The organism is Lonepinella koalarum (assembly GCF_004565475.1).
GTDB classification, from domain to species: domain Bacteria; phylum Pseudomonadota; class Gammaproteobacteria; order Enterobacterales; family Pasteurellaceae; genus Lonepinella; species Lonepinella koalarum.
In genome coordinates this window covers 115,344-173,014 of sequence record NZ_SRHX01000006.1, presented here as the reverse complement: position 1 = coordinate 173,014, position 57,671 = coordinate 115,344, and the positions used below count along the sequence as shown (strand labels likewise).

59 protein-coding genes and 1 riboswitch (2 of these 60 cut by a window edge) are annotated in these 57,671 nt (G+C 39.1%); of the genes, 47 read left to right on the top strand and 12 right to left on the bottom strand.

Annotated elements, in window-relative coordinates:
* From E0709_RS08995 to E0709_RS08945, 11 genes are all read left to right on the top strand, one after another.
* Positions 1-70, top strand: partial view of a structural cement protein Gp24 gene (locus E0709_RS08995; protein WP_132302389.1) — the 3' portion only. 380 nt of this gene lie to the left of the window's left edge; the window shows 70 of its 450 coding nt (coding positions 381-450); its start codon lies beyond the left edge, outside the window; the stop codon is at positions 68-70.
* 35 nt (positions 71-105) lie between these two features.
* Positions 106-1,017 carry a major capsid family protein gene (locus E0709_RS08990; RefSeq protein WP_132302390.1) on the top strand — a complete coding sequence of 304 codons (912 nt, stop codon included), beginning with the start codon at positions 106-108 and terminating at the stop codon, positions 1,015-1,017.
* A gap of 8 nt (positions 1,018-1,025) precedes the next feature.
* Positions 1,026-1,382: a DUF4054 domain-containing protein gene (locus E0709_RS08985; RefSeq protein ID WP_132302391.1), complete on the top strand. Its 357-nt coding sequence runs from the start codon at positions 1,026-1,028 to the stop codon at positions 1,380-1,382.
* Positions 1,382-1,825 (top strand): phage virion morphogenesis protein, encoded by a 444-nt coding sequence (locus E0709_RS08980; protein WP_132302392.1) that lies wholly within the window; start codon positions 1,382-1,384, stop codon positions 1,823-1,825. The genes E0709_RS08985 and E0709_RS08980 overlap by 1 nt, the downstream gene beginning before the upstream one ends.
* Positions 1,822-2,172, top strand: a complete 351-nt coding sequence (locus E0709_RS08975) for a hypothetical protein (RefSeq protein WP_132302393.1) — start codon at positions 1,822-1,824, stop codon at positions 2,170-2,172. Before E0709_RS08980 ends, E0709_RS08975 begins: the two co-directional genes overlap by 4 nt.
* A complete protein-coding gene (locus E0709_RS08970; protein WP_132302394.1) occupies positions 2,096-2,620 on the top strand; it encodes a phage neck terminator protein in 525 nt (174 codons plus the stop codon). Before E0709_RS08975 ends, E0709_RS08970 begins: the two co-directional genes overlap by 77 nt.
* The gene (locus E0709_RS08965) at positions 2,617-4,128 is read left to right on the top strand and encodes a DUF3383 domain-containing protein (protein ID WP_132302395.1); all 1,512 of its coding nucleotides are present in this window, start codon (positions 2,617-2,619) and stop codon (positions 4,126-4,128) included. Before E0709_RS08970 ends, E0709_RS08965 begins: the two co-directional genes overlap by 4 nt.
* A gap of 91 nt (positions 4,129-4,219) precedes the next feature.
* Positions 4,220-4,648: a phage structural protein gene (locus E0709_RS08960; protein ID WP_132302396.1), complete on the top strand. Its 429-nt coding sequence runs from the start codon at positions 4,220-4,222 to the stop codon at positions 4,646-4,648.
* Between the two features lie 3 nt (positions 4,649-4,651).
* Entirely contained in the window at positions 4,652-5,089 is a 438-nt protein-coding gene (locus tag E0709_RS08955) for a phage tail assembly chaperone (protein WP_132302397.1), read from the top strand.
* A gap of 144 nt (positions 5,090-5,233) precedes the next feature.
* Positions 5,234-7,972, top strand: coding sequence for a phage tail tape measure protein (locus tag E0709_RS08950; RefSeq protein WP_132302398.1), 2,739 nt, complete (start codon positions 5,234-5,236; stop codon positions 7,970-7,972).
* 18 nt (positions 7,973-7,990) lie between these two features.
* Complete coding sequence (locus tag E0709_RS08945; RefSeq protein ID WP_341539176.1) at positions 7,991-8,782, top strand: phage baseplate protein; 792 nt, start codon at positions 7,991-7,993, stop codon at positions 8,780-8,782.
* Here the strand turns inward: E0709_RS08945 and E0709_RS08940 are convergent, their stop codons facing one another.
* Positions 8,783-9,202, bottom strand: coding sequence for a type II toxin-antitoxin system HicB family antitoxin (locus E0709_RS08940; RefSeq protein WP_132302399.1), 420 nt, complete (start codon positions 9,200-9,202; stop codon positions 8,783-8,785).
* A gap of 172 nt (positions 9,203-9,374) precedes the next feature.
* On the opposite strand from E0709_RS08940, the gene E0709_RS08935 reads away from it, so the two are divergent.
* Together E0709_RS08935 and E0709_RS08930 are read left to right on the top strand one after the other, a co-directional pair.
* Entirely contained in the window at positions 9,375-9,692 is a 318-nt protein-coding gene (locus E0709_RS08935; protein WP_132302400.1) for a phage baseplate plug family protein, read from the top strand.
* Positions 9,693-9,701: 9 nt separating this feature from the next.
* Positions 9,702-10,574 (top strand): phage protein, encoded by an 873-nt coding sequence (locus E0709_RS08930; RefSeq protein WP_132302401.1) that lies wholly within the window; start codon positions 9,702-9,704, stop codon positions 10,572-10,574.
* Between the two features lie 34 nt (positions 10,575-10,608).
* On the opposite strand, the gene E0709_RS08925 is transcribed toward E0709_RS08930, so the two are convergent.
* Positions 10,609-10,926, bottom strand: a complete 318-nt coding sequence (locus tag E0709_RS08925; protein WP_132302402.1) for a helix-turn-helix domain-containing protein — start codon at positions 10,924-10,926, stop codon at positions 10,609-10,611.
* Positions 10,917-11,234: a transcriptional regulator gene (locus tag E0709_RS08920; protein WP_132302403.1), complete on the bottom strand. Its 318-nt coding sequence runs from the start codon at positions 11,232-11,234 to the stop codon at positions 10,917-10,919. Before E0709_RS08920 ends, E0709_RS08925 begins: the two co-directional genes overlap by 10 nt.
* A gap of 76 nt (positions 11,235-11,310) precedes the next feature.
* Here E0709_RS08920 and E0709_RS08915 point away from each other — a divergent pair, with 76 nt between their 5' ends.
* From E0709_RS08915 to prmB, 8 genes are all read left to right on the top strand, one after another.
* Positions 11,311-11,940 (top strand): Gp138 family membrane-puncturing spike protein, encoded by a 630-nt coding sequence (locus tag E0709_RS08915; protein WP_132302404.1) that lies wholly within the window; start codon positions 11,311-11,313, stop codon positions 11,938-11,940.
* The gene (locus E0709_RS08910) at positions 11,937-12,311 is read left to right on the top strand and encodes a contractile injection system sheath initiator (protein WP_132302405.1); all 375 of its coding nucleotides are present in this window, start codon (positions 11,937-11,939) and stop codon (positions 12,309-12,311) included. The genes E0709_RS08915 and E0709_RS08910 overlap by 4 nt, the downstream gene beginning before the upstream one ends.
* Positions 12,308-13,450: a baseplate J/gp47 family protein gene (locus E0709_RS08905; RefSeq protein WP_132302406.1), complete on the top strand. Its 1,143-nt coding sequence runs from the start codon at positions 12,308-12,310 to the stop codon at positions 13,448-13,450. Before E0709_RS08910 ends, E0709_RS08905 begins: the two co-directional genes overlap by 4 nt.
* Positions 13,450-14,025: a baseplate wedge 1 family protein gene (locus tag E0709_RS08900; protein WP_132302407.1), complete on the top strand. Its 576-nt coding sequence runs from the start codon at positions 13,450-13,452 to the stop codon at positions 14,023-14,025. Before E0709_RS08905 ends, E0709_RS08900 begins: the two co-directional genes overlap by 1 nt.
* A gap of 10 nt (positions 14,026-14,035) precedes the next feature.
* Positions 14,036-16,573, top strand: a complete 2,538-nt coding sequence (gene pilV / locus E0709_RS08890; protein ID WP_207905249.1) for a shufflon system plasmid conjugative transfer pilus tip adhesin PilV — start codon at positions 14,036-14,038, stop codon at positions 16,571-16,573.
* Positions 16,573-17,157 carry a DUF4376 domain-containing protein gene (locus E0709_RS08885; RefSeq protein WP_132302408.1) on the top strand — a complete coding sequence of 195 codons (585 nt, stop codon included), beginning with the start codon at positions 16,573-16,575 and terminating at the stop codon, positions 17,155-17,157. The genes pilV and E0709_RS08885 overlap by 1 nt, the downstream gene beginning before the upstream one ends.
* Positions 17,147-17,623 (top strand): enoyl-CoA hydratase, encoded by a 477-nt coding sequence (locus tag E0709_RS08880; RefSeq protein ID WP_132302409.1) that lies wholly within the window; start codon positions 17,147-17,149, stop codon positions 17,621-17,623. Before E0709_RS08885 ends, E0709_RS08880 begins: the two co-directional genes overlap by 11 nt.
* Before the next feature lie 267 nt (positions 17,624-17,890).
* The gene (gene prmB / locus E0709_RS08875) at positions 17,891-18,808 is read left to right on the top strand and encodes a 50S ribosomal protein L3 N(5)-glutamine methyltransferase (protein WP_132302410.1); all 918 of its coding nucleotides are present in this window, start codon (positions 17,891-17,893) and stop codon (positions 18,806-18,808) included.
* Positions 18,809-18,853: 45 nt separating this feature from the next.
* Here prmB and E0709_RS08870 read toward each other — a convergent pair whose 3' ends face one another.
* A complete protein-coding gene (locus E0709_RS08870; RefSeq protein ID WP_132302543.1) occupies positions 18,854-19,252 on the bottom strand; it encodes a Z-ring associated ZapG family protein in 399 nt (132 codons plus the stop codon).
* Between the two features lie 322 nt (positions 19,253-19,574).
* Here E0709_RS08870 and rplM point away from each other — a divergent pair, with 322 nt between their 5' ends.
* The 3 genes from rplM to cspE all read left to right on the top strand — a co-directional run bounded on the left by rplM (position 19,575) and on the right by cspE (position 20,960).
* Positions 19,575-20,003, top strand: coding sequence for a 50S ribosomal protein L13 (gene rplM / locus E0709_RS08865; RefSeq protein ID WP_132302411.1), 429 nt, complete (start codon positions 19,575-19,577; stop codon positions 20,001-20,003).
* 15 nt (positions 20,004-20,018) lie between these two features.
* A complete protein-coding gene (gene rpsI / locus E0709_RS08860) occupies positions 20,019-20,414 on the top strand; it encodes a 30S ribosomal protein S9 (protein WP_132302412.1) in 396 nt (131 codons plus the stop codon).
* Between the two features lie 333 nt (positions 20,415-20,747).
* On the top strand, positions 20,748-20,960 hold the full coding sequence (gene cspE / locus E0709_RS08855; RefSeq protein ID WP_132302413.1) for a transcription antiterminator/RNA stability regulator CspE: 213 nt from the start codon (positions 20,748-20,750) through the stop codon (positions 20,958-20,960).
* Positions 20,961-21,031: 71 nt separating this feature from the next.
* Here the strand turns inward: cspE and purU are convergent, their stop codons facing one another.
* Both purU and E0709_RS08845 read right to left on the bottom strand, forming a co-directional pair.
* On the bottom strand, positions 21,032-21,871 hold the full coding sequence (purU, locus tag E0709_RS08850) for a formyltetrahydrofolate deformylase (RefSeq protein ID WP_132302414.1): 840 nt from the start codon (positions 21,869-21,871) through the stop codon (positions 21,032-21,034).
* A 71-nt stretch (positions 21,872-21,942) separates the two neighbouring features.
* Positions 21,943-22,341 carry an H-NS family histone-like protein gene (locus tag E0709_RS08845; protein ID WP_132302415.1) on the bottom strand — a complete coding sequence of 133 codons (399 nt, stop codon included), beginning with the start codon at positions 22,339-22,341 and terminating at the stop codon, positions 21,943-21,945.
* Positions 22,342-22,482: 141 nt separating this feature from the next.
* A riboswitch (Lysine riboswitch) is annotated at positions 22,483-22,692 on the top strand.
* Positions 22,693-22,787: 95 nt separating this feature from the next.
* Here E0709_RS08845 and E0709_RS08840 point away from each other — a divergent pair.
* The 3 genes from E0709_RS08840 (at position 22,788) to ilvN (ending at position 26,835) form a co-directional block, all read left to right on the top strand.
* Complete coding sequence (locus tag E0709_RS08840; RefSeq protein WP_132302416.1) at positions 22,788-24,323, top strand: Na+/H+ antiporter NhaC family protein; 1,536 nt, start codon at positions 22,788-22,790, stop codon at positions 24,321-24,323.
* A gap of 290 nt (positions 24,324-24,613) precedes the next feature.
* Entirely contained in the window at positions 24,614-26,332 is a 1,719-nt protein-coding gene (locus tag E0709_RS08835) for an acetolactate synthase 3 large subunit (RefSeq protein ID WP_132302417.1), read from the top strand.
* Positions 26,333-26,343: 11 nt separating this feature from the next.
* Positions 26,344-26,835 (top strand): acetolactate synthase small subunit, encoded by a 492-nt coding sequence (gene ilvN / locus E0709_RS08830; RefSeq protein WP_132302418.1) that lies wholly within the window; start codon positions 26,344-26,346, stop codon positions 26,833-26,835.
* A gap of 77 nt (positions 26,836-26,912) precedes the next feature.
* Here the strand turns inward: ilvN and dacB are convergent, their stop codons facing one another.
* Complete coding sequence (gene dacB / locus E0709_RS08825) at positions 26,913-28,340, bottom strand: serine-type D-Ala-D-Ala carboxypeptidase (protein WP_132302419.1); 1,428 nt, start codon at positions 28,338-28,340, stop codon at positions 26,913-26,915.
* A gap of 155 nt (positions 28,341-28,495) precedes the next feature.
* On the opposite strand from dacB, the gene greA reads away from it, so the two are divergent.
* A complete protein-coding gene (gene greA / locus E0709_RS08820; protein ID WP_132302420.1) occupies positions 28,496-28,975 on the top strand; it encodes a transcription elongation factor GreA in 480 nt (159 codons plus the stop codon).
* A 38-nt stretch (positions 28,976-29,013) separates the two neighbouring features.
* Here greA and yhbY read toward each other — a convergent pair whose 3' ends face one another.
* Positions 29,014-29,316: a ribosome assembly RNA-binding protein YhbY gene (yhbY, locus tag E0709_RS08815; protein ID WP_391540626.1), complete on the bottom strand. Its 303-nt coding sequence runs from the start codon at positions 29,314-29,316 to the stop codon at positions 29,014-29,016.
* Positions 29,317-29,422: 106 nt separating this feature from the next.
* On the opposite strand from yhbY, the gene rlmE reads away from it, so the two are divergent.
* From rlmE to E0709_RS08790, 5 genes are all read left to right on the top strand, one after another.
* The gene (gene rlmE / locus E0709_RS08810; protein WP_132302421.1) at positions 29,423-30,049 is read left to right on the top strand and encodes a 23S rRNA (uridine(2552)-2'-O)-methyltransferase RlmE; all 627 of its coding nucleotides are present in this window, start codon (positions 29,423-29,425) and stop codon (positions 30,047-30,049) included.
* A 94-nt stretch (positions 30,050-30,143) separates the two neighbouring features.
* The gene (ftsH, locus tag E0709_RS08805) at positions 30,144-32,066 is read left to right on the top strand and encodes an ATP-dependent zinc metalloprotease FtsH (RefSeq protein WP_132302545.1); all 1,923 of its coding nucleotides are present in this window, start codon (positions 30,144-30,146) and stop codon (positions 32,064-32,066) included.
* A gap of 111 nt (positions 32,067-32,177) precedes the next feature.
* Positions 32,178-33,005 (top strand): dihydropteroate synthase, encoded by an 828-nt coding sequence (folP, locus tag E0709_RS08800; RefSeq protein ID WP_132302422.1) that lies wholly within the window; start codon positions 32,178-32,180, stop codon positions 33,003-33,005.
* A gap of 75 nt (positions 33,006-33,080) precedes the next feature.
* The gene (gene glmM, locus E0709_RS08795; protein WP_132302423.1) at positions 33,081-34,415 is read left to right on the top strand and encodes a phosphoglucosamine mutase; all 1,335 of its coding nucleotides are present in this window, start codon (positions 33,081-33,083) and stop codon (positions 34,413-34,415) included.
* A gap of 266 nt (positions 34,416-34,681) precedes the next feature.
* Positions 34,682-35,524: a PHP domain-containing protein gene (locus tag E0709_RS08790; protein WP_132302424.1), complete on the top strand. Its 843-nt coding sequence runs from the start codon at positions 34,682-34,684 to the stop codon at positions 35,522-35,524.
* On the opposite strand, the gene E0709_RS08785 is transcribed toward E0709_RS08790, so the two are convergent.
* Positions 35,521-36,417, bottom strand: a complete 897-nt coding sequence (locus tag E0709_RS08785) for a LysR family transcriptional regulator (protein WP_132302425.1) — start codon at positions 36,415-36,417, stop codon at positions 35,521-35,523. The two genes, E0709_RS08790 and E0709_RS08785, sit on opposite strands and share 4 nt — an antisense overlap.
* Before the next feature lie 100 nt (positions 36,418-36,517).
* Here E0709_RS08785 and topA point away from each other — a divergent pair, with 100 nt between their 5' ends.
* The 10 genes from topA (at position 36,518) to E0709_RS08735 (ending at position 49,227) form a co-directional block, all read left to right on the top strand.
* Complete coding sequence (gene topA, locus E0709_RS08780) at positions 36,518-39,124, top strand: type I DNA topoisomerase (protein WP_132302426.1); 2,607 nt, start codon at positions 36,518-36,520, stop codon at positions 39,122-39,124.
* 257 nt (positions 39,125-39,381) lie between these two features.
* Positions 39,382-39,822, top strand: coding sequence for a terminus macrodomain insulation protein YfbV (gene yfbV, locus E0709_RS08775; RefSeq protein ID WP_132302427.1), 441 nt, complete (start codon positions 39,382-39,384; stop codon positions 39,820-39,822).
* Between the two features lie 77 nt (positions 39,823-39,899).
* On the top strand, positions 39,900-40,397 hold the full coding sequence (locus tag E0709_RS08770) for a CvpA family protein (RefSeq protein WP_132302546.1): 498 nt from the start codon (positions 39,900-39,902) through the stop codon (positions 40,395-40,397).
* A 14-nt stretch (positions 40,398-40,411) separates the two neighbouring features.
* A complete protein-coding gene (purF, locus tag E0709_RS08765) occupies positions 40,412-41,923 on the top strand; it encodes an amidophosphoribosyltransferase (RefSeq protein ID WP_132302428.1) in 1,512 nt (503 codons plus the stop codon).
* A 100-nt stretch (positions 41,924-42,023) separates the two neighbouring features.
* Positions 42,024-43,487, top strand: a complete 1,464-nt coding sequence (locus E0709_RS08760; RefSeq protein ID WP_132302429.1) for a DASS family sodium-coupled anion symporter — start codon at positions 42,024-42,026, stop codon at positions 43,485-43,487.
* 220 nt (positions 43,488-43,707) lie between these two features.
* The gene (gene pntA / locus E0709_RS08755; protein WP_132302430.1) at positions 43,708-45,237 is read left to right on the top strand and encodes a Re/Si-specific NAD(P)(+) transhydrogenase subunit alpha; all 1,530 of its coding nucleotides are present in this window, start codon (positions 43,708-43,710) and stop codon (positions 45,235-45,237) included.
* An 11-nt stretch (positions 45,238-45,248) separates the two neighbouring features.
* Entirely contained in the window at positions 45,249-46,700 is a 1,452-nt protein-coding gene (pntB, locus tag E0709_RS08750; RefSeq protein WP_132302431.1) for a Re/Si-specific NAD(P)(+) transhydrogenase subunit beta, read from the top strand.
* Between the two features lie 351 nt (positions 46,701-47,051).
* Positions 47,052-48,500, top strand: coding sequence for a tRNA uracil 4-sulfurtransferase ThiI (thiI, locus tag E0709_RS08745; protein WP_132302432.1), 1,449 nt, complete (start codon positions 47,052-47,054; stop codon positions 48,498-48,500).
* A 71-nt stretch (positions 48,501-48,571) separates the two neighbouring features.
* Positions 48,572-48,907 carry a type II toxin-antitoxin system RelE/ParE family toxin gene (locus E0709_RS08740; RefSeq protein WP_132302547.1) on the top strand — a complete coding sequence of 112 codons (336 nt, stop codon included), beginning with the start codon at positions 48,572-48,574 and terminating at the stop codon, positions 48,905-48,907.
* Between the two features lie 2 nt (positions 48,908-48,909).
* Complete coding sequence (locus E0709_RS08735; RefSeq protein WP_132302433.1) at positions 48,910-49,227, top strand: helix-turn-helix domain-containing protein; 318 nt, start codon at positions 48,910-48,912, stop codon at positions 49,225-49,227.
* A gap of 26 nt (positions 49,228-49,253) precedes the next feature.
* Here E0709_RS08735 and E0709_RS08730 read toward each other — a convergent pair whose 3' ends face one another.
* Positions 49,254-49,961, bottom strand: coding sequence for a class I SAM-dependent methyltransferase (locus tag E0709_RS08730; RefSeq protein WP_132302434.1), 708 nt, complete (start codon positions 49,959-49,961; stop codon positions 49,254-49,256).
* 24 nt (positions 49,962-49,985) lie between these two features.
* On the opposite strand from E0709_RS08730, the gene gloB reads away from it, so the two are divergent.
* Positions 49,986-50,687, top strand: coding sequence for a hydroxyacylglutathione hydrolase (gene gloB / locus E0709_RS08725; RefSeq protein WP_132302435.1), 702 nt, complete (start codon positions 49,986-49,988; stop codon positions 50,685-50,687).
* Positions 50,688-50,734: 47 nt separating this feature from the next.
* Here gloB and E0709_RS08720 read toward each other — a convergent pair whose 3' ends face one another.
* A complete protein-coding gene (locus E0709_RS08720; protein ID WP_132302436.1) occupies positions 50,735-52,168 on the bottom strand; it encodes a sucrose-6-phosphate hydrolase in 1,434 nt (477 codons plus the stop codon).
* A gap of 149 nt (positions 52,169-52,317) precedes the next feature.
* Here E0709_RS08720 and E0709_RS08715 point away from each other — a divergent pair, with 149 nt between their 5' ends.
* Positions 52,318-54,240 carry a PTS sucrose transporter subunit IIABC gene (locus tag E0709_RS08715; protein ID WP_207905250.1) on the top strand — a complete coding sequence of 641 codons (1,923 nt, stop codon included), beginning with the start codon at positions 52,318-52,320 and terminating at the stop codon, positions 54,238-54,240.
* Between the two features lie 70 nt (positions 54,241-54,310).
* Complete coding sequence (scrK, locus tag E0709_RS08710) at positions 54,311-55,192, top strand: fructokinase ScrK (protein ID WP_207905251.1); 882 nt, start codon at positions 54,311-54,313, stop codon at positions 55,190-55,192.
* Between the two features lie 97 nt (positions 55,193-55,289).
* On the opposite strand, the gene E0709_RS08705 is transcribed toward scrK, so the two are convergent.
* The gene (locus E0709_RS08705) at positions 55,290-56,495 is read right to left on the bottom strand and encodes an aromatic amino acid transport family protein (RefSeq protein WP_132302437.1); all 1,206 of its coding nucleotides are present in this window, start codon (positions 56,493-56,495) and stop codon (positions 55,290-55,292) included.
* 299 nt (positions 56,496-56,794) lie between these two features.
* Here E0709_RS08705 and E0709_RS08700 point away from each other — a divergent pair, with 299 nt between their 5' ends.
* Positions 56,795-57,671, top strand: the 5' portion of a protein-coding gene (locus tag E0709_RS08700; protein WP_132302438.1) for an NCS2 family permease. 437 nt of this gene lie beyond the right edge of the window; only the first 877 of its 1,314 coding nucleotides appear in the window; its start codon is at positions 56,795-56,797; its stop codon lies off the right edge, out of view.

Sequence of the window (57,671 nt, the reverse complement as noted above, 5' to 3'; positions counted from 1 at the left end):
CAACGGCATTGCCACCGATTACACCGTGATTACGGTTGCCGGTCAATTAGCTGAAATCACTCGTCTATAGTGTTAGAAACAGGCGTTAAATAGGAGTTTAAAACTATGCCACATATTAATATTTTAAAAACCGCACTGACCGAAGTCAGTAAACAGATTAACCAAACTAAATACCCTGAAATTGTGTTTCCGCAGTTCGTTTATGTGGACGGTTCGGGCAGTCCATTAATGGATGAACGTGTTCACTTTTCAGCGGACATTACAGGGGATTTAGATACAGGCTTAATCACCTACAACACTAACAACTTTGACCAAGTGGGCGTAACGTTCTCCCATAGCCGTACACCAGTGGTGACGTGGGCGAAAACCGTACAATGGCAAGAAATTGAGCTCGCAAAAGCAGCGGCGTTAGGCGTGAATTTAGATACACAAAAAATCATGGCGTTAAACCAAAACGCTCACCAAACGTTGCAAAAAGTGGCGTTCTTAGGTCACGCACAAGATACTCGCTTGAAAGGCTTGTTAAATTCTCCTGATGTGGAAATTTATAGCCCAACCTTGAAAAAAGCAATCAGTGCAATGACCTTTGAAGAAAGCGTACAGTTCTTTGAAGAATTATTTTTACGTGCGTTAGAAAAAACCTACCGCATTGACGCACCGAATACCTTTGCTATTGATGCCATGGATTACGCACATCTAGGGTTACTCACTCGTGACAATGCCATTAATGACACGACCGCTCTTGATCACTTGAATAAAGTGTTAAGCGGTGCAGCAGGTAAAGCGGTGAGCATTAAAGCCTTACCGTCTGATTTCGGTACCTTGGTAACCAGTGGTAAACACCGTGCTATTGCTTACATTAACGACCAAAACTATGTGTCAATGGACGTGCCACAATCTCCAACCGTTTTAGGTGCGATGAAAAAAGGCATTATGACCTATGAATCAGGCTTAAAAATGGTATTTGGTGGGGTCACATTCAAAGAACCGCAATCTGCCATGTATGTAGATTACTAGGGGGAGCTATGCCAACCGTAACAGACTTTTTACAGCGTTATCCGCAATTTGAAAAGCTCGGTGAATCTATCATTGAGCTTTTTTTATCGGATGCCTTTGCCGAAATGGACAAAAACCGTTGGGGCAAATTGTATGAGCGTGGCGGTTTGGCATTAACCGCCCATCTGCTTACGCTCAATCAATGGACGGCGGAAGATAACGGCAATCCACAGCGTGAATTAACCGCCGAAAGTGTGGGGGATTTATCGGTAAGTTATGCTCAATCAAGCACAGTTCAAAGCGATGAATTTTACCGCACCACGGCTTACGGGCAGGAATATCTGCGATTGCGTAAACTGGTCGGTGTCGGGTTTATGGTGGTGTGATGACAGTTTCTATGCAACACAACGGCAACGGCTTAAATACGTTGGCTGAGCGATTGGCAGAACTGAAAGCAAAGTCGGCTTATGTGGGCTTGCCAGTGGACGATAATCCTTTTGTGGATGGTTCAAGTATCAATATGGCGACGCTTGCTGCGGTACTAGAATTTGGTAATGAACATATTCCTAGCCGTCCGTTTCTTCGCCAAACACTGGCAGAAAATCAGCAGAAATACACCGAATTTTTGACAGAGTTAATTCGTGACGGATTGGATGCTGAAACCGCTTACGGACGTTTGGCTGAAATGGTGGTCGGTGATGTACGTTCAAATATGGTGAATGGTAGTTGGACACCGAATGCGAAAGCAACGATTAAACGTAAAGGATCCAGCAAGCCATTAATTGATACTGGCAAACTTCGTCAATCTATCAGGGGGATCGTGAAATGATTAACCAAAAAGCACGCTTTCGTTCCAGTCATTTTAAACAAGGGATTTATCACATTAAACGCCTTGAAAATGGAGAATATAGCGAAGAAAAACAGCTTATCACAGCGATTGTCACACCGACTACGCCAAATGATTTAGAGCTGTTACCCGAGGGGGAGCGTTTTTATCCGACCTTTAAACTGTATTTACTGGAATCGGTGAATATCGGCGATTTGGTGGAAATTCAAAACGTTCAATATAAGATCCGCACTTTTTCCAATTGGGGGGATTATGGCTACTACCACGCTCTCGCAGTTCAACATAGCGAAACTGCGTCAGATCGTAGCGACGGCTTTGTCATTACCTGATGAGTTAGTGTTTTCAGGACGAAAGCACCAAGTAGACAAACTCAATGCCTTTGTCACGGTGGATTTAACCACTAGCCAAGAAATTGGCACAAGTAGGCGTGAGTTTGACGGCGACAATGAAACTGAAACTATCTACACCGCTTGCCAGTCGTTGGTGAGTATTTCTGCTTACGGTGAAAATGCTATCGCCTTAATGCTGAAATTACGAACGCTATTACAAAGTTCAAGCTGTTTAGATGCCTTTCGGGCGGAAAACTGGGGGCTGTTAAGCTGTTCAGATGTGCGCAATCTTTCTGCCACCGTGGCTTATGACTATGAAGAACGGGGGCAAATGGATTTAACCATTACCCATGAACACAGCGTCATTGCCCTATTATTCCGCACGCAAGCGGTCGATATTCACCCTAATTCTCAATCTATTTCAATTAATAAGGAAACTAAACGATGAGTTTATCTATTTCAAACATTGTTGATATTCAACTCAATACTGTACCGAAAGCAGCGAGCCGTAAAGACTTCGGTACCGTAGCATTATTTACCCCAGAAACGGGTAACGCCTTTGCAGATGGCACTACTCGCTATGTGTATGTCAGTGATTATAGCGAAGTGGTCAATTTATTTGGCTCCACATCTGAAACCGCCAAAGCAGCACAGCCATTTTTTGCACAACAACCACGAGCCAAACAATTGATTATCTGTCGTTGGCAAAAAGAATCACGCCAAATCAATCCGACTAATAACGGATTAAAAGGCGGTGTGATGTCAGCCACTTTGGAAGAATTTAAGCAAATTCAGTCGGGGTATTTTAGCTTAACCGTGGGCGAAACCCATTATGATGTGACAGGTTTGGATCTTCAAGATGCTACTGATTTTGATTCGATAGCTACCAAAATTCAGGAAAAATTCACCGCAGTTTCGCTTACTAATGTGACGATTAACTATGATGAAATGGGGAATCGTTTTTTATTGGCAAGCACGAATTCAGGGCAAGACAAATCTAACCTTATTTTCTATGCTGAAGACAGTAAAAAAGACGGTGAATATTTAGGAAGCATGCTCAAACTGGAAGATGGACAAGCTAGCCGAAAGATCGGTCAGAATGGCTTGTATATTGAAGCTGAAAGTCCTGTTGAAGCATTAATTGCCACACTTGATGTGAACAGTAGCTGGTATGGCGTGTTATTTGCTGCACAGCTTACTGATGATCAAATTATCGCCGTGGCGAACTGGTCACAAACCGCTAAAAAATTGTTCGGCTTGAATGTATTGCGTAATGAACAGTTAGAATGGAACAGTACCAACGTTATTAAGAAATTATATGACGCTGGATTAGACCATACTTTAGCCGTGTTTGATAAAAACGACAGCTACCCTGTCTCTAGTGCGATGGCTCGCTTGTTATCGGTGAATTTCAGTGCGAACCGTTCTACCATTACGCTCAAATTCAAAACACAACCGACCATTACTGCTGATGATATTACCGCCACGGAGTACCAAAAAGCGAAACGCTTAGGTGTGAATGTGTACACCTACTTTGATGATTCAGCTATGTTGGCTGAGGGTACCGTAGTAGGGGGTAAATTTGCTGATGAAGTGGTGATTTTAGACTGGTTCGCTGATGCAGTGCAAAAAGAAGTGTTCTCTCGCTTGTATTTATCACCAACCAAAATCCCATTAACGGACGAAGGGCAAGTGATTTTAATGGCTGCGGTGGAAAAAGTCTGCTTAGAAGGTATTAATAACGGGGCATTTGCTAAAGGGGTATGGAGTGGAGACAGTTTCGGTAATTTGGTCACAGGCGATACCCTTGAACAAGGTTATTATATTTATGCAGCACCCATGTCAACACTTTCCACATCCGATCGTGAACAACGCAAAGCGACCCCAATTCAAGTAGCGGTGAAACTAGCCGGTGCAATTCACAGTTCTGATGTAATTATCAATTTTAGCCGTTAAAACTAGGCAAAAAACGACCGCACTTTTTTGTTCATTTGTTCAGTGAACAAAAGTGCGGTGTAAATTTCATTCATTTTAAAAGGAAAAAACAATGAAACGATTCGATCCAAAACAAGTAGTGGTGTTAATTGACGGCACAAAAATCAGCGACTGGGCGGACGGCTCTGATGTGATTGCCTTTGCGTTTAATGCCGATGCCGGCGGTTATACCATGGGAGCAGACGGCACAGGCGTATTTATTGGCAATGCCGACCGTTCAGGAAAACTCACGCTAAAAATTAAACAGCATAGCCCAGACAGTGCAGAGTTGATGAAACTGTACAATCAGCAAAAAAATGATTTGAAAGGCTTTACCCCGATAACCTTAAGTATTCGTGATTTACTCAATGACGACCAACTTACTGCACAAAATGGTTATTTCACCACATCACCAACGCTTACTCGTGGACAAGGGCATAATGCCAATGAATTTATAATTGAATTTGAAAAAGCGAACTTAAATCTCGCAGAAGGATTGTAATTTATGGAAACCAAAACATTAACTTTAGATGATAAAACCTATGTTTTTCACCCAGCTAATGCATTGAATTCATGGCAGACTTTAAAAAATGCCCTTGCCTTGTTAGGTAAAACAGATTTAAACATTGGGAAAGATGAAGAATTGAGCGGTCAAAAATTGGGAGCCAAAATGATGGCTGCGGTGGTTTCCCAATTAGGTGATCCTGCGTTAAAAACTGTGGAAGATTTGGTATTGGGACATATTGCAACCCAAGACGAAAATGGCAAGCAGTATTTTATCAAAGACCAATTTAACAAACATTTTGGACAATATCCGCATCATTTATTGATGTTATTAAAAGAGGGGTTAGTTTATCAATTTTCCCCTTTTTTGAAAACTGGGGGCGGATTGTTGAGCTTTATGCCTCAGTCAATCAAGATAGCTCAAACTCAAACACCATAAACCAGTCACAAGTCGATTGGTTTATTTTTTCCCCAATAGCAAAAGGCTATTGTACATTGGCGGAAGTGCGGTCAATTTATTCTATTATGGATTTACTGCACTTCCACGAGTTAATAGCCACCTTAAATCTTATGGAGCAAGAAAATGCTACTCGACGAACTACTGATAAAAATTGGTTTTGATGTGGACTCTGCTCAACTGAATCAAGTCGGGCAGATGTTAAATAATGTTGGTGAGACGGCTAAAAAAGCTTTTGATAATCTTCGTTCAGAAAAAATTGATGTTGATTTCCATTCACTGAATCAAGTCGAGCAAACACTTAATAACATCGGTGATAGTGTCAAACAAACCTTTGACGGTATTGATTTGGGGGATGTGAATATTGATACATTAACTGAACAAGTCGAACAAGCCTTTGATGACGTTTCTGACCATATTAAAACAGGTATGGTGAGTATCAGCGATTTTATTGATACCACTACCGCTAAAGAATTGTTTGGTGACCAGTTTGAAACAGCAACAACGGAGCTCGATGAGTTTGTTCAGCAATTACTTCAATTAAGTAATATAGACGAAATCAATACAGATGAGATACAAGCCTTTGTCGATAAAGTCGCCGAATTTGATGAATTTATTGCACAATTTGGCGAAGATACGCAAGCGTATTTTGCTGAATTGAGCGACGGTTTTCATCAGGCATCAGAAACCTATCAACAAGGTTTAGCGAAAGTTGCACAACAAGAAAATCAATTCTCGAATGCAACGGAACAAGCGAATGATGCGTTAAAACATCAAGAGGAACAGGCGAATAATACTCATGATGCGTTAGCTAAAACTGGCAATGTTTTTCATGATTTATTAGGCAGTGTATCCGCTTTCATAGGGGCAAAATTTGGCATTCAGATCGATAGCGAACCTTTTAAAAAATTAGGTAAGGCGATCAAAGATAGCCAAGAAAAAGCGAAATCCTTTTTAGGCTCGGTAAAGGGTATTCCCGTTGCTTTAGGATTAGTAGGGACAGCAGTTGGCGCCGTGGTTAAGGGATTGTCTGCTTTTGTGGATAATACTTTAACTAGTCTTGATAGCCTTGCTCAGTTAAGCCGTGTATCAGGGGTGTCAGCTGGCTATATCCAAAGTCTAGGTGAAGCGGCGAAGCGTTCAGGCTCTAGCATGGAAGCCGCTCAATCTTCTATCGCAGGATTACAACGTACTCTAGGGGAAGCCTTAAACGGCGTAGGGCGTGGAGCAAAAACCTTTGAGCAATTTGGTATTGCTGCCAAAGACGCTAGTGGAAAAGCCAAAACCATGCCCGAAGTGATGGAAGAAATCCAAGGCAAGATTGAAAAACTAGACCGTACCCAAGGCGTCGCCATGTTGCAAAAACTGGGTATGGATGCGTCAATGATCCAACTATTTGACCAAAATAGCGAAGATTTTAAAGCCGCTATTGCTCGCGCTAATGATATTACCTTAGGTTCTGGCAAATACGCCGAAGATGCAGCCGGTTTTAAAGATGCATTAAGCGAATTTAACACCTTATCTAAGTCTTTGAGTGAGACATTAGCGGGACGACTTGCACCAGTACTTACTCGTATTTACACGGGTATTACGAATTGGTTCTTACGTAATAAATGGCTTGTAGCCGGTGTTGAGACGTTAGGTGATGCTATTGCCGATGCCATTGATTTTATTCGCTTAACCTTTGATGTGATTGATACCGTGATAGACAAAACAATTGGCTGGAAAGCTGCCTTGTTTATCTTAGGCGGTGTAGTGGCGTGGTTTTCTCGTGGGCTGATTATGTGGTTCGCTCGCATGGGTATCGCCATTATGACAACGCCGATTGGCTGGATTATGGCAGCGATTGCTGGGCTTGTATTATTGCTTGATGACCTATTTACCTATATGGATAATGGGCAAAGTTTATTCGGGCATTACTGGGATCCGGTCATTGATGGTGTTCGTTGGGTGAAAAAACTCATTAAAGAATTACCCGATTATTTCCACAAATTCACCGAAATGTGGGCAAAATGGAAAACGGAAATTATCGTAGGTACAACAATTTTTACCGCACTTTTTCATAATAGTTTGTTTTCAATGGTTAAAGCCATTTTTAATTTTACCAAAACAGGGAAAGTAATTGGTGGACTGTTCGGTGGTTTAGGTCGAGTGATTTCATTTTTCTTTGGTATTTTTAAAGGCGGTTTTGGGCTTGTTTTCGGTTTAGCCGGTAAATTCATCGGCATTATGCGAGCGGTCGGTTTAGCAATTCGAGCGGCGTTTATGTCAAATCCGATAGGGTTAATTATTACCGCTATTACCTTATTAGCTTATGTCATCTATGAAAATTGGGACAAAATTAAAAAATGGACTGGAGATCTTTGGGATAGTTTAGGTGGCTGGTTTAGTAAAATAGGTACAGACATTAAAAACTTTGCAGATAATGCGAAGAAAAACATTACGGAAAAATTTGAGCACGCCTTTGATTGGGTGAAAAAGCAGTATGATAAATATATCAAACCGATTGTTGATGTGGTTTCCGGCATGTGGGATAGCACCAAAGGTGCGGTTAGCCATGCGTGGGACGGCGCTAAAAATATGGCAAGCGGAGCGTGGGATAGTTTCACAGGCTTTTTCGGTGGTGGTAACAATGCTCAACAGACTTTAGCCACCGCTAGCACTATTGCTAATGGTTCGGCGAATATGGCAATGCAAAGCGGTGTCACCAACACTCAAAATAAAACCGATAATAGCCAGAAAAATAGTAATAATAAGATTACTGTGAATAATACCTTTAGCACCAACAATCAATCTGAGGCTAAAGCAGTGGCCGATCAGTCATTGCGAATTTTGCAGAATATGAATTCTGCTTATAGTCATTAATAATCGGAAATCCTAATTATGGCATTTACCCAAATTTCATCACGTCGAATAGGCGAAATCACCCTTGATATTACGACACAAGAAACTCATTCATCGGAACTCACCATTACTGAAAATCCGATAGAAAGCGGTGCGATGATCGCCGATCATGCTGTGGTTAAGCCAAAAAGCATTACCATTGTTGGCATAATGGTAGAGCAAGACAAAAACAGCGTTAATAGTCTGTCTTTTGTGGGTAATGTTCGGGGTGTAACGGATTTTCTAAATAATATTCCTTTGCCGTTTTCGGTGCTGACAAAAACTACACAAACTATCGCTAGAGCGAAAAGATTTTATAGCACTACCAATGCAATAGTAAATCAAGTGGCTAATACGTTGAATTCTGCTCGTTCTTTGGCTCCGTGGTTGCCTGATTTTGGCTTAGGTAGTCTATTTAGTTCAATCGGACAAGGGCGTGTACAGCAAGCCTATGCGGATTTAGTGGCTTGTCAAAAGTCGGGTGAAACGATTGATATTCAAACTGGCATTCATCTTTACCAAAATATGCTGATTGAAAGTATTAGCGTCACCCAAACCTTAGACGGTAGTGCAGAATTTTCCATTACGGCAAGGGAGATTTTTATCGTACAAACTCAAACCACACAAGCAAAACAAGGTACCAGTGGTCAAAAGCCCACTGGTAATAAAAAAAGCGGACGAAGTGCGGTGCAATCTGCGACAAAATCACAGAAAGGGAATACGCAGACGACAGCGGTTAAGTCTAGCGTTATAAATAATGGGTATAAAAAGGTTAAAGGGTGGCTAGGGTAACTAAACCACCGAAACAGACAATTCTTTATCCAACTGTTTAAAGGCTTTTTCCATAAAATCTACTTTAGTTGCATGTTTAAAATCTAACAACCGATCAATTTGTGGTAAATGAACATCTAAACGCCGTGCCATTTCAGCTTTACGTACGTTTTGGGCGATCATCTCGTTAAGCAAAAATACTTTCATGGATTGCAAAGCAGATAATGGCACCGCATATTGTCCTTGTTTAATAGGGCTAGGCATAGGAATAGGACGGCGGTCATCAAAATAGAATGACAATGCCACTTCTAATCCTTGTTCAGCCTCAAGTAAGGCACTCTCAATATCATCACCGACACTTGCCATTTCGGGAATGTCGGGGCAAGTGACTAAATAGGTATCGTTGGTGTCTTTAATAATTTCAATGGGATAACGTAACATAGCTTTATTCCTTTTGGGAAGTTGCCCCAAAATCGGGGCAGCCTTGCGAGAGTAAATATCTTAGGAACTCACTGTATTTCATAGGGGTACCACCTTTTCATACAGTGAGAATATTATACACAACATATTTGTTGTATGCAACAATTTTGTTGTGTTTTTTAAGGGTAATTTTATGACAGAAACAACACTACATCAAATCCCCGTGAGCAACGCTCCCTATCAAGAGCAGACCTTTGCTTTTAACGATCTAAAAATCCGTCTGACATTACGTTGGAATAGTATTGGTGAGTTTTGGGCGATGGACGTGTATGAAACCATTGCACAAAAACAAATCTGTCAGGGGGTGTCGTTAGTGGTTGGTGTGCCGATTTTATGGCATAGCACGCAGCCTTATTATTTTTTGCTGACTGATGAATACGGGGCGAATTTAGATCCGATGAGCTATACTGATTTAGGCAGTCGTTATTTGCTTTATATCGTCGAAAAATAGGGGAAGACTATGCCACATCAACAATTCGGGCGACAATGGAAACTCAGTCTTATCAGTGACAAAGAGCAGTTAGATATTGATTTATTACGTGTTGCTTTTGAGATCGACAAAACCATTAACGAAAAGCCGAACCCTGCTAAAATTCAAGTGTGGAATTTAAACCGCGATCACATGAACCAGTTGCTTAGCGGTGAATTTAACAAGCTGATTTTAGCAGTAGGCTATCAGGAATTACGCACCATTTATTCGGGCGATATTACTCAAGCAAGGGTACGCCGTGACAGTGTCGATTTTGTCATGGATTTGGAATGTGCGGACGGATTCAAGGATTACAGCACGGCACGCATTAATACTACGCTAAAATCAGGGGTGACCGATGAGCAGATTTTAGCGGAAGTACAAAAAACAATGCCGAATGTAAAAGCGGGGGCAATGGAATTACCGAATAAACGTAAACTTCCCCGTGGACGTGTGATGAATGGTGATAGCCGAGAATTACTTAACCGAATAGCACGTAATCATCAAGCGGATTGGTCTATTCAAGATGGTAATCTGATTTTCTTGCCAAAAGATAAGGTATTGAATGATGAAGCGGTAGTGCTTTCGCAGGATACGGGCATGATTAACGCCCCTGAACAAACCGATGACGGGTTAGAATTAACCTGCCTATTAAATCCAGCGTTACAAATTGGCGGATTAGTGGAAGTGCAATCCATTATAGAGTATTTCAACGGACAATATAAAATCGTGAAGCTTGCTCATTCAGGTGATGGATTAAGTGGCGATTGGCAAAGCAAATTAACGGTTGTGGGTGGCAAGTTCCAAAAAGTGGAAAAGAAATCAGAGAAGAAAACAGATAGCAAAAAACAAACGAAGAAATAACCGCACATTTAGCCTGTACGGGTTAGAAATAAAGCTAAGAATGCAACTCTCTCAATGCTTGGGGATGACGAGTGGCAATTTTAAGCAATGTCAATGCTGGACCTGATGGAGAGCGTTTGCCTTGTTCCCAACTTTGCAAGGTTCTCACAGAAATACCTAAGATTTCAGCAAAAACTGATTGCGATAACCCTGTTTTTTGACGTGCTTCCACTGCTTCATTGACAGCAATATGGCGAACTTTGCCAATTTCTCCTGCTTTCACTTGTTTAATAGAAGCTAAAAGTAATTCGCCGAGTTCTTCGCCTGTAAATTCATGTTCAGCAGGGTTAATTTTGTCTAAATCTAAAGCCATTTTTCAAGTTCCTCTTTCATTTGTTTTAACAAGTGAGCTGGAATATTTTCTGTTTTCGCCTTGGCATAAATCAGCAACAGGTAGATTTTACCATTTTCAAGACGATTAAAATAAATAACACGGTTTCCGCCACGTTTACCCGAATTTTTACCTTGCCAACGTAATTTTCGACAACCGCCACTATGCGGAATAACATCACCAATATCAGGATTACTTGCCAAGTAAACTGCCAATTCTTCCTGTTCGGCTTGGGTAAGCAGTTGTTGTGCTAGCTTGGTGTAAATTTCAGATTCAGCAACAGTAAACATATTTTTACTCTCTTATTGAATATACCACATTGTAGCACAAAAAGATATTAATACAAACATTAAATGGAGCAAAGCTATGTCAAACTACGCTATACATAATGCCACGCCTGAAACGGCAACAGACAAGCAAATAGAACAAGCACAAAAGCAAATTCATACCGCATTACCTGCAAAGGTCGTGAGTTTTAATCCGCAAAATCAAACCGTCACCCTTGCGGTGCAAATACAGCAAATTCTGGTGAAAGGGGAAAACGTGAATATTCCGCCTTTGGTGGATGTGCCAGTGAGTTATCCACGGGGGGGAGGTTTTGCGGTCACTTTTCCATTAAAAGCAGGGGACGAGGGTTTAGCGGTATTTTCAGAACGCTGTATTGACGGTTGGTGGCAATCGGGCAAAGCTAGTCCGCCGTTAGATTATCGGTTACACGATTTATCCGATGCATGCTTTATTCCGGGTATTTGTTCCCTGCCAAATGTGGTGGGGAATTTTTTTACCGGTGGGCTTTCAATGCAAACCTTGGACGGCTCAACGTTCATTCGCATCACCAACGGCACTATTCTCATTCAGGGTAATATTGAACATCAAGGCAGCCAACACACTAGCGGACAAATTAGCAGTGATAGCGATGTGGTTTCAGCAGGCATTTCAGGCAAATCTCACACCCACAAAGGCGATAGCGGTGGCACAACAGGAAAACCACAATGACAACAGATACAAACAGCGTAAGACGACTGGATAAAAACCACGATTGGACTTTCGGGCAGGGGATGAATAATTATGCTACCGAAAGCGAAAGCATTAAACAGCGAGTACAAACAAGATTGTGGTCATTTACTAATGACTGGTTTTTAGATTTAGAACATGGCGTACCATGGTTAGAATTAATGGGGCGTAACGTCGATTGGTCAAAGTTGGAAAAAGAAGTAAAAAATTGCGTTTTGCGAACGGACGGCGTAGCTAGTATCGTAGATTACAGCACAGATTTAGATGTAGATACCCGAAAACTCATCATTCAAATTGAATATCAAGATATTTACTATCAAACCAACACCGTAACCTATCAGGGGGAAGTATGACACAAATTACTGAAAACGGAGTAGAAATAGATCGCCTAGATGACATCGTTGAGAAGTTAGAACAAGGCTTTAAAGGCATTTACGGGCAAAATATTAATGTGGCACCAGATAGCCCCGACGGGCAGATGATTGGCATTTTAGCCCAGATTATCGCTGACCATAACGAACTATTGGAAACGGCTTACAAGCAAATGGATCCGGATTTAGCCAGTGGTGTATGGTTAGATCAGCGAGTGGCATATGCTGGACTTGTGAGACGACAAGCCAGTTACAGTATTTTACCCTCTGTCATTTTAACCGGCGAACCGAATACATTAATTCCCAAAGGGGTCGTGGTATCTGATCCAAATAAAGTGCGGTGGGTTTTGCAAACAGATACACAACTGAATGAAAACGGATCGGCTCAAGCGGATTTTCAAAGTGAAGAATTAGGCGCCTTTAATTTAACCAAAAACACCACCTTAACCATTGAAACCGTTGTTTTCGGTTTATCGGGTGCGACAAGTTATGCTGACAGTTTAAGTGGCGATGAAGAAGAAACCGACGCAGAATTACGTACCCGTTTCTTTTTAAGTCGTTCTCGCAATGCTCAAAATTCGATTATGGCCTTAGAAAGTCAATTGTTAGGTTTGGATGGTGTCAGTCAGGTCTCTATTTTAGAAAATAATAGCAATGAAACCGACAGTAACGGATTGCCCGCTCATGCGATTAACGTTATTGTGCTAGGTGGTGACGATAATCAAATCGCTGAAACCATTTATGAACAGAAAGGGGCGGGCGTACCATTAAAAGGATCGGTAAAAGTCGATCTGAATAAAGACGGCAAGGTTCGTACGATACAATTTGATAAAGCCCAATATATTGATATTTATTTTGAATTAATCGCAGTGCGATATGAAGACTTCACTGAAATAGACCAAGATCAAATAAAAGTATCACTGACTAAATTTCCGTTCAAAATTGGCGAAACGGTCAAGCATTCACGACTTTATTCACCGATTAATACCGTAGGGGGCTTTTGGATACAAGAGTTAAAAATTGGACGAAGTACCACCGCACTTTCAACGGATAATATTGCAATAAGTGTGACAGAAATCGCCCGTATCTTACCTGAGAACATTCAGATTGAGGTGCGATAATGGCATATTCTGATTTATTGATTTGGCAATATCAAACCAAGCCCAAAGCCTTTGCCACAATGCAAATGTTAGAACGGTTATTTACCGAGAATAGCAAATTGTTAGCCAAATTTCCGTTAATTTTAGATATTGAAACGTCTGCGGGTGACAACCTTGATATGGTGGGGCGACATATTGGACAAGATCGGGTATTAAATGGTTATATTCTGCGAAAATTTTTTGGTTTCCATGGTAGTTCGCAAGCCATGTCATTTAGCCAAAATAGACAAGGTGGGGGAGAATGGTATCGTCGGCGTAATCCACTGGCAGATAGTGTAAGGCTTAATGATGATGACTACCGCTTTTTAATCAAATGTCGAATATTGAAAAATTATCAAACAGGTACCTTACCTAATATTATTGATGCAGTACGTTTCTTATTTGGTGGTTTAGGAAATGCAGAAGATAACCAAGACATGACAGTAACCGTTTTTATTCCCAACAATAACCTGACCACATTCAAACAATACGCGATTGAAAATCTCGATATTTTACCCCGACAAATGGGTGTGAAGATTAATTTTACAATTCTCTAATGGAGTTCTTATGACAGTAATAAAAAGACCTGACGAAACAGTTTTTGCGAGCCTTGCAAAAGACAACGAAGTCCAATCTTTTCCTGATATGTTGCGTGGTTGGGGTATTACCTTTGACCAAACCAACGGCATACCGCCAATGGAATGGTTTAATGACCTATTTAAACGCTTAGACGAAAAAGATTTGTATATTTTACAACGTGGCTTGCCAGAATGGAGCAAAACAACGGATTATCCAATCAATGCTTTTGTTCAAAATAACGGCAAAACGTACCGTAGTTTAAAAGCCAATATCAATCAGCTCCCAATGGAAAACTCGATTTACTGGGCAAAATGGTCGGTAGATTATGCGGATTTAGTGGATTTATTGAATAAGAAATTAGATAAAACTGCATTAAGTAGCTCACTTACTTCGGAGAGTGAAACGAATGCCGCAACATCTAAAGCAGCTAAAACACTTAAAGATTTAATTAATGCCTTAACAAGCAATTTAACCAACTATATTCCGAACAGCAAAAAATCCAATGCAGTGAATTCAAATTCAGCGGATAACGTGGCCACCAGTGTGGCGGTGAAAACCGCCTATGATAAAGGGGTAGAAGCAAAAAATGCGGCAGATAATGCGTTATCAGTGGCAAATGGTAAGCAATCACCAGCTACTACGTTAGGTGGGTATGGGATTACAGATGGCGTAAAGCAAGTGGATATGCGTACTTCATTTGGCACGGGTGTTGCTTATCAAAATTCAACACCTGCACAATTGCCATATGGTTCATTTGTGGGATTAACGAGTAATGCGCTGCTAAATAGTCAAACGAATCATGGCTGGATGTTTATCACCAAAGGGTGGGGCGATTCTACAGGTTACTATTCCAGTACACGTTTTGGAATTGCAAATAATACTTTGTATTTTCAGCAGGCAAAAGATTTTAATAGTTGGGGAGACGCACAACAAGTAGCGACCAAAGGTACAACGCTTGGTCATTATGGTATTACGAATGCTGTATTAAAAACAGGCGATACGATGACGGGTTCGCTGATTATCAATTCCGATACGGGAATTGTGCGCGGGCAACGAAGTGGCGCAAATGCTTGGTATGTGGGGTTTACTGGTTCGGGCAGTAAAGATGTGCGCTTAGATGCGACACTACACGGTTCTTATCTTGTTTTGCAAGAAAATCAAGTTTTTATTAACAAGGATTTGCAGTTGCCTGCTAATGGCGCGGTGATTTTTGGCAGTAATGACCGTGCGAATAAGAATGTCGATCACATTCATTTTTCAGACACTGATAATCAACCTGGGACGTACTATTTTTGCGCTGATGCCGACTACAAAGGCAAAGACGCAGGCACAATGGCAGATATTGCCACAGGCTGGCTGCGCACTTATGGCAATAAAGGGTGGTATTCACAAACCTATGGCGGTGGTTGGTATATGATAGATGCCACTTGGTTGCGAGCGTATGGAAATAAGAAAATTTATACAGCTAACACAGATACTGATGCTATTTATACTGCAGGGGGTATTAAAGCAAATGGTGGATTTTATGTGGGAAATAATCCCGTTCCTGTTTCTCTGACTACCAATAGAGTGCAATTCGGATGGGATGGTAACAAGCTGAAGTTTAAAATAGATAATACGCAATTTGGTGCATTGCATGAATCTAATCAGTCCTTTGTCGATGTTACAGCTAAAGATGCTAGTTATGCAGGATTAAGAATTACTCGTACCGGATCGTCGGGAGATTATTTGGCACACTTTGATAATTTACCTGATAAACGTTGGAGATTTTGGATCCAAAACAGCCATGAAATTTTTCTGCCCGTGAAATCAGGCACCGTGGCGCTGCGATCGGATGTGGAAGAAAGAATATCTCGAACTGGCGATACGATGACGGGCGAATTATCCGTCCCTACACTGAAAATAACTGCTAATAATATTAATAAAGGCATTACCATTGGTGATGATGCTATTCTGGCGGACGTTTCCGTTGCGCACTCCGTTGGGGTGATAAGTACCACAAACCAGAAACAAGGTTATTTTGCATTTGGCACAGATAAAAAATGTTTCGGTTGGGATGGTAGCAAGTTCTATACGGGTGGTCCTTCTTTTGTGGAAGGAGATTTGTATGTCAAGAACAATAATAACTATCCTAGTATGCATTTTGTTTTTTCGGACAATAGCAAAGTAATACTAGACAGCTCTAAAAATGATTATTTGCTATCTTTTTCAAGGTTAGACACTGGCTCAAATGTTCAAAATACTATTACTATTCCAAATGGAAAATCTGGGATGGTAGCGTTAAGTGGGGATGTTGTTGTCTTGACGGGAAAGATTGCTCACGGTGGAACTATCCCATTACCGAGCGGATTTAGTGAAAGTCAATGTAAGTGGATGATTGCTCCTAGTGTGGTTTACGATAATGGAACTCCAAGTGATATTAACAGTTTCCAATTTACTTTAAATGGTCGAGTTGTCAGCCTACATACAGAAAATATAGCTGATACATCTAACCGTGCATTTTATATGATTATAGGAGTGAAATAATGTTTTATATCTTTGACCTAAAAGGCAATTTTATTGCAAGCTGCGACTTTGAACCCAACCTTGAAGATTTAAGCGAGCGTCAAGAAAGTGCGGTGGAAAGTCAGGAAAAATTTATTAATCCAGTTTTACATGAAGGAAATATTTTAGAAAAAGGTATCGCTCCATCAACTTATCACCACTGGAGCGGTACTGAGTGGATTTTACCGACAGAAAAACAAGCGGAAATCAAAGCCGACCAACAAGCCCAAATGTGGGAACAAATCAAACAGAAACGCTACGATAACGGGCGTAATGGTGTTTATGTTAAATCGGTAGATAAATGGTTCCATACTGATGACATCAGCCGTCAGCAATATACCTTTTTACGCACTTTGGATAACTTCCCCACTACCCAATGGAAGGTGATGGATAATAGCTTTGTGGCGTTGGATAAAACGTTATTGGACGAGCTTTCGCTGGCGATTTTCGCCCATGAACAGGCGGATTTTACCAATGCGGAAATGCATCGTGTGGCGATGTTGCAAGCAGAAAATCCGTTAGATTATGATTATTCAACCGGTTGGAGTGAGATTTATGGAAACTAAAATTTATTTAGCCCTTTACAAAAACAAGCGGTCATGGCGAAAAGAGCCGGTGAAAGCTTGTTGTGATTGGCTAACCCGAAAACTTACCAAGGGGATTTATTCCCATTGTGAAATTGCGGTAGAAAAAATCGTATTTACCAAAGGTAGTCATTATGAACAGGAAAGCTATTTTGAGTGTTATTCGTCTTCGGTGCAAGATGGTGGCGTACGGTGCAAAGAAATCAATGTGGCAGACGGAAAATGGGATTTAATACCACTTGAAAAGGTGACAGAAAACGAGATTAAGGGCTATTTTGGGCGAACAAAAGGTATGGCTTATGATTGGTGGGGAGCGGTTGGCATTGTGCTGGGCATTAAGCAAAAACGTTCTAAGTTTTTTTGTAGTGAGTGGTGTTTTAATGCGTTGTATCAGTCGGAAAATGGCTGGCGGTTTGGTCCGAATGATTTGGCGGTGATGGTGAGATAATATAAGGGTAATAATGCTGTGATTTAGAAGATTGTGAGGGTAATTAAAAATCGGGCGGAATTTTCCGCCTTTTAAACCCTGTAACTTTACTGACGGAAGGATAAAACACGTTCCGAAATAAAAAATTTCTTTATTGATTTTAAAAGAAAAATTTGTGTTATTATAACGAAAGTTTCGGAACAATAAATAAAGATAGCCCTAATTATAGGCTGAGTTTTATTTTTTACTAACGGAAAAACTTTATTTTACCAAATAGGAACAATAAAAATGGCGTTTTCTGAACAGAATTTATCGAATGATTTGCACACCATTAAAGATTATTTACGTTGGGCATATAGCACCTTTAATAGTGAACCACTTTTTTATGGACATGGTATGGATAATGCGTGGGATGAAGCGTCATTATTGGTATTAACTAGCCTGAACTTGCCGTTAGATGTGCCGGCTGATTTATATGATAGTCGTTTAACCCAACAGGAAAGAAAGCAGATTATTGCATTAGTCACAGAACGAGTGGAAAAACGGATTCCAACACCTTACTTAGTGAATACTTCATGGTTTTGCGGTTTGCCATTTTATGTGGATGAGAGAGTATTGATTCCACGTTCGCCGATTGGTGAATTAATTCAAAATGGTTTTGCAGAGTTTATTGAGCAAGAGCCAACCAGAATCTTAGATATGTGTACAGGTAGTGGTTGTATTGCGATTGCCTGTGCAGAGCGTTTTCCTGATGCAGAAGTAGATGCGGTGGACTTAAGTCGTGATGCTTTGGATGTGGCGGAATATAATATTGAACGTCACGGTTTGAGCGAGCGAGTGATCCCGATGCAATCGGATTTATTTGAGCAGTTACCGCAGGATCAATATGATTTAATCGTGACCAACCCGCCTTATGTGGATCAAGAAGATATGGACGGTATGCCCGAAGAATTTTTACATGAACCTGAATTGGCACTGGCGGCAGGCGATGACGGTTTGGATTTGGTGATAAAAATTTTAGCAGAGTCACCAAAATATCTAAAAGAAAATGGTGTATTAATTTGTGAAGTAGGAAATTCAATGATTCATTTGCAAGCTCGTTTTCCACAAGTATCGTTTAATTGGATTGAATTTAAAAATGGGGGATTAGGGGGGGTTTCGTTAACTAAAGCAGAGTTGGAACGGTATCATCACTTATTTGTATAATCAAAAAATAATAAGGGCGAATTATTTTGAATTCGCCCAAATATATTAATTCTTTAACAACCCAGAAGAACCTTCTTTATAATCTTTTGGCGGATTTTCTGGCGTAATGGCGGTAGATTTTTCTGAATTCATAAAACTTTGTAGAAATAAACTTTTATTATTGGCATCAGGCAAAAGTTGTTCAGAAGATTTGGCAAGATGACGGTAGATTTTCTGATAATCTTGTGCCAGTGTTTTAAATAAGTCGGCACTTTCGGCAAAATGTTTCTCTAATAATTGTTTTTGGGATTCCAATTCTTGTTTGGCTTGAGTTAGCTCTTTTGCGGTTTCAGTTTGTTTTTTTACCGATCCTTTGGTCAAACTAATGAATAAATAAGCTAAAATAAACCCAACAAAGAGTCCGATTCCAGCAATTAACCACATTTCATTTGACCAGTTCTGAATGTTTTGCATAATGCCCCCTTAAGTTAATTATTAATGTATGATGTAAAACTATTGTCTTATCATAGCGTTAAAATTTACTTTTGTCTTGTATGATTTTAGTTTTTTACTATAAAAGTGCGGTTAAATTTTGTTTATTTTTTCACTAATTACTGGTTTTTTTCTATCAAACCTTGTATAATCGCACGACCCTGTAAATGTAGCGGTTTTCCCACCGCACATTATTTGTTTAAATAACACTCGAAGGGGTGATTGTTGAAACTAATGGTTGTGTTTAATTTTATTAAACACTGGGTATTAATATTTAATATTGGTAATTTAATTAATGAAAACTTTTGTAGCAAAACCAGAAACAATTAAGCGTGACTGGTATGTAGTAGATGCGGCAGGTAAAACGTTAGGTCGTTTAGCCACCGAGATTGCTCGTCGCCTTCGTGGTAAACATAAAGCGGAATACACACCTCACGTTGATACAGGCGACTATATCGTGGTGATCAATGCGGAAAAAGTTGCCGTAACTGGTCATAAAGAAGATGACAAAATTTACTACTGGCATACTGGCTATGTAGGCGGTATCAAACAAGCGACTTTCAAAGAAATGATTGCTCGCCGTCCAGAAGCAGTGATTGAAATTGCGGTGAAAGGTATGTTGCCAAAAGGTCCTTTAGGACGTGCAATGTTCCGCAAATTAAAAGTGTATGCAGGTTCACAACATGAGCATGCCGCACAACAACCACAAGTTTTAGATATTTAATCACGGAGCAGACAAATGACAGCAGCAAATCAAAACTACGGCACTGGTCGCCGCAAAAGCTCTTCAGCTCGTGTATTTATCAAAGCGGGCAATGGTAACATCACCATTAACCAACGTTCTTTAGACGTATACTTTGGACGTGAAACTTCACGCATGATCGTACGTCAACCATTAGAACTTGTTGAGTTGACAGATAAATTAGACCTTTACATCACGGTAACTGGTGGTGGTATTTCTGGTCAAGCGGGTGCAATCCGTCACGGTATCACTCGTGCATTGATGGAATATGACGAATCATTACGTCCAGCATTACGTGCGGCGGGCTTTGTTACCCGTGATGCACGCCGTGTTGAACGTAAAAAAGTGGGTTTACACAAAGCACGTCGTCGTCCACAATACTCAAAACGTTAATTTTCTATTTTCGTTTATTACAGAATTGCAAGTCGAAAGGCTTGCAATTTTTTGTTTTTATGTTCTATGGGAAAAGTGCGGTTATTTTTTAACATATTTTTAATAATCATTTTTATTTTTAAAATGAAGTAAATAATACTTGCTTTAATATGGAGTTAATGATTTAATGTCCTACAGCTAGACAGTAGTTTATAAAATGCGTTATTAGTTCTTCCGTATCACAAGTTTTAAATTTGTTCTTGGATTTTTCTTAATATCAGTTTCTATATCCTTCTTAGCACAATTGCTTGTTTTCTCAAGCGCAAATTTAAATTTTAAAATGAGGAAGACAACATGTCTAAATTAAACGGTTCTGTAAAATGGTTCAATTCTGATAAAGGTTTTGGTTTTATTACTCCTGCAAATGGCGGAAAAGATTTATTCGTTCATTTTTCTGGTATCGTTGGTGATAACTACAGAACCTTAAACGAAGGCGATAATGTTGAATATAATGTACAAGATTCTCAACGTGGTCCAGCTGCAATTGATGTTGTAGTTATCAAATAATTTTTATTATGATGAATTTTAAATCCCCAATCTTGGGGATTTTTTATATTCTTAAATTAATAGAATAGCAATTATAAAACGATAGTTTTATTTTGGAATACAAATAAACGATCATGGATGGCTAAATCTAACGCTCGACTTAGCACCGTTTTTTCCACATCTCGTCCCGCTTTCATCATCATTTCCGCCGAATAGGTATGATCCACATTAATCACATTTTGCATAATAATCGGACCTTCATCTAATTCATTATTAATAAAATGTGCTGTGGCGCCAATAATTTTCACCCCACGTTCATAAGCTCGTTTATAAGGATTAGCACCAATAAAAGCCGGTAAAAAAGAATGGTGAATATTGATCACACGATTTGGGTAACGAGCGACAAATTCCGGATTTAATACCCGCATATATTTGGCTAACACAATTAAATCTGGGTGATATTCATCAATTTTTTCGGCTAATAATTTATCGTGTTCAATCCGAGTTAAATGTTCGTGACTGACGCAATGAAAAGGCACATCAAAACGTTCCACAAGAGAACGTAAGCTGTCGTGATTTCCAATTACTGCGGCGATCTCAAGATCTAATCCGCCATAATAGGTTTTCATTAATATATCACCCAAACAATGGGCTTCTTTGGTGACCAAAATGACAATACGCTTTTTACGACTTGAATCTATTAAACGACAATTTGTGCCTTGTGGCAAACTAAATGCTAAATCGGCAAGTAGCGTTTCTTCATTAAAGATACCTTGTAATTCAGTTCGCATAAAAAAATGTTTTGTTTCAAAATCGACAAATTCATTATTATGTATAATATTTAGCTGATGTTTGTAGCAGATATTGGTTATTTTGGCGATGAGTCCTTTATCATCAGGACAATCGGTTAGCAAAATTTTATTTTCAATCATATTATCGTTCCTATTCTGGTAAACAAATAAAACCCATCTTTAAATGGGTTTTATTATTAAATTTAAGAATCTTAGATTTTAAAATCATCTAGCGATTTACCCGCTTCTAATGCTTTTTTAATAATTAATGGTGTACGACCTTGTCCACTCCATGTACGTTCTTCGCCTTTGTTATCGATATATTTGTATTTTGCAGGAAGTGATTGACGTGTTTTTTTATTTTTTGTTTCTTTAACGTCAGAAAGTAATTCAGATAAAGAAATACCTTTTTCTTTTAATTCGGCTTGATATTTTTTAATAAGTTCTTGGCGAGCCTTTATTTTTTTGATTTCTGCTTCTGCTTTTTTACGTTTTTCGTCGATAATAATTTGTAATTTCTCTAAAATTTTTTCTGCTCTGCTTAAGTCAATAGTATTAATGGCAGCACGTAAATTACGTAAATTATTTAATGTGTTTGCTAAATCACTCATTTTATTCTCCTTAAGTTGATTTTATATTGTTAATAATCATATCCTTATTATGCTTTTTTGTAAATATTTTGTTTCTTTCTATCAATATATATAAAAAACCTGTTGGCATTTATGCATTATTCAGGTAATCTTTGCAAATCCTACAAATGTAGAGGTGCGAATATTATAAGTATTTTTTCGGAGTGGATAACGGAGAAGAAAAATGAAAGGAATATTTGCCGAAATCAATTAAAAGTCGTTTTGATTGGTTGGTGACGTTATCGAAAGAAACGTTACTGTCATAGTCTAGGGGATAACATTTTAATTAAAAATCTTATACCCGTTTATTTACTATGGAGCGCTACTGTTAGGGGTAGTTTTGTTGGCTACCTTTATCTCTAAATCATTTTAACATTATTTAATGTGAACTGATGTCAGTGGTTCTCCCTTACTTTTAGGCAGAACAAATGGAACTTATCGATTTTTCTTCTTCAATATGGTCGGTTTTACCACCATTATTAGCCCTTGGTTTAGCCATTATTACACGTAAGGTCTTATTGTCATTAAGTGTGGGTATTATCGTTGGGGCATTAATGTTAACTGGAGCAGATTTCAGTTTAACTTTAAGTTATCTTTTTGAACGAGTATCTTCATTAATTTATACGGTAGAAGAGGGAGGATTCGCATTCAATGAGAGTAATGTGCATATCATTCTTTTCCTATTATTGCTTGGTATTTTAACCGCACTTTTAAGTGTTTCTGGTAGTAATCAGGCATTTGCTGAATGGGCGCAAAAACGCATTAAAGATCGCCGTGGGGCAAAATTAATGGCAGCATGCTTAGTTTTTGTTACTTTTATTGACGATTACTTCCATAGTTTAGCGGTGGGTGCTATTGCTCGCCCTGTGACGGATAAATTCCATGTTTCTCGCGCTAAATTAGCTTATATTCTGGATTCCACTGCTGCACCAATGTGTGTCATGATGCCAGTTTCTAGCTGGGGTGCTTATATTATGACGCTAATTGCAGGTTTATTAGCAGAACATGCTATTACGGGTTATACGCCATTTAGTGCTTTCATCACCATGAGTGCGATGAATTTTTATGCTATTTTTTCCATGATTATGGTGTTTATTGTCGCTTATTTTTCTTTTGATATTGGCCCTATGGCACGTCATGAAAAATTAGCCATAGGGCAATCAGATACCGCTGATGAAATTCAAGCACAAAGTTCAGGAAAAGTGCGTAATTTAGTGTTACCGATTTTAACCTTAATTTTAGCTACGGTTGCTATGATGATGAAAACTGGTAACGATGCGTTAGTTGCTGACGGTAAAACCTTTAGTGTTTTAGGTGCGTTTGAAAATACGACGGTGGGTATTTCATTAGTGGTAGGGGGCGTGAGTGCATTGATTGTCTCTACTTTATTAATTGTGGCTAATAGAAATGTGACCTTAAATGAATACGGCAAGGCTTGGATTGTCGGGATTAAATCCATGTTAGGTGCGATTGCTATTTTATTCTTTGCTTGGACGATTAATAAAATCGTGGGTGATATGCAAACCGGAAAATATCTTTCTACCTTAATTTCAGACAATTTAAATCCAGCATTTTTACCGGCTATTTTATTTATTTTAGGTGCGGCAATGGCATTTTCAACGGGAACGAGCTGGGGAACCTTTGGGATTATGTTACCCATTGCAGCGGCTATCGCCGTTAATGCTTCACCTGAATTATTATTACCTTGTTTATCTGCGGTCATGGCTGGGGCAGTGTGTGGTGACCATTGTTCACCCGTATCAGACACCACGATTCTGTCATCAACAGGGGCGAAATGTAACCATATTGATCATGTGACAACACAATTACCTTATGCGTTATTAGTGGCATTAGCGACAACTATTGGCTATTTCGTGATTGGCTTTACGCAATCTGGTTGGCTTGGTTTTATTACCACGGGAGCAGTGTTGTTTATCGCTATATTTGTTAGTAAGAAACGTTAAAATTGTGATCTGATTCAAATTTTTAAATAAAAATTTTATTTTGTTTTAAGTTTATAAAATGCGGCTTTATGCCGCATTTTATCATTTTATTATAAATTTTATTTATTAAATATCGTAATTTTAATTAATTTAGATTTTTATTCTGTTAAATTAATAATTTGGGCTTAAAAAAAGAATAGACAATTAACCGGAATTTAGTACACTAATTTCACAAATTAAGGAATATTTCCTTTTAATAAAAAGTGCGGTTAAAAATTCTGTAGAAATTGTCAGTAAAACGGAGTGATTTTATGAAGAAATTATCAGGTGCAGAAATGGTTGTGCAATCTTTGCGTGATCAAGGTGTAAAATATTTATTTGGTTATCCGGGTGGATCCGTGTTAGATATTTATGATGCAATCCATACCTTAGGTGGGATTGAACATATTCTAGTTCGCCATGAACAAGCTGCTGTTCATATGGCGGATGGTTATGCTCGTTCAACAGGTGAAGTGGGATGCGTGTTAGTCACATCAGGTCCTGGGGCAACCAATTCGATCACAGGGATTGCTACCGCTTATGCGGATTCTGTTCCTTTAGTCGTATTAACCGGACAAGTACCATCTAATTTGATCGGTACAGATGCTTTCCAAGAGTGTGATACTATCGGCATTACTCGCCCGGTAGTGAAGCATAGTTTTATTATTCAACGTGCAGAAGATATTCCGACAATTATCAAAAAAGCCTTTTATATCGCTTCAACAGGTCGTCCCGGTCCTGTGGTGATTGATATTCCAAAAGATATGGTGAATCCAGCTAATAAATATCCTTATGAATATCCAAAAGATATTAGTATGCGTTCTTATAATCCGAATTTACAAGGACACAAAGGACAAATCAAAAAAGCCTTAAAAGCCTTATTAGTAGCAAAAAAACCAGTTCTATATGTGGGTGGAGGGGTGATTATTAATAATAGTAGTGCGAAAGTTAGACAATTTGCACAATTATTAAATTTACCGGTTACTTCTTCCTTAATGGGATTAGGCGCTTATCCAGCAACTGATCGTCAATTCCTAGGAATGTTAGGTATGCACGGCACCTATCAAGCCAACTGTGCTATGCATGAGTCTGATTTGATTTTAGGCGTGGGAGTACGTTTTGATGATCGTACTACTAACAATGTAAAGAAATATTGCCCTCATGCCAAAGTGATTCAAATTGATATTGATCCAACGTCTATTTCAAAAAATATTCCCGTTGCAATTCCGATTGTTGGTAGTGTGGATAATGTATTTGGTGAGTTTTTAGCCTTATTACAAGATGAAAATTTAGTAAAATCCCAGTCTGATTTAACTGAATGGTGGCAACAAATTGATGAATGGAAAGCAAAAAAATGCCTTGAATTTGATACTACTTCGCAAGAAATTAAGCCACAAACGGTGATTGAAACCATTTATCATTTAACTAAAGGCGATGCCTATATTGCATCTGACGTAGGACAACATCAAATGTTTGCGGCTTTACACTATCCATTTGATGAACCACGTCGTTGGATCAATTCAGGCGGGGCGGGGACAATGGGTTTTGGTTTGCCAGCGGCTATTGGGGTAAAATTTGCTCATCCAGAAAGTACCGTAGTTTGTATTACAGGGGATGGCAGTATTCAAATGAATATTCAAGAGCTATCTACCGTGAAACAATATGACACACCGATCGTGATTGTGAGTTTAAATAATCGTTTCTTAGGCATGGTGAAACAATGGCAAGATTTGATTTATTCAGGTCGCCATTCACAAGTCTATATGAATTCGTTGCCTGATTTTACCAAATTAGCAGAAGCTTACGGACATGTTGGGATTCAGATCAATCATGCCGATGAGTTAGCAGAAAAACTCGCTCAAGCCTTTGCGATTAAAGATAAATTAGTCTTTGTAGATGTGTTGATTGATGCCAAGGAAAATGTCTATCCAATGCAAATACGCGGCGGTGCAATGAATGACATGTTATTATGTGCACCGAATAAAGAATAAGGAGAAACAGAATGCGTAGAATTTTATCAGTATTATTAGAAAATGAATCAGGTGCATTATCTCGTGTGGTTGCCTTATTCTCTCAGCGAGCCTTTAATATTGAAAGTTTAACCGTTGCACCAACCGATGATCCTACTCTTTCTCGTATGACGATTGCAGTATCTGGTGATGAGAGGGTGTTAGAGCAAATCGAAAAGCAATTACATAAATTAGTCGATGTGTTTAAGGTGATTAGTTTAAGTGATTGTGAACATGTTGAACGTGAAGTGATGTTAATAAAAGTTCGTGCAACAGGTACATCTCGTGATGAAATCAAACGGTTAGCAGATATTTTCCGTGGGCAAATTGTGGATGTCACCACCAAATCTTATACGGTGCAATTGTCTGGCACAAAAGATAAATTAGATGCCTTTATTCGTGCCTTGAAAGAAGAAACCAGTGTACTGGAAATTGTACGCTCAGGCTTGATCAGTCTTTCTCGGAGTGAGAAAAATATGCTTTAATGATAGGAGCTTGTTTATCTTATTACTAAATTAGGGTTTCTTTCATAATAGAAACCCTAATTTAATTGCACTAAAAATTATTCAGCATAGATTTTATTATAAATCTGACTCTCAAACTGCACTAAGGGCGCTCGTTTGGTTTTATTTTCTAACTCCCCAGTAGAATAGCCATTAATAAATTGCACAAAGGCGACTCTCTCACCACGTGCATTGGTCATAAAACCGGCTAAATTATAAACGCCTTTCAGTGATCCTGTTTTGGCAATCACATTTTTCACCAAGGGCGGTTGAATTAAGCTGCCACGTCCGCTGATGGTACCGTCCATGCCCGCAATTGGGAAGGCACCTAATAGATGTAATTTATCTTCATTTTTTTCTATATATTCAAGAGCTTGTAACATGGTTTCTGGTGCAATAAGGTTATGTCTGGATAACCCTGAGCCATCTGCCACAATACTATTACCAAATTTGATACCCGCTTGTTTAGCCAAAATATTTTTTAATGCCATCGCACCCAGTTGGAAAGTGGCGGGGCGTTTGTAATATTGATAAGCAATGGTACGAAATAGCGCATCCGCAATTTGGTTATCTGATTTCTTCATCATTTTTTTCAACAAATCGGGCAGTGATTTAGAAAAATGTTGAGCTAATAATGTACCTTTCTGTGGTTGGCGTGGAATTTGTACATTGCCGTTAAACTGAATACCTAAACGGTTTAATTGACGTTGTACAATGGCTGCTGCATAAGCATCGGGATCTTGCACGGCGAAACTTAGTCCAAAAGGTTTACTTTGTCTGGTTATGCAACCTTTGATTTGATAGCGGTTATTGTCGTGAACCACGGCATCTAGTTGACAATAGCCAGATTCTGCATTACTCACCACTTGCACCTGACCAAAGACTAAAATTGGAAATTGAGACGGTACATTAAATTTAACATTTTCACCGATACTTTGATTGGCATCTAAATCCACATAAAAGCAGTTATTGTCAATATTGGCAGCCGCTGGAGGGGAGTTAAAACACATCGTTAAATCATTCCAGATCCAACCAGAACCCCGATCATGACTAGCAAAAATTGACGTATCTAAAATCAGGTTGCCAGTGATTTTTTGAATATTTTGTTTCTTTAGTTGAGCGAGTAAGGTATAAAGTTGACCACTGGTTAAATCGGGATCACCCGTGAATTTGATAATTAAATCACCATTTAAAGTATTATTTTGAATTTTGCCATTGGTGAGTAAACTGGTTTCAAATTGAAATTGATCACCTAGCGTCAATTTGGCAGCTAAAGCCGTGAAGACCTTTTGGGTACTTGCTGGCAACATAAACGTACTGGCGTTATATCCCGTGATAATCTGGTTATTATGGAGATTTTTGGCTACAAAGCCCAAACTTGCCCCTTGTGGTAATTGTTGTGCTATCATGGGAATATCTATTTGTGAAAATACTGGTGTGGAAAAAATAAGGCTGACCAGTAGCCAATTTTTGCTTAAATACTTCATTGTTGTGTTTTTAGGGTTGCTATTTTTTGTCAGAAGAACAATAATAGACTCCGAACTCAATTGAGTAAACTTTTTTCTTAACTTATTTTAACTGCGACATTGTCAACTCAATGCCGTGGTTTTGTTTTTACCTAAAAAAAGGAGAAATAAATAAAATGCTAAAACAAATTCCGATGACTGTACGTGGTGCAGAACTATTGAAACAGGAACTGGATTATTTGAAAAATACTCGTCGCCCAGAGATTATTAAAGCAATTGCAGAGGCTCGTGAACACGGTGATTTAAAAGAAAATGCTGAATATCATGCGGCTCGAGAACAACAAGGCTTTTGTGAAGGGCGAATTCAAGAAATTGAAGGGAAATTATCTCACTGCCAAATTATTGATGTGACTAAAATACCGAACAATGGCAAAGTGATTTTTGGGGCAACCGTCGTACTGTTAAATGTGGATACGGAAGAAGAAGTCAGTTATTGTATTGTAGGCGATGATGAAGCAGATATTAAATTAGGCTTGATTTCCGTTAATTCGCCGATAGCGCGTGGTTTAGTGGGTAAAGAAGTAGATGATTCAGTGACGATTAGTACACCTGGTGGCAAGGTAGAATTTGAGATTATGGAAGTGGAATATAAGTAGCGATATATGGGCGAATCTATGTGTTCGCCCAAACTATGCTATTTTTTCGGCAACTGAATTTTTTTATCTTCACTTTCTCGATATAAAATAACAATGTGTCCGATAGTTTGTACGGCAACGGATTTGGTTTCACGCACAATAGCATCAATAATGAGCTGTTTGGTTTCACGATCTGCACCTGCTACTTTAACTTTAATCAGCTCATGATAATTAAGTGCATTGTCGATTTCAGCTAGTACACCTTCGGTTAAACCATTGTTACCAAGCATAACGACAGGATTTAAATGATGGGCTAATCCTTTGAGAAATTGTTTTTGTTTGGTTGATAATGTCATTGACATAAATATAATCCTAAATTAAAAAAGTGCGGTGAAAAATACCGCAGTTGGCTTGAATTAGGCTATTTTAGCCTTATATTACAAAAACTACCACAAAATTTAAGAAATTATGGGAAGAAAAAGATCGGCAAGTTCAAGCCGTTGGTTAAATGAACATTTTAAAGATCAGTTTGTACAGAAAGCACATAAACAAAAATTACGCTCTCGAGCTTATTTTAAATTAGATGAAATTCAGCAGTCAGATCGCTTATTTAAACAAGGCATGACTGTCGTCGATCTTGGGGCAGCTCCCGGGGGGTGGTCACAATATGTGGTCAGTCAGATCGGGGGTAATGGTCGCATCATTGCTTGCGATATTTTGGAAATGGATCCTATTGTGGGGGTGGATTTCTTACAGGGGGATTTTCGTGATGAAAATGTGCTGGCTGCATTACTTGAGCGAGTAGGTGAAAATAAAGTCGATGTGGTGATGTCAGATATGGCACCGAATTTTAGTGGTATGCCGTCAGTGGATATTCCACGAGCCATGTATTTAGTCGAACTGGCGTTAGATATGTGTAAACAGGTGCTGGCGAGCAAGGGTAGTTTTGTGGTGAAAGTGTTTCAAGGCGAGGGTTTTGATCAATATTTGCGAGAGATTCGTTCACTTTTTAGCACAGTCAAAGTCCGCAAGCCAGAAGCATCACGAGATCGTTCTCGGGAAGTCTATATTGTAGCAACAGGATATAAACATTAATTGCATTGATTGTTTTGATTAATATCAATTTTATAGTAAGCTAACAGCAAATTTTTTTTAACTTTAACTAAAATGGGGTCAAGCCTTGAACGATATGATTAAAAATCTTGTCCTTTGGGTAGTTGTTGCGGTTGTGATGATGACGGCATACCAGGGATTTAATTCAACTGATACAAACAATCGTATTGATTACACTACATTTATGACGGATGTGGAAAATCAACAAGTCGCACAAACTAAATTTAACGAAGTGGGTGAAATTTTTGTCACCAAAAGAGACGGTTCAAAATATACTACTGTGTTGCCTACACCATTAGAAGATCGTCAAATTCTTAATGATTTGTTAAAACAAAAAGTTAAAGTAGAAGGAGCATTACCTGAACAGCGTAGTTTATTCTCGCAAATTTTAATTTCGTGGTTCCCAATGTTGTTCTTAATTGGGGTATGGGTTTTCTTTATGCGTCAAATGCAAGGTGGTGGTAAAGCAATGAGCTTTGGTAAAAGCCGAGCAAAAATGTTGAACAAAGAACAAATTAAAACCACCTTTGCAGATGTGGCGGGTTGTGATGAAGCCAAAGAAGAAGTGGCTGAGATTGTCGATTTCTTACGTGATCCAAGTAAATTCCAAAATCTTGGCGGTAAAATTCCGAAAGGTGTATTAATGGTTGGTCCACCGGGGACAGGTAAAACGTTGATCGCAAAAGCTATTGCAGGTGAGGCTAAAGTTCCATTTTTCACCATTTCAGGTTCCGATTTTGTGGAAATGTTTGTGGGTGTCGGGGCATCACGTGTCCGTGATATGTTCGAGCAAGCGAAGAAAAATGCACCTTGTTTAATTTTTATTGATGAAATTGATGCCGTTGGCCGTCAGCGTGGAGCGGGGTTAGGTGGTGGTCATGATGAACGTGAACAAACCTTAAACCAAATGTTAGTGGAAATGGATGGTTTTGAAGGTAAAGAAGGAATTATTGTGATTGCTGCAACTAACCGTCCTGATGTGCTTGACCCTGCATTAGTTCGCCCGGGACGTTTTGACCGTCAAGTGGTTGTGGGTTTACCTGATGTGCGTGGACGTGAGCAAATTTTAAAAGTACATATGCGTAAAGTGCCGATTGACAAAGATGTAGATGCCATGACATTGGCTCGTGGCACACCGGGTTATTCAGGGGCGGATTTGGCGAATCTTGTTAATGAAGCTGCATTATTTGCTGCTCGTAGTAATAAGCGTGTAGTGACCATGTTAGACTTTGAAAAAGCTAAAGACAAAATCAATATGGGACCTGAACGTCGCACTATGATTATGACCGATAAGCAAAAAGAAAGCACCGCTTACCATGAAGCAGGACATGCCATTGTGGGATATATTGTGCCTGAACACGATCCCGTGCATAAAGTCACCATTATTCCACGTGGTCGAGCGTTAGGAGTGACATTTTTCTTGCCTGAAGGTGATCAAGTTAGCATTAGCCAAAAACAATTAGAAAGTAAACTTTCTACCTTGTATGCAGGACGTTTAGCGGAAGATTTAATTTACGGTGAAGAAAATATTTCTACCGGGGCATCTAACGACATTAAAGTGGCGACTAATATTGCTCGTAATATGGTGACGCAATGGGGCTTCTCCGATAAACTCGGACCGATTCTTTATACCGAAGATGATGGCGAAGTGTTCTTAGGGCGTTCAATGGCGAAAGCCAAACATATGTCCGATGAAACTGCTCACGTGATTGATGAAGAAGTGCGTGCTATTGTGGCAAGAAACTATGATCGAGCAAGACAAATTCTGATTGATAACATGGATATTTTGCATGCAATGAAAGATGCGTTAGTGAAATATGAAACCATTGAAGAAGAGCAAATTAAACAGTTGATGCAGCGTGAACCAGTGACCCCACCAAGTGGTTGGGATGATAAAAAACATGGTGAACCGACTAAAACTGAAACCAAATCTGATGAGCCTAAGCAAGCTGAAAGTGCGGTGCAAAAAGGTGAAAATTTGGATAATAAATCAGAATAATTCGAGATAAAACAAAGGGATCATTATGATCCCTTTTGTTTTGTGTTTTTCTGTTTATTTGCGTAATATTTCGCTATAATATGCCATATATTAATTTTTAATATAGTGAATATGAAACTTCAAGCGAACAATAAAGTCTTAGATTTATCCCATCCCCAGATTATGGGAATTTTAAATTTTACCCCTGATTCTTTTTCTGATAGCGGTCAGTTTTTTCAACTGGATAAAGCATTATTTCAAGTGGAAAAAATGCTTAATGCTGGTGCGAGTATTATTGATATTGGCGGTGAATCTACTCGACCAAATGCACAAGAAGTATCAGAACAAGAAGAATTAGATCGTGTGGTTCCCCTAGTTGAAGCGGTGCGAAAACGCTTTGATTGCTGGATTTCAGTTGATACATCAAAAGCCATGGTGATGTCAGAAAGTGCTAAAGTGGGAATGGATATTATTAATGATATTCGTGCCTTGCAAGAACCAGATGCCTTAACAACGGCGGTGAAATTAGCTTTGCCAACCTGTCTGATGCACATGCAAGGGCAGCCACGAACAATGCAGGCGAATCCATACTATAAAAATGTGGTGGAAGACGTGTTGGAATTTCTGCAAAATCGCACCGCACTTTTTTTGCAGCAAGGCGGAAAGGCGGAAAATGTGATTTGGGATGTCGGCTTTGGTTTTGGTAAAACCGTACAACATAATTTTACCTTATTACAACAGCAAGCTCGTTTTGCGGTACAAGGTTATCCTGTGTTAGCAGGACTTTCACGTAAGTCAATGTTAGGTGCTGTGTTGGACAAAACGGTGGAGCAACGTTTAATCGGTAGTGTTACAGGGGCGTTATTAGCCGCACAAAATGGAGCAACTATTTTACGAGTGCATGATGTGGCAGAAACCGCAGATGCTTTGAAAATTTGGCAAGCAATGATGAATGCGTAACATTTATATAGGGTGGATGATGTATTCGCCTGAAAATACAATATTTTTATAGAATAGAAAAAAGGAAAACAAAAAATGGCAGAACGTAAGTATTTTGGTACTGATGGCGTACGTGGCAAAGTGGGAACATTCCCAATTACGCCAGATTTCGCCTTAAAACTTGGTTGGGCAGCAGGCAAAGTGTTGGCAACACAAGGTTCTAAAAAAGTATTAATTGGTAAAGACACGCGAATTTCTGGCTATATGTTGGAATCCGCTTTAGAAGCAGGGTTAACCGCAGCAGGCTTATCAGCCGTGTTTGTTGGTCCGATGCCAACGCCAGCAGTAGCTTATTTAACTCGTACTTTCCGTGCTGAAGCAGGTGTTGTGATTTCAGCATCACATAATCCTTATGATGATAACGGGATTAAATTTTTCTCAGCCCAAGGTACAAAATTGCCCGATGAAGTAGAAGAAGCCATTGAAGCCATGTTAGATCAGCCGATGGATTGTGTGGCATCAGCAGAATTAGGTAAGGCGAGCCGTATTAATGATGCTTCAGGGCGTTATATTGAATTTTGTAAAGGCACATTCCCGACAGAATTAAGTTTGGACGGTTATAAAATCGTACTAGATTGTGCTAACGGTGCAACCTATCACATTGCACCAAGTGTTATGCGTGAGCTTGGGGCGGAAGTGATTGAGATCGGTACCGAACCAGACGGTTTAAATATTAATGAAAAATGTGGAGCAACAGATATTAAAGCCTTGCAAGCCAAAGTATTAGAAACTAAAGCAGATGTTGGTTTAGCCTATGATGGTGACGGTGATCGTATTATGATGGTGGATCATTTAGGTAATAAGGTGGATGGCGATCAAATTCTGTATATTATTGCTCGTGAAGCCTTACGTTCAGGTAATTTAAAAGGCGGTGTCGTCGGTACTTTAATGAGCAATATGAGCCTTGAAATTGCCTTAAAACAGTTAGGGGTGCCATTCTTACGAGCCAACGTAGGTGACCGTTATGTGTTGGAAAAAATGCAGGAAAATAATTGGAAATTCGGCGGTGAAAATTCAGGGCATATTATTATCTCGGATAAAAATACCACAGGCGATGGCATTATTGCATCACTAGCCGTATTGACCGCTATGGTACAACACAAATTAAGCTTGAATGAATTAGTAACGGCAGTGCCATTATTTCCACAAGTCTTAATTAATGTACGTTTTGCTGGTGGAGAGAATCCGTTAGAAAGTGATAAGGTAAAATCTGTCGCATCTGATGTGGAAAAACGTTTAGCAGGTAAAGGTCGAATTTTATTGCGTAAGTCAGGCACTGAACCGTTAATTCGAGTCATGGTAGAATGCCAAGACGGCGAACTTGCGCAACAATGTGCAGAAGAAATTGCCAATGCAGTGAAAAATAATTAAATTAACCAGTGCGGTATAAATAATCTACACTTTCAAAGTTACACGTATAATCAATTCGTTAAGGTGTAGATTTTTATGATCAAATACAACTCAGTCTTTAAACAATCGGTCGTTAATTGTTATTTCGTAAATCACGAAAGATTACCGAAAACATCCAAACATTTTAATGTATAGAAAAATGGTATTGAGCAAAGTATGTCGAAAAAAGGAAATGACTTAGATAATGCAATAGTGGAAAGTTTTCTGGACGTTTGAAAGGGAGAATAATGAGCGAAAAAATTTATGATTTACATTGTCATAGTACAGCGTCTGATGGGGTATTGAGCCCAACAGAAGTAGTACGGCGAGCAGTTGAAAACGGCGTAAATGTATTGGCGTTATGTGATCATGACAGCATTGTTGGTTTAGCAGAAGCAAAAGCGGAAGCCGATAAACAAGGTATTCAGTTTATAAATGGGGTGGAAATTTCGACACTCTGGACGGAACCAGGAAGTGGACGTGGCATCCATATTGTCGGTTTGGGATTTAATCCAAACTCACCAGAAATGACCGCTCTTTTAGCACAGCAAGCCGTATTACGTTTACAGCGAGCAATCCAAATTGGTGAAAAATTAGAAAAAATAGGCATTCCTAATGCTTATCAAGGGGCAAAAGCCTTAGCCTGTGGTGAAGTCACGCGGGCGCATTATGCCAGATTTCTGGTGCAAATAGGTAAAGTTTCTAATGATGCTCAGGCGTTTAAACGCTATTTATCAGCGGGTAAACCGGCTTATGTAAAAGCAGATTGGGTAGATATTGAAACAGCTATTAATGTGATTCATCAAGCGGGAGGATTAGCAGTGTTGGCTCATCCATTACGTTATAATATGACGAATCGTTGGATTAAAAGATTAGTGGCCGATTTTGTGCAATGGCAAGGTGATGCAATTGAAGTGGCTGGCTGTGGACAATCACGAGAACAACGTCAATTAGTGGCAGGTTGGGCGGTAGAACATCATTTATTAGCCTCTGTCGGATCGGACTTTCATTTCCCTTGTGCATGGATTGAGTTGGGAAAATCTTTAACATTACCGGATAATGTGACACCCATCTGGACACAATTAGGTTAGCGGAGTTTACCTAAATTTAATCCTTGTAAAAAATTAATAAAAGCTTTCACTTTTGCACTTAAATATCGACGGTGTGGGTAAATAGCATGGAGATCTACCGTTTGTCGTTTGTAGTGGGTTAATACTTCTACTAATTCTCCAGTGGCTAACTCTTTTTCAATTAAAAAATAAGGTTGATTAATAATACCTAAGCCAGCTTTAGCCATTTCAACCAGCGTTAAACCATTGTTAGACACTAATTTTGATTGCATTTTAATGCGTTCTACTTTGCCGTCGTCATCCGTAAATTCCCAATATATTTGACTGCCAGTGGCTTTATATAATAAACAATCATGGGATTGGAGTTCAGTGGGTGTTTGGGGACTGCCCTGTTTAGCAAGATAATCGGGTGATGCGACAAAATGCATGGTGGTAGTAGCGAGTTTTTTGGCTACTAAAGAACTGTCTTGTAGATTGCCGATGCGTAAGGCTAAATCATAGCCTTCGGACATCAGATCAACGCGGCGATCACTAAAGTCAATTTCAATGTGCAAATTAGGATTGATTTTGGCAAATTCAGCTAAATTCGGGGCAATAAAACGTAAACCAAAGTCCATCGGTACAGAAACCAGTAAATTGCCTTGTAATGAAGAGGATAAGTCACTAATACTGGCATCTGCTTCATTTAATTCCGTCAGTATAGGTTGACAATGTTGATAATAAACTAAACCAGCTTCGGTAGGCGATATTTTTCGGGTGGTACGATGTAATAATCGAGTTTGTAAATGTTCTTCCAGTTGAGCGACTAATTTACTTACCATGGCAACGGAAATATTTTCAAGTTGGGCGGTTTGGGTGAAACTTTGGGTTTCAATAACCTTGCAGAAGACTGAAATTGCATTTAGTTTATCCATTTAGCATCCTTTTGAAAAAAAATGGTTGACCTAGTAACTATTCCTTAGGCAATATAAAAAAAGAATTTTACACAAATTATACAAAATTAGGTATTTAAATATGAGTAAATCGTTAGTTATTGTGGAATCGCCAGCCAAAGCGAAAACCATCAATAAATATTTGGGGAGTAACTATGTAGTGAAATCCAGTGTGGGGCATATCCGTGATTTACCTACTACTGGGACAGTCACTGGCGAAAAAGCAAAACCGATTTCTACCAAAGGATTAAGCATTGAAGAAAAGGCAAATATTAAAGCAGAAAAAGAAAAGAATGCCTTGGTTAAACGAATGGGGATTGATCCTTATCATGGCTGGAAAGCGAATTACCAGATTTTACCCGGTAAGGAAAAAGTGGTGGCAGAATTAAAATCTTTAGCCCAAAAAGCGGATCATATTTATCTTGCTACCGACTTGGATAGAGAGGGGGAAGCGATTGCGTGGCATTTACGCGAAGTCATTGGGGGGGATGATGCACGTTTTAGTCGAGTGGTATTTAATGAGATTACCAAGAATGCGATTAAACAAGCCTTTGAAAAACCAGAACATTTAAATTTAGACCGAGTGAATGCTCAACAAACGCGCCGTTTTTTAGATCGTGTGGTAGGCTTTATGGTGTCACCATTGCTTTGGAAAAAAGTCGCGCGAGGTTTATCTGCTGGTCGTGTGCAATCGGTTGCGGTGAAATTATTAGTGGAGCGTGAACGAGAAATTAAGGCATTTTTACCTGAAGAATTTTGGCAAGTTGCCGTGGATACACAAACGGCGAAAAAACAAAAAATTCGTTTAGATGTCACCGCACTTAAAGGCAAAAAATTTGAACCGAAAAATGAGCAACAAGCGCAAAGTGCGGTGGATTTTTTACAAAAATCTGAATTGATTGTATCTGATTTAGAAACTAAACCAACAACATCAAAAGCACGACCGCCGTTTATTACTTCCACGTTACAACAATCAGCCAGTACCAGGCTGAATTTTAGCGTCAAAAAAACCATGATGTTGGCACAACGCTTGTATGAAGCGGGTTACATTACTTATATGCGTACTGATAGCACGAACTTAAGCCAAGATGCGCTAAATATGGTGCGGCATTATATTGAAAATCAGTTTGGCGAAAATTATTTACCAAACAAGCCGAATTTCTATTCAAGTAAAGATAATGCTCAAGAAGCACACGAAGCAATTCGTCCCTCTGATGTAAATGTATTAGCCACTCATTTATCTGGTATGGAAAAAGATGCTGAACGTTTATATGATTTAATTTGGCGACAGTTTGTGGCTTGTCAAATGCCACAAGCTCAATATGACAGCACCACATTAACCGTAACGGCGGGAGATTATGAATTAAAGGCAAAAGGGCGAATTTTACGTTTTGATGGTTGGACAAAGGTTTTACCACAATTAGCCAAATCACCAGAGGATCAAGAATTACCAGCGGTGAATGTGCAAGATAAGCTTAAATTAAACGAGGTGTTACCAAGTCAGCATTTTACCAAACCGCCAGCTCGTTTTACGGAAGCGTCCTTAGTAAAAGAGTTAGAAAAACGAGGTATTGGTCGTCCTTCCACTTATGCAACGATTATTTCTACTATTCAAGAGCGTGGCTATGTTCGTACCGAAAACCGCCGTTTTTATGCCGAAAAAATGGGGGAAATTGTCACCGATCGTTTAAATCAATCTTTCAGTGAATTGATGAATTATGATTTCACAGCAAATATGGAAGATGTATTAGACCAAATTGCGAGTGGTAGCAAAAACTGGAAAACAGAGTTAAATCAATTCTTTAAAGATTTCTCTGAACAATTAAGCACGGCGGAATTAAATGAGCTTGAGGGGGGAATGAAACCGAATAGCTTAGTGGAAACGGATATTGTTTGTCCAACCTGTGGGCGTAAAATGGCAATTCGTACCGCAAGTACGGGGGTATTTTTAGGTTGTACTGGTTATGCTTTATCACCAAAAGAACGTTGTAAAACCACCGTGAATTTAATTCCAGAAGCTGAATTATTAAACGTGTTAGATAGCGAAAGTGAAGCTAAAGCCTTGATTGCTCGTAAACGTTGTCCGAAATGTGATTCCGCAATGGATAGTTATTTAATTGATCCGCAGCGTAAATTACATATTTGTGGTAACAACCCAAATTGTGATGGTTATATTATTGAGCAGGGTAGTTTCAAAATCAAAGGCTACGATGGTCCAGTAGTTGAATGCGACAAATGCGGTGCAGATATGCACTTAAAATTAGGTCGTTTTGGTAAATATATGGCTTGTACCCAATGTGATAACACCCGAAAAATTCTAAAAAATGGCGATGTGGCTCCACCGAAAGAAGAACCTACTCATTTCCCTGAATTGAAATGTGAAAAATCTGATGCTTATTTTGTATTGCGTGATGGTGCAAGTGGGGTATTTATGTCAGCACATAATTTCCCGAAATCTCGTGAAACAAGAGCACCAAAGGTCGCCGAATTAGCCTTATATCGTGATCGTTTACCCGACAAGTTGAAATATTTGGCAGATGCACCCACGCAAGATCCAGATGGCAATGATACGATTGTGCGGTTTAGCCGTAAGGAAAAACGCCAATATGTGACATCGGAAGTGAATGGAAAGCAGACTAAATGGATGGTTGATTTTGATGGTAAGCATTGGGTTGAGCGGAAAAAATAAAATAATACTCTAACAAAATGGGGTCCCCATGTTTGCCGCCTGAAAATAGTTTAATTTGTAGGGAAATGGCGTCTGTCTGAGCGAAGCGCGTTCAGCCATTTTCCGTTAAGCAAATTAAACTATTTTCAGGAAACAAGGCAAGGTTGGGGCGTGTTTTCTTTTTGCTTACTTTTTCTTTATACGAGTAAAGAAAAAGTAAGTCGCCATCGGCGAAACCCGATTTAAAAACAATAAAAGATTGTAATAAAAAGAAAAAAATGACATTATTCAAAACACTACAACAAGGTCAAACCTACCAAAAAACTTGGATTCTTCACCCAAAACTCAACCAAATATTCCCCGAAAACCGCATTATTAAAGCCACTAAATTTGCCCAAACCCTAATGCCTTTTATCGCGGTGTTCGCTATCGTCTGGCAACAATTTTTCGTGCCACATAGCCACGTTGGGTTAGCGGCAGCCGTGCTAACGGCATTATTTGCCCTTTGCATACCGTTACAAGGTTTATACTGGCTAGGCAAACGTTCCCAAACAACATTGCCTAAGCAAACCGCGGTGAAATTTCAGCAAATTTCTGAGCAGCTTGAGAAAAAAGGGATAGCCTTACCATTACCGAAAAATCCGACTTATCAAGATTTAGCCTTTTTACTCAACAAAGCCAACCAGTATTTATCCGATACGTTCTGGCAAGATATTTAAAGCAATCGTTTTCTTTTATATGATTTTTCGGTAGAATAGTGACGTTATTTTCCTCTGTTTTTGAGATTGTTATGTCGGTGATTGATTATATTATTATTGGTATTATTGCTTTTTCTATTATTGTTAGCTTATTACGTGGGTTTGTTCGAGAAGTACTTTCTTTAGCCAGTTGGATTATTGCATTTATCGTAGCCAGTCAATTTTATCCTTATTTAGCCAATTTATTAACTCAAATTGAATCTGAATATATCCGCAATGGTGTAGCTATTGGCGTGCTATTTGTGTTAACGTTAATTGTCGGAGGCATTGTAAATTATGTTATTTCGCAGCTAGTGGATAAAACAGGTTTATCTGGTACCGATAGAGTGTTGGGAGCTTGTTTCGGTTTTTTACGGGGGGTATTAATTGTCGCTGCCTTGTTATTTTTTGTGGATACCTTTACTAACTTTAAGCAAAGTGAAGCGTGGAAATCTTCCCAATTAATACCGCACTTTGGTTTTGTGGTGGAATGGTTTTTCCAACAGTTACAAGCAAACTCCAGTTTTTTAAATTCAACCTTAATTCCAGTGAAATAAAAGGATAATAGTAAATGTGTGGTATCGTCGGTATTGTTTCTCAAAGCCCTGTTAATCAGTCAATTTATGATGCCTTGATGGTGTTACAACACCGTGGTCAGGATGCCACCGGGATTGTCACCGTTGATGATGAAAATTGTTTTCGCTTACGTAAAGCAAATGGCTTAGTCAGTGATGTGTTCCAACAAGTACATATGCAACGTTTGCAAGGTAATGCAGGTATTGGACATGTTCGTTATCCTACAGCCGGTAGTTCTAATGTATCAGAAGCACAACCATTTTATGTTAATTCGCCTTATGGCTTGGCTTTAGTGCATAATGGTAATTTAACCAATTCAGATCAGCTTAAAGATAAATTATATAAATTAGCACGTCGCCATGTTAACACTAACTCTGATTCCGAAGCCTTGCTTAATATTCTTGCTCATCACATTGATCATATTGATAAAGAAACCCTCGCTCCGCAGGATATATTTTCTTCAATTCGAGCTACCAATAAGGATATCCGTGGAGCCTATGCCTGTGTGGCAATGATTATCGGGCATGGTTTAGTGGCATTTCGTGATCCAAATGGCATTCGTCCATTAGTACTTGGTCAACGTGAAGAAAATGGCAAAATAGACTATATGTTTGCTTCTGAAACGGTGGCATTAGACACAGTTGGCTATGAATTTGTACGAGATGTGAAACCGGGGGAGGCAATTTATGTCACTTTTGATGGTCAACTGTTTAGTGAAATCTGTGCCGATGAGACTAAATTAACCCCTTGCATTTTTGAATATGTGTATTTTGCTCGTCCGGATAGCACTATTGATGGTGTATCCGTGTATGCTGCACGTGTGCATATGGGGGAGCGTTTAGGGCAGAAAATTGCACGGGAATGGAAGAATATTGATATTGATGTGGTCATTCCTGTACCTGAAACGTCAAATGACATTGCGTTACGAATTTCGAATGTGTTAGGCAAACCATATCGTCAAGGTTTTGTAAAAAATCGTTATGTGGGTCGTACTTTTATTATGCCGGGACAAACGCAACGAGTGAGTGCGGTACGTCGTAAACTCAATACGATTTCGGCAGAATTTAAAGGTAAAAATGTGCTTTTAGTGGATGACTCTATTGTACGTGGCACGACTTCAGAACAAATTGTGGATATGGCTCGTTCCGCTGGTGCAAATAAAATTTATTTTGCATCGGCAGCCCCTGAGATTCGTTATCCAAATGTATATGGTATTGATATGCCGACCAAAAATGAATTAATTGCGTATGGTCGTAATGTTGATGAGATTGCCAAATTAATTGGCGTAGATGGGTTAATTTTCCAAGATCTTGAAGCATTACAAATTTCTATTCAACAGGAAAATCCAAATATTCGTGAATTTGATGCGTCGGTCTTTACGGGCAAATATATTACGGGTGATATTACACCTGAATATTTAGATAAGATCGCTGAGAAACGCAATGATAAAGCGAAAACAAAACGTGAGAAAGATGCAACGAATTTAGAAATTCATAACGAACGTTAGAAGCTTTTACAAAAATAACCGTGCTTTTATTCTTGGAGATAGTAAAGTACGATATTTTTAACGAACTTTTCTTTTAATATTATATTATTCCGGAGTAAAAATGTCAGAAAATGTGTTATCTCAATCTCAGGTAGAGGTTAAGATGGGCTTTAATCCTAAGGGATTAGGTATAGCAGTATTGGTGGGCTTGTTGATTTGGGTCATACCAACACCAGCAGATTTAAGTGTGCGGGCATGGAATATGCTGGCATTATTTGTAGCCACTATTGTTGCTATTGTTGCTAAAGCAATGTCAATGGGAGCGGCGACTTTAGTAGCATTAGTGATCAGTGGATTGACAGGTTTGACACCAATTAAAGCGAAAGCTGATGATGTGGCAATGCTGTCTGGATTTGCTAATGGCACTATTTGGCTGATTGGGATCGCAATGTTTTTATCTCGTGCAGTGATTAAAACAGGATTGGGAAAACGGATCGCCTTATTTTTTGTAGAAAAATTAGGTAATCGTATGATGGGAGTAGCTTACGGCATTGCTATCGCTGATTTGATTATTGCTCCTGGTATTCCATCTGCATCGGCACGTGGGGGCGGTATTATGTATCCGATTATGCAATCTATTGCGGATGCTTATGATTCTAAACCTGGTCCGACAGCAAAACGTGCGGGTGCATTTTTAGCATTAGTGGTATCACAAATTGATACTATCGTTTGTACTATGTTCTTAACTGCTATGGCTGGTAATCCTTTAATAGCTGAACTTGCTGCAAGTCAAGGAATTCAAATTTCTTGGATGACATGGTTTTTGGGCGCTATTGTTCCTGGAGTAGCTTGTTTATTTATTTTACCTTATTTGTTATATTTGATTTATCCCCCTGAGCTAAAACATACTCCCAAAATGGCGGAAATGGCGAAAGAAGAACTTAAACACATGGGAAAAATGAGTAAAGCTGAGTGGATTTTAGCACTTGATTTTATTTTATTATTATTCCTTTGGACAGTCGGGGATTTAGCATTTGGGATTTCTGCGACGGTCTCAGCGTTTATTGGATTAACTATTTTATTACTGTCTAATATTATGACATGGAAAAATATTGTCTCAGAAACTACTGCATGGGATACCATGTTTTGGTTTTCGGTATTGGTGATGATGGCTACAGCATTAAATAAATATGGTGCTATTGCGTGGATTTCTACCCATATTTCCGAGTCTATAGGTTCCTTTAGTTGGCCTGTTGCATTTACAATCTTGGTGTTGGTTTATTTTTATACACGTTATTTCTTTGCATCTGCCATGGCACATATTTCAGCAATGTACTTAGCCTTTTTAGCAGCAGCAATTGCTGTAGGTACACCACCGATGCTTGCAGCGGTTGGTCTAGGTTATACATCAACTTTATCAATGAGCCTTACTCAATATGCTGGTGGTCCAGGACCCGCATTATTTGGTTCAGGTTATAACTCTGCTGGACAATGGTGGAGTGTGAGTTTTATTATGTCTATTTTTTCTCTCATTATTTGGTTTGGGCTAGGTGGAGCTTGGATGAAATTATTGGGTTGGTGGTAATTAGATAATAGACATCATATTAGTTGAGATATTATATTAGTAGGTCATAAAGATATCTTGCAATAATTCGTACTTTGCCATGCAGATTTTGTAAAAAACTTTTTTAGTTTGTTGGATTTAATGGTACAGTTAAGATAGTTTGACTTTTTGTCATATTGACGGGTTGGATAGTCCTTGATTATCCATTTTATTTGTAATCAACCGATTTGAAGGAAACATTATGTTGATTGGTGTACCTAGAGAACTGCTTGATAATGAAAGTCGTGTGGCGGCAACGCCAAAGACAGTTCAGCAAATTCAGAAACTCGGCTTTGATGTGATCGTAGAACACGATGCAGGTTTTAAAGCCAGTTTTGAAGATCAAGCCTTTATAGATGCTGGGGCAAAAGTTGGATCTGCTCAAGACGTTTGGAATGCGGATTTAATTTTTAAAGTAAATGCTCCGACTGATGCTGAAATTGCCTTAATTAAACAAGGGGCAACCTTAGTAAGCTTTATTTGGCCAGCCCAAAATCCTGAATTAATGCAAAAATTATCTGAAAAGAAAATTAATGTATTAGCCATGGATTCTGTACCACGTATTTCACGAGCTCAAGCTTTAGATGCGTTATCATCTATGGCAAATATTTCTGGTTATCGTGCGGTTATCGAAGCAGCGAATTCTTTTGGTAGTTTCTTTACTGGACAGATTACTGCTGCGGGTAAAGTACCACCCGCTAAAGTCTTGGTTATCGGTGCAGGTGTGGCGGGGCTTGCTGCTATCGGTGCGGCAAATAGTCTTGGTGCGATTGTACGTGCTTTTGATAGTCGTCCAGAAGTAAAAGAGCAAGTTAAATCAATGGGGGCAGACTTCTTAGAAATTGATTTCGAAGAAGAAGGGGGTTCTGGTGACGGTTATGCGAAAGTGATGTCAGAAGAATTTAACCGCCGTGCGATGGAACTTTATGCCGCACAAGCCAAAGAAGTCGATATTATTATTACTACAGCGGCTATTCCAGGGAAACCAGCACCACGTTTGATTACCAAAGAAATGGTGGATTCCATGAAACCAGGTTCGGTGATTGTGGATTTAGCCGCAGCGACAGGTGGTAACTGCGAATATACCAATGCAGGTGAAATTTTTGTCACCGATAATCAAGTGAAAGTGATTGGTTATACTGACTTCCCAGCTCGTTTACCAACCCAATCCTCTCAACTTTATGGTACTAACTTAGTTAATTTATTGAAATTATTAGCACCAAATAAAGATGGTCAAATTGATATTAATTTTGAAGATGTGGTATTGCGTGGTGTGACCGTGATTCGTGATGGCGAAATTACTTGGCCAGCACCACCAATTCAAGTGTCTGCTCAACCGCAAAAACAAGCGGCAGCACCTGTTGCGAAAAAAGAAACGAAACCAGCGGATCCACGTGTTAAATACGGCGTAATAGCTGCGGTAGTTTGCTTATTTTTATGGTTAGCGTCAGTGACACCTGCGGCATTCTTATCGCACTTCACGGTATTCGTATTAGCCTGTGTAGTGGGTTATTATGTAGTTTGGAACGTCAGTCACGCATTACATACCCCGTTAATGGCGGTGACTAACGCGATTTCGGGCATTATTATTGTCGGGGCAGTATTGCAAATTGCACAAGGGAATTTCTTTGTCAGCATATTAGCATTTATTGCCATTTTGGTTGCAAGCATCAATATTTTCGGGGGATTCAAAGTCACCCAACGTATGCTTGCCATGTTTAGAAAAGGTTAAGGAGTACGACAATGTCATTAGGTTTAGTACAAGCGGCATATATTGTGTCGGCATTACTTTTCATTATGAGTTTGGCTGGTCTTTCTAAACATGAAACAGCAAAAGCAGGGTGTTGGTACGGCATCGTTGGTATGACGATTGCTTTAGTAGCAACGATTTTCGGACCCGCTACAGAAGGTCAATTCTGGATTATTATTGCCATGATTATCGGTGCAATTCTGGGCATTCATCGTGCATTAAAAGTAGAAATGACAGAAATGCCAGAATTAGTCGCCATGCTGCATAGTTTTGTGGGGTTAGCGGCGGTTTTAGTCGGCTTTAATAGTTTTGGTTTACATATTCAACCAGAATTTGTGGCACCAGAAGGCATGACGTTTACTAGCCCAGAAGCCTTAGAAACGGCAAAAGCGACATTCTTAGCAGAACAAGAAGTCCTTGCTAATATTCATAATGTGGAAGTCTTTTTAGGTATCTTTATTGGTGCGGTAACGTTCACTGGTTCTATTGTGGCATTTGGTAAATTACGTGGTATTATTAACTCTAAAGCCTTAATGTTACCACATCGCCATAAATTAAATTTAGCGGCTCTTGTGGTATCAGCGTTATTAATGGTGGCATTCTTAAATTCACCTGAAAATATCTTCCCTGTGTTATTGATGACAGCCATTGCTCTTGCATTCGGTTGGCATTTGGTGGCATCTATCGGTGGTGCAGATATGCCAGTGGTGGTGTCAATGCTGAACTCTTATTCAGGTTGGGCAGCAGCGGCAGCAGGCTTTATGTTGAACAACGACTTATTAATCGTCACGGGTGCGTTGGTAGGTTCGTCTGGTGCAATCCTTTCTTACATTATGTGTAAAGCCATGAACCGCTCATTTATTAGTGTTATTGCTGGTGGTTTTGGTAATGACGTAGTAGCAAGTTCTGATGAAGAACAAGGTGAGCATCGTGAAACGACCGCAGAAGAAGTGGCAGAATTATTGAAAAATGCCAGTTCTGTGATTATCACCCCAGGATATGGCATGGCAGTCGCTCAAGCACAATATCCAGTGGCAGATATTACGGCGAAATTACGTGAACGTGGTATTAACGTGCGTTTCGGTATTCACCCTGTGGCAGGACGTTTACCGGGTCACATGAACGTATTATTAGCGGAAGCCAAAGTACCTTATGACGTGGTATTGGAAATGGACGAAATCAACGAAGATTTCCCAGATACAGACGTGGTATTAGTGATCGGAGCAAATGATACAGTTAACCCTGCGGCATTAGACGATCCAAATAGCCCGATTGCAGGCATGCCAGTGTTAGAAGTGTGGAAAGCTCAAAATGTGATTGTGTTCAAACGCTCTATGGCGGTGGGTTACGCAGGTGTACAAAATCCACTCTTCTTCAAAGAAAATACCCAAATGTTGTTTGGTGATGCAAAAGAACGTGTGGAAGATATTTTGAAAGCACTATAATTTTGCTGTAAAAATATTGGCAATATAACCGCATTTTTGGATTAAAGTGCGGTTATTTTTTGAAATTTTCTGATATGGAATATGTGGGAAATATCCTATTAACAATCTTATTTGATTATCGCAGGATGTTACCAATATGCTTATTAGATTAATACGTGTTGACGAATTATCGTCATTATTTGTATTGTGTTTTATCTTCTACACTTCAAAAGGTTAAAATAAATACCAGTATTGTTTTTTGTGCAATATACTAACCTGTTGCGGATTGTGATAATTCACCGAATATTCACATCATGTTGTGCTATAATGCCCCCAATTTTTACCCTAACAACCAATAAACAGAGTAATCCAATGAAATTTATCATCAAACTTTTCCCTGAAATCATGATTAAAAGCGACAGCGTGCGTAAGCGGTTTATTAAGATTTTAACCAGCAATATTCGCCAAGTGTTAAGCAAACACGATGATACATTGGCGGTGGTGCGACATTGGGATTTTATTGAAGTGCGGTCAAAAAATGAAGAATATCGACCGCAGTTAATTGAGCTAATAGGGCGAATTCCGGGGATCCATCATTTTTTAGAAGTGGAAGAAAAACCGTTTACCGATCTGCACAATATTTTTGAGCAAACTTTGGCACAGGTGGGTGACAGCCTAAATGGCAAAACTTTTTGTGTGCGAGCCAAACGCCGTGGGCAACATTCCTTTAGTTCGCTAGAAATTGAGCGTTATGTGGGTGGTGGGTTAAATCAACATATTGAAACCGCCAAAGTGAAATTGAAAAATCCTGATGTGACGGTACGCATTGAAGTAGAAAATGATAAATTAATCTTTATTAAACAACGCTTTGAAGGTATTGGTGGTTATCCGATAGGCACGCAAGAAGATGTGCTTTCCTTGATTTCGGGTGGCTTTGATTCGGGGGTGTCGAGTTATATGCTGATTCGTCGTGGTAGCCGTGTACATTATTGTTTCTTTAATCTTGGAGGAGCAGCACACGAAATTGGCGTGAAACAAATGGCGTATCATATTTGGCAGCGTTATAGCAGTTCCCATAAAGTACGTTTTATTGCGATTAATTTTGAAAATGTGGTGGGTGAAATTTTAGAAAAAGTGGATAACGGGCAAATGGGCGTGGTGTTAAAACGCATGATGGTGCGAGCCGCCAGCCGAGTTGCTGAACGGTTTGCTATTGAAGCGATTGTTACGGGGGAAGCTTTAGGGCAGGTGTCGAGCCAAACACTGACTAATTTACGTTTGATTGATGAAGCAAGTTCTGCATTGGTATTGCGTCCACTGATTACGCACGATAAAGAGCAAATTATTGCCATGGCAAAACAGATCGGCACGGACGATATTGCCAAATCTATGCCTGAATTTTGTGGGGTAATTTCTAAAAATCCAACGGTAAAAGCGATTCGGGCAAAAATTGAAGCCGAAGAACAAAATTTTGATTTTAACGTGTTAGAAAGTGCGGTGCAAAATGCACAATATTTAGATATTCGTCAAATTGCCGAGCAAACCGAAAAAGACGTGGTGCAAGTGGACGCCGTTTCTGTGTTAGGCGAAAATGACGTGATTTTAGATATTCGTAGCCCAGAAGAAATTGATGAAAAACCGCTGGTATTGGATGGCAAAACCGTACAATTAATGCCATTTTATAAACTTAGTTCGCAATTTGGTAATCTTGACCAAAGTAAAAATTATGTACTGTATTGCGAACGTGGGGTAATGAGCAAATTGCAGGCGTTGTATTTGAAAGAGCAGGGATTTGGCAATGTGCTGGTGTTTGGGCGTTGATTTTATTATTGCTAACTATACGCAAAAAGAGTATGATTTAATTCTGTGAAATTGATTAAGGAAGTGCTGTGATGAAAGCCATTTTTATTGAATTACCTTATTTTGAACGTTATCGAAATGAGTTCTTAACGGATGAAGATTTTAGACAGTTTCAAAATGAATTGCTTGCTGATCCTGAAAAAGGTGAGCTTATTCAGCATACTGGAGGACTGCGAAAAGTTCGGATTGCAGATAAGCAAAGAAATAAAGGTAAAAGAGGCGGTGCGAGAGTGATTTATTACTGGCGTTCTTCTCGGGGAATATTCTACTTAATTACGGCTTATGGGAAAAATACGAAAGACGACATGAGTACTGAAGAACGAAAAGTATTTGCTAATTTATTAGATGTCATTAAACAAGGAGAATAATTATGGAGCGTAATCTTTTTAATGAAATAAAAGAAGGTCTTGAACAAATTATTTTACATGAACAAGGCAAAATCACCCTAAAAACAACCACATTAGAACTTCCTGATGATAAACCTGTTGATATTTCGGCGACAGAAGTAAAAACTATTCGAGAAAAACTCAATCTCTCTCAAGCGGTTTTTGCCAAAAAATTACGTACCAGTGTGCGGACATATCAAGGCTGGGAACAAGGAAAATCTAAACCTAACCCACAAGCGATATTATTATTAAAAATGGTAGATAAATCACCTGCTATTTTTGAACAGATTTCTCGTCTTTAAGATTAAAAGGTGCGTTCTTTCGCACCTTATATCTCGTGTTTTTCCACTCCCTTAAACGCCCCAACAGGCTCGCCCTGAAAGATCTTGCTTGGCTCAAATCGCTGTTTTTGTGGTTGCAAACTCAATGGATAGGTTTGTTTTTTTGCCACAATAGCAAACAGATTACCTAAAGTTTGTTGTTGAATAATCTCAAAATTGAGCAAATGTAACCAGTCAATAATGCGACAAGGCAGAAAATGGCGGAACGGTAGCTTTGAGCGTTGTGATTGGGATAACTCTCTTTTTAGCATTAATGAACTGATTGGATTAAAAATCGATAAAAATAAATAACCATCATCGGTTAAAATTCGTTGAATTTCACGTAATAGTTGATGTGGATCTTGCATAAAATTGAGCGTATTGGCGGATATACAAACATCTACGGATTGACTTTCAAACGGCAATTCAATCAAATCCCCCTGAATTAGAGAATAACTATTTTGGCTAGAAAGTGCGGTTAAATGGTTACTTATTTCGGGACTGAGCACAAAATGATAGGGGAGCGACATTTTACATTCTAGCTCGGCACTTAATCCACCTAGACGAACTAATTGTTTTCCTGTTATTAACGGCGAAAATTTGGCAAAATAAGACCCAAGCGTTTCGCAATATTGTTCACCTTTTGGCAACTGCTGCCAACTAGACGGTAATTTAAACGCTTTCGCTGCTTTTGCGTGCCAACGTATTTGTGCCATATTCAACCTGAGAGAGAGAAAACAATGTTAAAAGCAATTCCTGCCCGTCATGATAACTATATTTGGCTTTATTCACGAGATAATTTATCGATAATTGTGATCGATATTCCAGAAATTGAGCCTATCTTATCATTTTTTGAACAAAATCCCTATAAAATTACCGCACTTTTGTTGACTCATAACCATAATGACCATGTCGCTGGTGTGGCGGAATTTAAACACCATTTTCCTGATGTGCCGATTATTGGTCCAACTGAATGTGCGTATTTGGGTTTAACGCAAGTGGTGGATAGGGGGAAATTTGAATTAAATGATTATCGTATTGAAGTTATTCCAACCGGAGGGCATACGACAAATCATGTGAGTTTTTGGGTTGACAGTCATTTATTTTGTGGTGATTGTTTGTTTTCAGCGGGTTGTGGTCGAGTGTTTACAGGAGATTATCAGCAGATGTTTGAATCTATTCAACGCTTGAAAGCCTTGCCTGATGATACATTGATTTGTGCTGGACACGAATATACCTTAGCGAATTTAGCGTTTGCCGAAACCGTATTAGAAGATAAAAGTGCGGTGCAAAAGCATAAAGTTTTGGTTGAATCCTTGAGAAAACAAGGATTGCCGAGTATGCCGACGACTTTATCCTTAGAAAAGGACATTAATCCATTTTTGCAGGCAGAAGATTTACCACAATTTATTAAGTTTAGACAAGATAAAGATAAATTTTAATCAGGATATAAGGGTGCAAGTAAAATGCACCCTATACTTAGATTACATTATAGTTGATAGAAATAGCCCGTTGGATTGCCTTGTTTAATGGCAATCCCAGTTTGCTCCGCATTCGGGAAAACACGTCCAGAAAAGACCTTTTCACCGCCATTGATAAAGATTTCAAACACCGATCTATCTATAAAAATACGAGCAGTGGTGGCTTGTTTTTCAATTTGACAAGAGCGAACGGTACCAAATTTTTCTGCAAATTTTTCACCGCAGTTTGAGCGATCTACAATGATTTCACCTTTCGTGGTGTCAACGATAATAGTTAATCCGTTACCATTTTTATCCGCCATTAATACCATTTCGTGACGAATGTTTGGTGCGAAATTGAGTGCTAATTCGTAAATATTATTGGTGTGTTGGCGTTCTGCAAAAATTTCCTTGCTGGTTCTTAAATTAACAATATCTTCCACAGGATATTGATATAACTTGCCATTCTGAATAGCAAGCTGTTTAACTAAAGAAAGACAGCCTTGATAATCATATTTATCCGTTGGATATTCCATATCTGGCAAGGCTAACCAACTGATACATAAGGCTCGACCATCAGGTGCATTAAAGGCTTGTGTCGCGTAACATTCAAAGCCGTAATCTAATTGTTGTAATGGGGTAGGATTGACTAATTTTGCTTGTTCTACATCAAGGTTATCGCCGATTTTGAACATATTGGGATAAATATTTTGATAATCCAACACGGACTTATCTAAGCCTTGCGGACAATAGATTAACACAGGTTTGCTATCGACAAAAACAAGATTCGGGCATTCCATCATATAGGCAGTATTATCATTGGCAAAATCAAGATCATTGACGTAATCCCATTGCTGGTAGTCATTATTATGTGCTTTGTAGAGCTTAATAATGCCTTTTTTATTCAGGTTTTGCCCGCCTACAATAGCGTAATATTGTCCTTGGTAATTAAAAATTTGAGGATCACGAAAATGATCGGTGACATCATCAGGTTGCTCAATGAGTATTTTATTGAGCTTTTCAATGTTGCCTTTCTGATCCATTAACGCTCCGATTTGATAAGGGTGGCGCACCCAATTTTCATCACGTACATTACCTGTGTAAAAGAGAAATAATTTATCACCAAATTGCATGGCGGAGCCGGAGTAAGCACCATGACTATCTAAAGGGGTATCGGGGTATATGACAGTGCCAGTTTGTTTGAAATGCACGAGATCCTTACTTTCCGTGTGTACCCAAGATTTTAAGCCATGAGCGGCTCCGAAAGGAAAATATTGGTAAAATAGGGTGAATTTACCATTAAAATAGGAAAAACCGTTTGGATCGTTGAGTAAACCGTGTGGCGTTTCAATATGAAAATGCGTCCGCCATGGTGAAAGTGCGGTGTTTTTTTTAATTTTTTCGATGTACTCCGCTGACCAGTCAGCATAAGCTCGATAACGTTGTTCTGTGGTAAATGCCATAATTCTCTCCAATAATGATATTTCCTTGTATAGTACCTAATCTTTGTACTTTGAAAAAGTAATATTTATATTATTTATGTTTAATTTATCAACAAAAAATGATAGAGTGAATGATAGTTTATTAACCCTTATCTTATGGAGATTTTGCAATGATGAACGATACAGAAATTGCAAAGAAAATTGTTGAAGCTATTGGCGGCTTTGACAACGTGCAAAGTTTTGCACATTGTGCGACTCGTTTACGTATTATGGTAAAAGATGAGTCAAAAATTGATAAAGATACTATCGAAGACTTGGATAAAGTCAAAGGGGCATTCTTTAATTCAGGACAATATCAAATTATTTTGGGTACAGGGACAGTAAACAAAATTTATGCGGAAGTGATGGCATTGAATGGTGGTTCAACTCAAACGACACAAACTGCCGCACCCGTTCCACCACAAGGGCATTGGTTTAAACGTGCAATTCGTACCTTTGGTGATGTATTTGTACCCTTATTACCGGCTATTGTCGCAACCGGTTTGTTTATGGGGGTACGTGGGGCCATTAACAATGATGAGATTTTAAGCTTATTTGGTACAACATCTGCCGCATTCTCCGCATCAAATTTCTATGTTTATACGCAGGTGTTGACTGATACCGCCTTTATTTTCTTCCCCGCTTTAATTTGTTGGTCGGCTTTCCGAGTGTTCGGGGGCAATCCGATTATTGGATTAGTTTTAGGCTTAATGATGGTCAGTCCTGCTTTGCCTAATGCGTGGGCTGTTGCTTCTGGTGGTGCTGAACCGATTTACTTCTTTGATTTTATTCCTGTAGTCGGTTATCAAAACTCTGTTTTACCAGCATTTTTTGTCGGTCTCATTGGTGCGAAATTTGAGCAATGGTTTAGTAAAAGAGTACCTGATGTATTAGCATTATTAGTGGTGCCATTTACCACGTTTTTAGTGATGTCTATTTTAGCCTTATTGGTGATTGGTCCGATTTTCCACTCGGTTGAAGACTATGTACTAGCCGGTACTAAATTCTTGTTAGCTTTACCTTATGGTATTTCAGGACTAATTATTGGTGGGGTACATCAAGTCATTGTTGTTACTGGCGTACATCATATTTTCAACTTGCTTGAATCTCAACTTATTGCTGCGGACGGACAGGATCCATTTAATGCGATTATCACCGCAGCGATGACAGCTCAAGCAGGGGCAACCTTAGCCGTTGGTTTCAAAACCAAATCATTGAAATTAAAAGCCTTGGCTTATCCAGCCGCCCTTTCTGCGGGTTTAGGAATTACTGAACCAGCGATCTTCGGGGTTAATTTACGCTATGGTAAACCATTTATTATGGGTTTAATTGCGGGTGCATTTGGTGGTTGTTTAGCTTCCATTTTAGGGCTTGCTGGCACGGGTTTTGGTATTACCATTATTCCGGGATCATTACTTTATCTTAACGGGCAAATTCTGTCTTATGTCATCATGGTGTTGTCAACTACAGCCGTAGCCTTTGCATTGACCTATATGTTTGGTTATGAAGATGAAAAGCCAACTGAGAAAAAAGTTGAACCAAAAACAGCAGAAAAAAACACCGCAGTTGAAACCCCTGTAGCGGTTGCAAGTAAACCTGAGGAAGAAATTTTGCTTGCTCCGATGACGGGTGAAATTGTTGCTTTACAAAACGTAAATGATCCTGTTTTTTCATCTGGTGTAATGGGTGATGGTCTAGCGGTTAAACCAACTGAAGGTGTGGCTTATGCTCCAGCCGATGCGATCGTTGAAATTGTTCATGATACTGGTCATGCTTATGGTTTAAAAACGACAAATGGTACGGAAATTTTAATCCATATCGGTATTGATACGGTGAAAATGAAAGGTGACGGTTTTAAACCATTGGTAAAAGTAGGTGAGCAAGTAAAAGCGGGTACGCCTTTAGCCAACTTTGATTTAGCTAAAATTGCAGCAGCTGGATTCGATCACACGACAGTGTTGATTATTACCAATACGGATGAATTTAAAGCTGTAACAGGTATTGCCACTGGTAATACTGCTCATGGTGAGAATTTCTTGAAAGTAGTAAAATAAGATTAATTTGTAGAGGCGAATCCATGGGTTCGCCCCTACATTATTCGTAACTGTAGAATAAAGAGAATTAATGATGACAAAATTATATGGCAGCCTTGAAGCGGGTGGCACAAAATTTATTTGTGCAGTAGGGGATGAGCAGTTTAATGTCGTGGAAAAAGTACAATTTCCAACTACAACACCAGATGAAACGCTCACTCAAACAGTCGTTTTTTTCCAACGTTATGCAGATCGTTTACAAGGTATTGGGATTGGTTCATTTGGTCCGATTGATATTGATAAAAATTCACCAACCTATGGTTATATTACTACTACACCAAAGCCAAACTGGGCAAATGTGGATTTAGTGGGAACGATTAAAAAAGCGGTTAATGTACCTTTCTACTTTACTACCGATGTGAATTCATCCGCTTTTGGTGAAACTTTTGTACGTAAAAATGTGACGAGTTTGGTTTATTATACGATTGGCACAGGTATTGGCGCGGGTGCTATTCAGCATGGTGAATTTGTCGGAGGGATTGGTCATACCGAAGCAGGTCATGTTTTAGTGGCGTTACATCCACAAGATCAAGCTAAAGGTTTTCACGGTACTTGCCCTTTCCATAAAAATTGTTTAGAGGGTTTATCCGCTGGTCCATCACTGCAAGCGCGTTCTGGTATTCGCGGCGAATTAATTGCTCAAGATGCTGATATTTGGGATATTCAAGCCTATTACATTGCACAAGCAGCCTTACAAGCGACCCTATTATATCGTCCACAAGTGATTGTATTTGGCGGTGGTGTCATGGCTCAGCATCATATGTTGCAACGCGTTCGTCAGCAATTTGCTGAACTGTTAAATGGCTATGTGCCAGTACCTGATTTGAATGAATATATTGTTATCCCAGCGGTAGCGGAAAATGGTTCGGCTACTTTAGGTAATTTTGCTTTGGCAAAACAAGTCGCTCAATAAGATCAGGCATCATAGACAAAAGTGCGGTGAAAAAATCATTATTTTTCACTGCACTTATACTATTCAAAGGTGCATTGTCATACACCTAGATTTCATGCTAACCGATGACATTCGGTAAATAACCTGCCTGAATTAAGAATGGCACATTAATAATTAACACACCAAGTAGTAAAGCAATCAGTAAAGAAATGTTGCCACCGATGACTCGATAAGGCATTTCTGGATAACGTTTTCTTGCACGCCACGCCATACCCACTGGCAACACTAAACCATAGAAAGTAAACATTTGTCCAGCAAAAGCTAATACGGATAAGAAATCATTATAGAACAAAGCGAAGAATAACACGGGTATAAAGGTTAATAAGCCTAACGATAGACGGTTAGATCTAATTTTTATGCGCTTTAGCAGATCATCTAAGCAATCAAATAAGGCGAGTGCAACGCCTAAGAAAGATGTGATCAAGGCAAATAATGAAAATAAACGTACCGACCAACCGATAAAATGGCTACCCGTGATATGTGTTACCGCTTTGATTAATCCGCCTAATGTGGGTTCTTGATTAAGAATTTGCACAAATTCAGATTGTGTCAACACACCGTGAGTTGACATTTGCCACATAATATAGAGTGCTAAAGGCAACCCTGTTCCCACAATAATAGAGGTTCTTAAACGGGCAACATTGCCTTCTAAATATCGGTTGATACTTGGAATGACCACATGGAAACCAAAAGAAGTAAAGAAAAATGGACTAGCCGAAATTAATAATGCTTTATCTAATGGGATTGCCATCAGATTATCCATCGTCACTTTAGGGAGCATGAGGAATAATAACACGACAAATGCGGCTAATTTGGCAATAAATAGTAAGCGAGTGGCAATATCAACATGTCCTGTACCGGCAATAATAAAAATCGCAAAAAATATCGTAAAGATAACTGAAATCGCCGTCCCATATTCGGTTAAAGCAGGTAATACGGTGGAGATTAAATCGCTACTCATTAATACATAAACGGTGAGAATGGCGTACATAAAAATAACTAATGCTAAAGTGGCTAACACTCGACCAGTCATCCCAAAATATTGTTCGGCTAGGGTCGCGATTCCTGCATCTTGGCGTTCGGCTTTTTGATATACTTCCACAAATAGCAACGCACTATAACATAATAATATCCAAAGCATCACTAACAATGCGACGGTATAGCCAAAGCCCATTCCAGCTGATGTTAATGGCATTGACACCATACCCGCACCGATTGTTGTACCCGCAACAATTAATGCACTACCAAAGGTTTTATTTCTCATACAGCGTTCCTTAGTTAAATAAAGAATAAATGATAAAAAAGTATCGCCATTCTAACGATAATTTTTATTTTTGTAATTAAAAATTTACGCCGTTTTAATCTTTTTACGTTTTCTTTATAGAAATAACAAGAAAGTGCGGTTTAATTGGGGGAAATATTTAACACATCAATAGAAGCTATAATTTTGCTAGGATATAACCCACTTAGTTTAAAGATAAAAATATTTTCTGCAAACGTTTACTATTTTGTGCTTTCAGGTAGAATACGCTTCTTTCCAACTTAACTCATTTAGGAAGTTTTATGTCTTTAGAACAACAGTTCGAGCTTTCTGCTCGTGGTTCAAATATTCGTCAAGAAATTACCGCTGGGCTTACCACCTTTTTGGCAATGGTTTACTCGGTTATTGTGGTGCCAAATATGCTTAGTCAAGCTGGTTTTCCCGCAGAAAGTGTATTTATTGCCACCTGTTTAGTTTCTGGTTTAGGTTCAATCTTAATTGGTTTATGGGCAAATGCACCAATGGCGATTGGTTGTGCTATTTCATTAACCGCATTTACGGCATTTAGTTTGGTTATCGGGCAGCAGGTGAGTATTCCTGTTGCTTTGGGAGCAGTATTCCTCATGGGGGCAGTGTTTACTTTAATTTCTGCCACAGGCATTCGTTCTTGGATTTTACGTAATCTGCCGTCCAGTATTGCTCATGGTGCAGGGATTGGTATTGGTTTATTTTTACTCTTAATTGCGACGAGCGGTGTAGGCATTGTGGTATCCAATCCAAACGGTACCTTAGTTAAATTAGGTGAATTTACTTCTTTCCCTGTCTTGATGTCATTAATCGGTTTGGCGTTGATTGTTGGCTTAGAGAAAATGAAAGTGAAAGGTGCAATCCTTTGGGTGATTATTGCGATTACTATTATCGGCTTAATTTTCGATCCGAATGTGAAATTTTCAGGTGATGTGTTTAAAATGCCGAGTTTTGGCGAACAGTCTTTATTTTTACAATTAGATATTATGGGTGCATTGCAACCTGCGATTTTACCCGTGGTTTTTGCCTTGGTGATGACGGCGGTATTTGATGCTACTGGAACCATTCGCGCGGTAGCAGGGCAAGGCAATTTGTTAGATAAAGACGGACAAATTATTAATGGCGGTAAAGCGTTAACATCGGATTCTGTGA

Excerpts from the sequence above, each read along its gene's own strand:
- E0709_RS08790 (WP_132302424.1), top strand. The coding sequence starts at position 34,682 with ATGAGCGAAAAAATTTATGATTTACATTGTCATAGTACAGCGTCTGAT.
- E0709_RS08835 (WP_132302417.1), top strand. The coding sequence starts at position 24,614 with ATGAAGAAATTATCAGGTGCAGAAATGGTTGTGCAATCTTTGCGTGAT.
- E0709_RS08705 (WP_132302437.1), bottom strand. The coding sequence starts at position 56,495 with ATGAGAAATAAAACCTTTGGTAGTGCATTAATTGTTGCGGGTACAACA.
- E0709_RS08920 (WP_132302403.1), bottom strand. The coding sequence starts at position 11,234 with ATGTTTACTGTTGCTGAATCTGAAATTTACACCAAGCTAGCACAACAA.
- E0709_RS08760 (WP_132302429.1), top strand. The coding sequence starts at position 42,024 with ATGTCAGAAAATGTGTTATCTCAATCTCAGGTAGAGGTTAAGATGGGC.
- E0709_RS08925 (WP_132302402.1), bottom strand. The coding sequence starts at position 10,926 with ATGGCTTTAGATTTAGACAAAATTAACCCTGCTGAACATGAATTTACA.
- E0709_RS08740 (WP_132302547.1), top strand. The coding sequence starts at position 48,572 with ATGAAAGCCATTTTTATTGAATTACCTTATTTTGAACGTTATCGAAAT.
- folP (WP_132302422.1), top strand. The coding sequence starts at position 32,178 with ATGAAACTTCAAGCGAACAATAAAGTCTTAGATTTATCCCATCCCCAG.
- E0709_RS08955 (WP_132302397.1), top strand. The coding sequence starts at position 4,652 with ATGGAAACCAAAACATTAACTTTAGATGATAAAACCTATGTTTTTCAC.
- greA (WP_132302420.1), top strand. The coding sequence starts at position 28,496 with ATGCTAAAACAAATTCCGATGACTGTACGTGGTGCAGAACTATTGAAA.
- yfbV (WP_132302427.1), top strand. The coding sequence starts at position 39,382 with ATGACATTATTCAAAACACTACAACAAGGTCAAACCTACCAAAAAACT.
- purU (WP_132302414.1), bottom strand. The coding sequence starts at position 21,871 with ATGATTGAAAATAAAATTTTGCTAACCGATTGTCCTGATGATAAAGGA.
- E0709_RS08930 (WP_132302401.1), top strand. The coding sequence starts at position 9,702 with ATGCCACATCAACAATTCGGGCGACAATGGAAACTCAGTCTTATCAGT.
- E0709_RS08940 (WP_132302399.1), bottom strand. The coding sequence starts at position 9,202 with ATGTTACGTTATCCCATTGAAATTATTAAAGACACCAACGATACCTAT.
- E0709_RS08990 (WP_132302390.1), top strand. The coding sequence starts at position 106 with ATGCCACATATTAATATTTTAAAAACCGCACTGACCGAAGTCAGTAAA.
- pntB (WP_132302431.1), top strand. The coding sequence starts at position 45,249 with ATGTCATTAGGTTTAGTACAAGCGGCATATATTGTGTCGGCATTACTT.
- glmM (WP_132302423.1), top strand. The coding sequence starts at position 33,081 with ATGGCAGAACGTAAGTATTTTGGTACTGATGGCGTACGTGGCAAAGTG.
- E0709_RS08880 (WP_132302409.1), top strand. The coding sequence starts at position 17,147 with ATGGAAACTAAAATTTATTTAGCCCTTTACAAAAACAAGCGGTCATGG.
- pntA (WP_132302430.1), top strand. The coding sequence starts at position 43,708 with ATGTTGATTGGTGTACCTAGAGAACTGCTTGATAATGAAAGTCGTGTG.
- E0709_RS08915 (WP_132302404.1), top strand. The coding sequence starts at position 11,311 with ATGTCAAACTACGCTATACATAATGCCACGCCTGAAACGGCAACAGAC.
- rpsI (WP_132302412.1), top strand. The coding sequence starts at position 20,019 with ATGACAGCAGCAAATCAAAACTACGGCACTGGTCGCCGCAAAAGCTCT.
- ftsH (WP_132302545.1), top strand. The coding sequence starts at position 30,144 with ATGATTAAAAATCTTGTCCTTTGGGTAGTTGTTGCGGTTGTGATGATG.
- E0709_RS08975 (WP_132302393.1), top strand. The coding sequence starts at position 1,822 with ATGATTAACCAAAAAGCACGCTTTCGTTCCAGTCATTTTAAACAAGGG.
- E0709_RS08845 (WP_132302415.1), bottom strand. The coding sequence starts at position 22,341 with ATGAGTGATTTAGCAAACACATTAAATAATTTACGTAATTTACGTGCT.
- cspE (WP_132302413.1), top strand. The coding sequence starts at position 20,748 with ATGTCTAAATTAAACGGTTCTGTAAAATGGTTCAATTCTGATAAAGGT.
- purF (WP_132302428.1), top strand. The coding sequence starts at position 40,412 with ATGTGTGGTATCGTCGGTATTGTTTCTCAAAGCCCTGTTAATCAGTCA.
- E0709_RS08715 (WP_207905250.1), top strand. The coding sequence starts at position 52,318 with ATGATGAACGATACAGAAATTGCAAAGAAAATTGTTGAAGCTATTGGC.
- E0709_RS08985 (WP_132302391.1), top strand. The coding sequence starts at position 1,026 with ATGCCAACCGTAACAGACTTTTTACAGCGTTATCCGCAATTTGAAAAG.
- E0709_RS08900 (WP_132302407.1), top strand. The coding sequence starts at position 13,450 with ATGGCATATTCTGATTTATTGATTTGGCAATATCAAACCAAGCCCAAA.
- E0709_RS08950 (WP_132302398.1), top strand. The coding sequence starts at position 5,234 with ATGCTACTCGACGAACTACTGATAAAAATTGGTTTTGATGTGGACTCT.
- dacB (WP_132302419.1), bottom strand. The coding sequence starts at position 28,340 with ATGAAGTATTTAAGCAAAAATTGGCTACTGGTCAGCCTTATTTTTTCC.
- E0709_RS08965 (WP_132302395.1), top strand. The coding sequence starts at position 2,617 with ATGAGTTTATCTATTTCAAACATTGTTGATATTCAACTCAATACTGTA.
- gloB (WP_132302435.1), top strand. The coding sequence starts at position 49,986 with ATGTTAAAAGCAATTCCTGCCCGTCATGATAACTATATTTGGCTTTAT.
- E0709_RS08910 (WP_132302405.1), top strand. The coding sequence starts at position 11,937 with ATGACAACAGATACAAACAGCGTAAGACGACTGGATAAAAACCACGAT.
- E0709_RS08885 (WP_132302408.1), top strand. The coding sequence starts at position 16,573 with ATGTTTTATATCTTTGACCTAAAAGGCAATTTTATTGCAAGCTGCGAC.
- scrK (WP_207905251.1), top strand. The coding sequence starts at position 54,311 with ATGATGACAAAATTATATGGCAGCCTTGAAGCGGGTGGCACAAAATTT.
- ilvN (WP_132302418.1), top strand. The coding sequence starts at position 26,344 with ATGCGTAGAATTTTATCAGTATTATTAGAAAATGAATCAGGTGCATTA.
- rplM (WP_132302411.1), top strand. The coding sequence starts at position 19,575 with ATGAAAACTTTTGTAGCAAAACCAGAAACAATTAAGCGTGACTGGTAT.
- E0709_RS08735 (WP_132302433.1), top strand. The coding sequence starts at position 48,910 with ATGGAGCGTAATCTTTTTAATGAAATAAAAGAAGGTCTTGAACAAATT.
- E0709_RS08980 (WP_132302392.1), top strand. The coding sequence starts at position 1,382 with ATGACAGTTTCTATGCAACACAACGGCAACGGCTTAAATACGTTGGCT.
- prmB (WP_132302410.1), top strand. The coding sequence starts at position 17,891 with ATGGCGTTTTCTGAACAGAATTTATCGAATGATTTGCACACCATTAAA.
- E0709_RS08935 (WP_132302400.1), top strand. The coding sequence starts at position 9,375 with ATGACAGAAACAACACTACATCAAATCCCCGTGAGCAACGCTCCCTAT.
- topA (WP_132302426.1), top strand. The coding sequence starts at position 36,518 with ATGAGTAAATCGTTAGTTATTGTGGAATCGCCAGCCAAAGCGAAAACC.
- rlmE (WP_132302421.1), top strand. The coding sequence starts at position 29,423 with ATGGGAAGAAAAAGATCGGCAAGTTCAAGCCGTTGGTTAAATGAACAT.
- yhbY (WP_391540626.1), bottom strand. The coding sequence starts at position 29,316 with ATGTCAATGACATTATCAACCAAACAAAAACAATTTCTCAAAGGATTA.
- E0709_RS08840 (WP_132302416.1), top strand. The coding sequence starts at position 22,788 with ATGGAACTTATCGATTTTTCTTCTTCAATATGGTCGGTTTTACCACCA.
- E0709_RS08960 (WP_132302396.1), top strand. The coding sequence starts at position 4,220 with ATGAAACGATTCGATCCAAAACAAGTAGTGGTGTTAATTGACGGCACA.
- E0709_RS08905 (WP_132302406.1), top strand. The coding sequence starts at position 12,308 with ATGACACAAATTACTGAAAACGGAGTAGAAATAGATCGCCTAGATGAC.
- E0709_RS08730 (WP_132302434.1), bottom strand. The coding sequence starts at position 49,961 with ATGGCACAAATACGTTGGCACGCAAAAGCAGCGAAAGCGTTTAAATTA.
- E0709_RS08970 (WP_132302394.1), top strand. The coding sequence starts at position 2,096 with ATGGCTACTACCACGCTCTCGCAGTTCAACATAGCGAAACTGCGTCAG.
- thiI (WP_132302432.1), top strand. The coding sequence starts at position 47,052 with ATGAAATTTATCATCAAACTTTTCCCTGAAATCATGATTAAAAGCGAC.
- E0709_RS08945 (WP_341539176.1), top strand. The coding sequence starts at position 7,991 with ATGGCATTTACCCAAATTTCATCACGTCGAATAGGCGAAATCACCCTT.
- E0709_RS08720 (WP_132302436.1), bottom strand. The coding sequence starts at position 52,168 with ATGGCATTTACCACAGAACAACGTTATCGAGCTTATGCTGACTGGTCA.
- pilV (WP_207905249.1), top strand. The coding sequence starts at position 14,036 with ATGACAGTAATAAAAAGACCTGACGAAACAGTTTTTGCGAGCCTTGCA.
- E0709_RS08785 (WP_132302425.1), bottom strand. The coding sequence starts at position 36,417 with ATGGATAAACTAAATGCAATTTCAGTCTTCTGCAAGGTTATTGAAACC.